Here is a 51,274-nt window from a genome sequence, read left to right as displayed (position 1 = left end):
TCGCGGCGGCGCGGTCGGCGATCGGCAAGCCCTACGTGTGGGGCGCCAACGGCCCGTCCGGCTTCGACTGTTCGGGCCTCACCCAGTGGTCGTACGCACAGGCGGGCGTCGGCCTGCCGCGCACCTCGCAGGCCCAGCGCTACGCGGGGCGTCAGGTGCCCCTGGCCCAGGCGCAGCCCGGTGACCTCGTGGCCTACCGCGACGACGCCAGCCACATCGGGATGTACATGGGCAACGGCCAGGTCGTGCACGCGCCCTACCCCGGAGCGCCCGTGCGCTACGACCCGGTCGGCATGATGCCGGTCTCATCGGTGACGCGGATCTGACCGGCGGCCCGCCGCCCGCTGCCCGTACGATCTGAAACGTGGCTGGTCGCGGGCGTGGGTCGTGGGTCCTTGGAATCTGTGTCGCCCTGCTCGTCGGGTGCGGCGGTCCGCCCGCGCCCGACGCCGCGCCCGGAGACGTGCGCCGGCTGCTCGACCGGCGCGCGGACGCGCTGCTCGACCGGGACGCGAAGGAGTACCGCGCGACGGGCCGCGATGCCGAGGCCGCCGAGGTCTACGACAACCTGCGCGAGGTCCCGCTCGAGTCCTGGCAGTACCGCCTGACCGCCTTCAGGCGGGACGGCGAGCGGGCCACGGCGACCGCGGACCTGCGGTACCGCATCAAGGGCTACGACAGCGAGCCGCTGACCACCTCGCGTCTGCTGACGCTGGAGGAGCGCGAAGGACGGTGGTACGTCGCCGCTGAGCGCCCCGCGAAGAAGGCCACGGAGCAACTCTGGGACCAGGGGCCCGTCACGTCCGTACGGGGCGCTCACAGCCTTGTGCTCGGCATCGGGCGCAGCGAGCGGGACGAGACGACGCTGCGCGGGTACGCGGAACTCGCCGACCGCGCGGTTCCCCTGGTGCGGGGCGCCTGGCCGGGCAAGTGGCCGCAGCGGGTCGTCGTCCTTGTGCCCAGGTCCCTGGACGGCATGGCCGGGCTGCTCGGGGCGCCGGCTTCCGGGTATCAGGGGATCGCGGCGGTGACCACGGGGGAGACGGGCGGCTCCGGTGAGGCACCCGCGGACCGGATCATCGTCAACCCCGAGGCGTACGGCGTCCTCGGCGACTTCGGCAAGCAGGTCGTCCTCACCCATGAGACGACCCATGTCGCGACCCGCGCGCACACCTCACCGGCGACCCCCCTGTGGCTCTCCGAAGGCCTCGCCGACTGGGTGGGCTACCGCGGCACGGGCCGCACCCCCGCGCAGGCGGCCCCCGAACTGCGCCGTGCCGTCCAGCGGGGCCAACTGCCCGGCGCGCTCCCCGAGGACGGTGCCTTCGGCTTCAGCGGGGACGCCGGTGAGCTGGCCCAGGCGTACGAAGGGTCGTGGCTGGCCTGCCGGATGATCGCGGACCAGTGGGGCGAGGCGAAGCTGACGGGCTTCTACGAAGCGGTCGGCGCGCACAAGAAGCGGCCGGGGGCCTTGGAGGACGCGCTGCGGGACGTCCTGGACGTCACTCCTGAGAAGTTCACGGCGCGGTGGCGTACGTATCTGCGCTCGGAGCTCGGCTGACCTCACCGGGCGCCGACGCGCGCTCGGCGGCCCGGGGTTCGGACACCGTCTGCCGCCACAGGTTCCGGCAGGCGATCAGCGCCGCCGCGACGAGCAGACCATTGCGTACGAAGAGCAGGGCGATGCCCAGCGGATCGCTCGCCACCACGTGCGAGAACCAGATCGGGAACTCCAGGAACGTGACGAACGTGGCCGCGAGCACCAGGCGCGCGGGCAGCACCATGCGGCTCGCACGGAACGCCAGGCACACGGCGGCGGCCCCGACCAGCCACAGGAGGTACTGCGGGCTGATCACGCGGCTCGTGGCCGTGAAGAGCAGGACGGCGACGAAGGCCGCGTCGGCGACCGTGCTCGCCGACCAGGCACGCGCGCGCAGCCGCCACACGACGAGCCAGCAGAAGGCCGCAAGCGAAAGCCCCTGCGCCACCGTGCTGACCAGCGTGACGTACGGGCCGAGGAACTCCACCGAGCCGTAGTTGAGCTGCACGTCGCCCTGCCAGCCGAGGTGGCGTGCGACATGGAAGACGAGCGCGCCGAGCGACTCGACCTCGGTGCCGCGGTCGCGCTGGAAGGTCAGGAAGGCGAGCGCGCCGGGCATCGTCACCAGGAAGGCGAGGGTCAGACCGGCGGCGGTGGCGACCGCCGCGCCCCAGGAACTCCGGGTGGCACGCGCGCGTGGCATGCCGATGAGCAGCAGGGCGGGCCACACCTTGAGCAGCGCGCCGAACCCCGCGAGCGCGCCCATCGTGCGGGGGTGCCGCGCCCCGGCGAGCAGCGCGGCGACCGCGACGGCCGTCACCATCACGTCGTAACGGGCGTACACGGTCGGCCCGAGCAGCGCCACGCCCACGACCCATACCCAGGCTCCCCGCAGGGACTTGCCGGGCCTCAGGCCCGCGTACAGGAGCAGCCCGCAGGCGAGCGCGTCGGCGAGGAAGGCGAGCACGAAGAAGGCCGACGCGTAGCCGACGAAGGGCAGCAGGGCGGGGGAGAGGATCGCGAGGGCCGCGGCAGGCGGGTACTGCCAGGTGACGTCGTCGAGCGGGAAGGTGCCGGTGCGCAGGACCTCGTACCAGCCCTGGTAGATGACGGAGACGTCGCTGGTCACGTCGGGGCCTGGGGCGGTGAGCACCTTGAAGACGCAGAGCAGCAGCACTGTCCTGGTCAGGACCCACACGGTCAGGATCCGCGCCACGCACACCACGCCCCTTTTCGGATACTTCATTGTGGTTCGGTGAGCCATGATGCCGGGCGCGGCTGTGAATGGGCCACGAGGCGGGGCCGTCCGGGAGCCGAGGCCGTTCCACGCTCTCGCGGGCTTTCGGTACTGTCGGCGACGATGCACAAGACCCTGATCGTCACGAACGACTTCCCGCCCAGGCCCGGTGGCATCCAGGCGTTCCTGCACAACATGGCGCTGCGCCTGGACCCCGAGCAGCTCGTCGTCTACGCCTCCACATGGAAGCGGGGGCGAGAGGGCGCCGAAGCGACGGCCGCCTTCGACGCGGAGCAACCCTTCAAGGTCGTACGCGACCCCACGACGATGCTGCTGCCGACCCCGCGCGTCACGCGGCGCGCGGTCTCGCTCCTGCGGGAACACGGCTGTGAGTCGGTGTGGTTCGGGGCGGCGGCGCCCCTGGGGCTCATGTCGCCCGCGCTGCGGAAGGCGGGCGCGAGGCGCCTTGTCGCCACGACACACGGGCACGAGGCGGGGTGGGCGCAGCTGCCCGCGTCACGCCAACTGCTCCGCCGTATCGGCGATTCGACGGACACGATCACCTATCTGGGTGAGTACACGCGCTCGCGCATCGCCGCGGCGCTTACGCCTGCGGCGGCGGGGCGGATGGTCCAACTGCCGCCGGGCGTCGACGAGAAGACGTTCCACCCTGGATCGGGCGGGGACGCGGTGCGGGCCCGCCTGGGGCTGACCGACCGGCCGGTCGTGGTGTGTGTCTCGCGCCTTGTGCCGCGCAAGGGGCAGGACACGTTGATTCTGGCCATGCCCCGGATCCTGGCGGCGGAGCCGGATGCGGTGCTCCTCGTGGTGGGCGGCGGGCCTTACGAGAAGGAGCTGCGGAAGCTGGCCGCCGAGACACGGGTCTCGGACTCTGTCCGCTTCACCGGGGCGGTGCCTTGGGAGGAACTCCCCGCGCACTACGGCGCCGGGGACGTCTTCGCGATGCCGTGCAGGACCCGGCGCGGGGGCCTTGACGTCGAGGGCCTCGGGATCGTCTACCTGGAGGCTTCGGCGACCGGCCTCCCGGTCGTGGCCGGGGACTCCGGCGGGGCGCCGGACGCGGTGCTTGACGGTGAGACGGGGTGGGTCGTCCGGGGCGGCTCGCCTGAGGCGGCGGCGGACCGGATCGTCACCCTGCTCGGCGACGCGGAGTTGCGGCAGCGGATGGGGGAGCGGGGCCGGGAGTGGGTGGAGGAGAAGTGGCGCTGGGATCTCCTGGCGGAGAGGCTGCGGGAGTTGCTGTAGCGCCTAATGGGTTGCCGCTGGGGGTTGTTGCGCGACTGACGGCCGTCACGGGCTGAGCGCGCAGTTCCCCGCGCCCCTTAAGGGGCGCGGGGAACTGCGCGAGCAACCAGCCACGACCAGAAGTCGCGAAGAGAACAGTGCCCCCACGGCGAGTGGGCGGCCCCGCAAACGCTACCCGCGGTAAATCGCCTCGATCTCGTCCGCGTAGTCCTTCGCCACAACATTCCGCTTCAGCTTCAGCGAAGGCGTCAGGTGCCCCGACTCCTCGGTGAACTGCGAACCGAGAACCCGGAACTTGCGCACCGACTCCGCCTTGGAGACCGCCGCGTTGCCGTCGTCCACCGCGCTCTGGATCTCCGCGAGGAAGTCCACGTCCTCCCGCAGGGAAGCAGCCGTGGAGCCTGCGGGCTTTCCATGGTCCAGGGCCCAGCGGCCCACAAACTCGTCGTCCACCGTGACGAGCGCGCCCACGAAGGGGCGGCCGTCGCCCACGACCATGCACTCCGCGACAAGCGCGTGCGCGCGGATGCGGTCCTCGATCACCGCGGGAGCGACGTTCTTGCCGCCCGCCGTCACGATGATCTCCTTCTTGCGGCCGGTGATCCGGAGGTAGCCGTCCTCGTCGAGCGTGCCGATGTCACCGGTGTGGAACCAGCCGTCGGCCAGCGCCTCTTCGGTCGCGCCCTTGTTGTTCCAGTACTCCGTGAACAGGTGCTCGCCGTGCAGCAGCACCTCGCCGTCGTCGGCGATCCGGACGACCGAGCCGGGCAGCGGCTGGCCGACCGTGCCGATCTTCTGGCGGTCCCAGGGGTTGAAGGCGGTGGCAGCGCACGACTCCGTCAGGCCGTAGCCCTCAAGGACCGTGAAGCCGATGCCGCGGAAGAAGTGGCCAAGGCGCTCGCCGAGCGGCGCGCCGCCCGAGATCGCGTACTCGCCGCGCCCGCCGAGGACGGCCCGCAGCTTGCTGTAGACCAGCTTGTCGAACGTCTTGTACTTGATCTTCAGGCCGAGCGAGGGGCCGCTCGGGGTGTCGAGCGCGCGGCTGTACGCGATCGCCGTGTCCGCGGCCTTGTCGAAGATCTTGCCCTTGCCGTCGGCCTGCGCCTTGGCGCGCGCCGAGTTGTAGACCTTCTCGAAGACGCGCGGGACGCCGAGGATCATGGTCGGCCGGAACGACGCAAGCTCGTCCGTGAGGTTCTTGACGTCGGGCGCGTGGCCCAGCTTGATCGGCGCCATCAGCGCGGCGACCTCAACCAGGCGGCCGAAGACATGGGCGACGGGGAGGAAGAGGAGGACGGAGCACTCGCCGGTGCGGAAGAGCGGCTTGAGGCGCTCCACCACGTTTCCGCACTCCGCGAAGAAGCTGCGGTGCGTGAGGACGCAGCCCTTGGGGCGGCCGGTGGTGCCCGAGGTGTAGACGATGGTGGCCGGGTCGTCGGCGCCCGCGACCGCGCCGCGCTCGTCGACGGTCTCCTCGGAGACGTCGGCGCCCGCGCGGTTCAGCTCGTCGACGCCGCCGCGGTCGATCTGCCAGACGTTGACCAGGTCGGGAAGCCGGTCGCGCACGGAGTCGACGGCGGCGGTGTGCGCGTCGAGCTCTACGACGATGGCCACGGCGCCGGAGTCACCGAGGATCCACTGGATCTGCTCGGCCGAGCTCGTCTCGTACACCGGCACGGTGACCGCGCCCGCGCTCCAGATCGCGAAGTCGAGGAGCGTCCACTCGTAGCGGGTGCGGGACATCAGGGCGACGCGGTCGCCGGGGTGCACTCCGGAGGCGATGAGTCCCTTGGCGGCGGCGCGCACCTCGGCGAGGAAGGTCTTGGCGTTGACGTCCTGCCAGGCGCCGTTCACCTTGCGGCCGATGACGGCGACGTCCGGGTGCTGCGCGGCATTTCTGCGGACGATGTCGGTCAGATTGCCGTCCGCGGGGACCTCGTACAGGGCCGGAAGGCTGAACTCGCGCAAGACTGCTGCTCCTACATAGGGCGCCGGCGCCACGACGTTGTGCGATGCGACGGTGCGGTCCAAGATCGGGCAGGTGCTCCGTGGGAATGGGGGGGGAGAAGGCTGGAGCACTACTGGACTGCCCGGACGTTACCCATGGGTATGGCTTGTTCGGTAGGGGGTCCGGGCCAGATGTTCGCTGCGTCACACGTCGTTGTGGTCTGAACCGCACAGTACGCCACGCCATTCCCGACTCGGAAGTAACCGCAGGTCCGCCCCCTTCTCCATGCTTCTCGGGGCCTCTACCCACGTTTGCCCGCTCGTTCTAGGGTGATCGGCATGCCAGGTTTCCGGGTCAATGTGGTCAGTGACGTGCACGGCAACACAAAGGATCTCGCCCGCGCGGGCGAGGGAGCCGACGCGCTCATCTGTCTCGGCGACCTGGTGCTCTTCCTCGACTACGCCGACCACACGCGCGGCATCTTCCCCGACCTCTTCGGCAAGGAGAACGCCGACCGCCTGGTCGAGCTGCGCACCGACCGCCGCTTCGAGGAGGCCAGGGAGCTTGGCGCGCGACTCTGGGCGGGCATAGACCGCGGTCCTGCCATCGAGAGCGCGGTGCGCAAGCAGTACGCCGAGATGTTCGCCGCCTTCCCCACTCCGACGTACGCCACCTACGGCAATGTCGACATGCCGACCCTGTGGCCCGAGTACGCGGGCCCCGGCACCACCGTCCTCGACGGCGGGCGGGCCGAGATCGGCGGCCGGGTCTTCGGGTTCGTCGGCGGCGGCCTTCGCACGCCCATGCGGACGCCCTACGAGATCAGCGACGAGGAGTACGCGGCCAAGGTCGAGGCCGTCGGCGAGGTCGACGTGCTCTGCACACACATCCCGCCGGACATCCCCGAGCTCGTGTACGACACCGTCGCGCGCCGCTTCGAACGCGGCAGCCGCGCGCTGCTCGCGGCCATTCACAAGACCCGCCCGAGGTACGCACTTTTCGGCCACGTCCATCAACCGCTCACCCGGCGGATGCGGGTCGGAGCGACCGAGTGTGTGAACGTGGGGCACTTCGCGAGCTCGGGCAGGCCGTGGGCCCTGGAGTGGTGATGGTGGGCCACTTCGTGCGCGGTAGCCTTCACGCGTCACACACGTAGACACCACCCCCCGTACCTGACCGCATCTGGAGGAGCCACAGCGATGGCGGAACACACCAGCTCGAGCATCACGATCGAGGCGGCACCGGCCGAGGTGATGGGAGTGATCGCCGACTTCGCGCGCTACCCGGACTGGACGGGTGAGGTGAAGGAGGCCGAGGTGCTCGACACCGACGACCAGGGCCGCGCCAAGCAGGTCCGCCTCGTCATGGACGCGGGCGCGATCAAGGACGACCAGACCCTCGGGTACACGTGGACCGGCGAGAACGAGGTCAGCTGGACCCTCGTCAAGTCGCAGATGCTGCGGTCGCTCGACGGGTCGTACCTCCTGAAGCCCGCGGGGACCGGCACGGAGGTCACGTACAAGCTGATCGTCGACGTCAAGATCCCCATGCTCGGGATGATCAAGCGCAAGGCGGAGAAGGTCATCATCGACCGGGCGCTCGCGGGTCTCAAGAAGCGAGTGGAGTCCGGTCCCCAGGACTGATTACCGCGGAGCGACGGGCGGGCGGGAGGGAGAGATCGCCGCGAAGCGGCGGCCCGAACTCACGTACCGTTCACCCTTATGCGCACCCTCCTCGTCACCGGCCCCGGCGGCTCGGGCAGAACCACCGTCGCCGCGGCCACCGCACTGTCCGCGGCGAGCGAGGGGCACCGGACCCTGCTGATCTCCGCCGACCGCGTCGACACCCTCGGCGCGGAACACGCGAACCTCACCGTCCGGAGACTGACCCCCGGCGAAGAGTTCCGGGACGACCTCCTGGCCCTGCAGCAGCGCGCGGGATCCGCGCTCGACCTGCTCGGCGCCGGACGCCTCGAGGGCGAGGAACTCACCCCGCTGCCCGGCAGCGACGAGCTGGCTCTGCTGAGGGCCCTGCGCGACGCCGGGCAGGGCGGCGCGTACGACACCGTGGTGGTGGACCTGCCCCCGGTGCCCCGCGTCCTCGCGGTCCTCGCGCTCCCCGAGCAGCTCCGCCGCTATCTCCGCAGGCTGCTGCCGGCCGAGCGGGACGCGGCCCGCCCGCTGCGGCCCATCCTCGGCCGTATCGCGGGCGTCCCGATGCCCGCGGCCTGGCTGTACGAGACCGCGGCCCGCTGGGACATCGAACTCGCCGCCGCCCAGGCCGTGATCGAGGCCCCGGGCACGACCGTCCGCCTCGTCGCAGAGCCGGGCCACGCGGGCGCCGACGCGGTACGCGCCGCCGCCACCGGCCTCGCCCTGCAGGGCCTGCGCACCGACGCCCTGCACGCCAGCCGGGTCCTGCCCGACGACACCGCCGACACCTGGTTCGCGGGGCTCATCGCCCAGCAGCGCAAGACGCTGGCCGAGTGGCAGGAGACGTACGGCGAAGGCCTCGGCCCGCTCCCGCACCTGGGGCACGATCCGCGCGGCGCCGACGACCTGGCCGCCCTGGGCGTGCCCGCTCCCGGCGCGGCCCCGGAGCCCGTGAAGTGGCCCGTCTCCGACGCCCTCGCGGACGACGGCGTCCTGATCTGGCACATCCCGCTCCCCGGAGTCGTACGCGAAGAGCTCGGGCTCATACGGCGCGGTGACGAACTGGTCGTCACCGCGGGTCCCTTCCGGCGCATCGTCACCCTGCCGTCCGCCCTGCGCCGCTGCACCGTCGCCGGCGCCGGACTGCGCGACGGCGAGCTGCGGGTGCGGTTCGCGCCCGACCCCGATCTGTGGCCGCAGACACGGTGAACGGGCAACCGCCGTTCGGGTAACGTCGAGAGTACGAATCCTTAGCCGCCCTCCGCAGGAGTCTGTCCGTCATGAGTGAAGCCACCGAGCGCGAAGCGCCCGAACCTGAAGCGGCCGACACCGACGCCGACGCGTGGCAGAAGGCGTGCGCCGAAGACCTCGCGGCGGAGAAGGCCCGGCGCCGTGCCCAGTACGGGCCGCCGCCCGGATCGGCCGGAGAGGAGCTGCGCAAGCTCGTCGACGCCGTCTCGGAGAAGCTGACCGGACTCCAGGGTCCGCTGTTCGGCGCGGTCGCGCAGGGCGCCGTCGAGCAGACCGTGAAGCAGGTCGTCCAGCAGGCGAAGGCCGCCGTCGAACCGGTCATCGAGCGCAACCCCGACGTCTTCGACCACCTGGCCGCCGCGGGCAGTGAACTGCTCGCCGCCTACCGCTCCGCGGTCGAGGGCCAGGAGGGCCGCTGGACCCGCGGCGGCGACGCGTCGAAGGGCCCCGACCCGCGCGACGAGGGCCCCGGTCCCGCCGAACACATCGACTTGGACTGAGCCCCCCTCGGGTACGGTTGCCCGTAGCGGGGCTCGACCGAAACTGAGGGACACATGGGACTCACCATCGGCGTCGATATCGGCGGCACAAAGATCGCGGCCGGAGTGGTCGACGAAGAGGGCACCATTCTCGACACCCACAAGGTGCCCACGCCGCCGACCGCCGAAGGCATCGTGGACGCGATCTGTGCCGCCGTCTCCGGGGCCGGCAAGGGGAACGACGTGGAGGCCGTCGGCATCGGCGCCGCCGGTTACGTCGACGACAAGCGCGCCACCGTTCTCTTCGCACCGAACATCGACTGGCGCCACGAGCCGCTGAAGGACAAGGTCGAGCAGCGGGTCGGCATGCCGGTCGTCGTGGAGAACGACGCGAACGCCGCGGCCTGGGGCGAGTACCGCTTCGGCGCGGGCCAGGGCCACGAGGACGTCATCGTCATCACGCTGGGCACGGGCCTCGGCGGCGGCGTGATCATCGGCAACAAGCTGCGGCGCGGACGCTTCGGCGTGGCCGCCGAGTTCGGGCACATCCGTGTGGTGCCCGACGGTCTGCTGTGCGGCTGCGGGAGCCAGGGCTGCTGGGAGCAGTACGCGTCGGGCCGCGCCCTCGTCCGGTACGGACAGCAGCGGGCCAACGCGACGCCGGAGGCCGCGGAGATTCTCCTCGGGCTCGGCGACGGCACGGTCGAGGGCATCCAGGGCAAGCACATCAGCGAGGCGGCCCGGCAGGGTGACCCCGTCGCCGTCGACTCCTACCGCGAACTGGCCCGCTGGGCCGGAGCGGGCCTTGCCGACCTGGCCTCGCTCTTCGACCCCTCCGCGTTCATCGTGGGCGGCGGGCTCTCCGACGAGGGCGAGCTGGTGCTCGACCCGATCCGGAAGTCCTTCCGGCGCTGGCTCATCGGCGGGCAGTGGCGTCCGCACGCGCAGGTCCTCGCCGCCCAGCTGGGCAACAAGGCGGGGCTCGTGGGCGCGGCCGACCTGGCTCGCCAGGGGTAGTTCCCGCCCGATCCCGCATCTCGTACGAGGCCCGCTGTCCCCTTCCGGGGCGGCGGGCCTCGTCGTGGCGGCACCCCGCAGCGCGTATCTTGATCCCCATGGTGACGCTGCCCAACTCCCGGACCGAAGACGACGGTTCAGCCGTGGTCCGGGTGCTCAGTTACAACATCCGGTCCATGCGGGACGACACCGACGCGCTGGCCCGGGTCATCGCCGCCTGCGCGCCCGACCTCGTACTCGTGCAGGAAGCGCCCCGCTTCTTCCGGTGGCGCAAGAAGCTGGCGCGGCTCGCCCGCGCCGCCGATCTCGTGATGCTCTCGGGCGGTGCCACCGCGTCGGGGCCCGCGCTGCTCTGCTCGCTGCGCGCCACCGTCGAGCGGACCGAGGACGTGCTCCTTCCGCTGACGCCAGGCCTGCACCGGCGCGGCTTCGCGACCGCCGTCGTACGGTTCGGTGGCGCCAGGCTCGGCGTCCTGAGCTGTCACTTGAGCCTGCAGAGCGACGAGCGGTACGCACAGGGCGGGATGCTGCTCGACCGGCTCGCCGGGCTCGGCGTGGAGCACGCCGTCGCGGGCGGCGACCTCAATGACGGGCCCAAGGGCCGTACGTTCCGCAGGCTCGCCTCGGAGCTGCGGGACTGCTGGGCGACCGCGCCCTGGGGCGGCGAGAACACCTCGACACCGGGGGACCCGCATCAGCGCATCGACGCGATCTTCGCCACGCCGGGGGTCGAGATCCTCGGCTGCGGTGTGCCGCCGGAGCTCGACGGGGTGAGCGAGGCGGATCTGCGGGCGGCCACCGACCATCTGCCGGTGCTCGCCGCCCTCAGGATTCCCGCCGCCCAGGGAGCGGCGCGCGCCTAGACCACCGCGCCGCGGCCCGGGTCGTCGTCCTCTTCGTCGTCACCCTTCATCCGCGACACGAGCGTGCCGAAGCCGCCGAGGAAGCCGCCGATGCTGAGGGTGGCAAGCCACCACGTCATCTGCCAGCCGAGCAGCACCGCGAGCAGCATCAGGACCGGGCCGCCGAGCACGGCGAGCCAGGCGAACTTCGCCGTGACGTCCGCGGCGGGCAGCGGCGGGGGCTCCGGCGGGACGAAGTGGCCCTCGTCGTCCGCGCCCAGGTCGTCGTCCGACGCCTCGGGCGCGTCATAGTCACGCGGGCCGCCGCCCACGCCGGGGGCGAAGGAGACGGAGCCGCCCAGGCTCTTCTTGGACCCGGAGTCGTCCGGGTCGTCGGGGGCGGTGGCGTTCTTGGCTTCCCCTGAGGCCGGCTCCGGGGTGTCGTTCGTCTCCGGCTCGAGCAGCGCCAGGTCCTCGACGGACTTGAACGGCTTGGCGCCGGGCGGGTCCGCCGGCTCCTGGCCGTACCCCGCGACGATCGCCTGCCAGGCCGCGTCCTCGTCGAGCGGCAGCCCCTCGGAGGGCTCCTGCCGCTTCTCCGGCTCGCGGCTCTCGTCGCCGTCGGGTTCGATTCGGTCCTGCTCAGCCACCGGTGGCCGTCCCTTCCTTACCGACACTGGGGGCGAGCCGGCCGATGAACGCGTAGCTCTCCTCGAAGATCCGGTCCGCATCGTGGTCCAACGTCGCGACGTGGTAACTCTGTTCCAGGATGGTCTCGGTGACGTCCGTGGACGACACCCGGCCGAGGATCCTGGCCGAGTCGGCGGGCGGCACCACGTGGTCCTGCGGGCTGTGCAGCAGCAGCAACGGCTGCGTCACCTGCGGCAGTTCACGGTCGAGCCGCTGGAAGAACCGGCGCAACGAGTACGCCGCGTGCAGCGGGACCCGGTCGTACGCGAGCTCCTCCGAGCCCTCCAGGGCGATGTCGCTGGAGATGCCCGGCGTCGTGGGCACCAGATGCCGGGCGAGCGGCAGCGCGTGCGCGGCCAGGCCGTGCACCTTGTTCGCCGGGTTCACCAGGACGATGCCCCGCACCTCGTCGCCGTGCTTGGCGGCAAGACGCAGCGCGAGCGCGCCGCCCATGGAGAGGCCGAAGACGAAGACCTCCGTGCAGCGCTCCTGGAGCCCGCGCAGCTCGCGCTCCACCTCCGCGTACCAGTCCTGCCAGCCGGTGACCTGGAGGTCCTCCCAGCGTGTGCCGTGCCCGGGCAGCAGCGGGAGCGAGACGGTCAGACCCCGCTCCGCGAGGTACTCCGCCCAGGGGCGCAGGGACTGAGGGGATCCGGTGAAGCCGTGACAGAGGAGGACGCCGACCTCGCCGCCCTCGTGGCGGTACGGCTCGGCTCCGGGGAGGACCGGCACTTCGGTCTCCTTCGTGAGATGTGGCTGCGGGGTGGGAGTACTTCACCGTACGCGACCGGACTGACACCGACCAGGGTCGTCGGGCCCTTTGGGCTTACCGCGGGTTAAGGTCTGATCCACACATAACAGGAGGCACACGGTTTGATCTACGGCGCAATGAAGGTCGCCATCGGAGGGCCGCTGAAGCTCGGCTTCAGGCCCTGGGTGGAAGGCCTTGAGAACGTACCCGCCGAGGGACCGGCCATCCTGGCGAGCAACCATCTCTCCTTCTCGGACTCCTTTTTCCTGCCCGCCGTCCTCGACCGCAAGGTCACCTTCATCGCGAAGGCGGAGTACTTCACGTCTCCGGGCGTGAAGGGCAAGCTCACGGCGGCCTTCTTCAAGGGAGTGGGCCAGCTGCCCGTGGACCGCTCCGGCGGACGCGGCGCGGGCGAGGCCGCCATCAAGAGCGGCATCGAGGTACTGGAGCGCGGTGAGCTCTTCGGCATCTACCCGGAAGGCACGCGTTCGCCCGACGGGAGGCTCTACCGTGGCAAGCCCGGCGGCCTCGCGCGCGTGGCCCTCGCGACCGGGGCGCCCGTGCTCCCCGTGGCGATGATCGACACGGAGAAGATCCAGCCGCCCGGCAAGGTGGTGCCGAAGCTGATGCGGCCCGGCATCAAGATCGGCAAGCCGCTCGACTTCCGCCGGTACCACGGCATGGAGCACGACCGGTTCGTCCTGCGGGCGCTGACCGACGAGGTCATGTACGAGATCATGAAGCTGTCCGGCCAGGAGTACGTGGACGAGTACGCGACGGCCGCCAAGCGCCGCCTCTCGGACGCGGCGAAGGCCGAGAAGGAAGCGGAGAAGAAGGCGGAGAAGGCGGCCGCGGCGGCCGAGAAGGAACGGTCCGGCGCGTAATCGCGTCGCTTCAGGGGTGAGTGGTGCAAGGGGAGCCGGCCTGGGTCCCCAAGGGGTGGGGGACATGACCAAGCGCGTACGCGTCATGAGGATGTCGGTCGAGCAGCCGCTGTGGCGTGCGCTGACCGGCTACCGCGTACTGACGATGCTGTACGCGATCGGCCTCTTCGTGGCCGCGCACGAGAAGTTCGACCGCCCCTGGGTGGCCATCGCGTACTACGTGGTGCTCGCCGGCTGGACCATCGGCACGCTGCCGAAGGTCGCGAACGCCGCGAACTGCACCAAGCGGTTCCTGATCACCGACCTGACCATCGCGCTGGTCGGCATCCTGCTCACGCCGGTCGCCGACTCGCACCAGCGGATCGTCCACGACGGCCCGACGCTGCCGTCGATATGGACGGCGGGCGCGGTGCTCGCGTTCGCGATCAAGGGCGGCTGGCGGTGGGCCGCCTTCGCGTCGGCGCTCGTCGGCGTCGCCAACATCGCGCAGCGCGGCAGGCCCACCCAGGACACGCTGCACAACGTCCTGCTCGTCTGCATCGCGTCCATCGCCATCGGATACGTCGTCGAGGTGGCCCGCGCTTCCGAGCGCACCCTCGCCCGCGCCCTGGAGATCGAGGCCGCGACCCGCGAGCGGGAGCGCCTCGCCCGCGACATCCACGACAGCGTGCTCCAGGTCCTCGCGATGGTGCAGCGGCGCGGCAGCGCGCTCGGCGGCGAGGCGGCGGAGCTCGGCAAGATGGCGGGCGAGCAGGAGGTCGCGCTGCGCACGCTGGTGGCGGGCGGTCTGGTCCGTACGTCGCACGAGTCGGAGGACGCCTCGCTGGGGGCCGTCGTCCGCGCGGTGGACGAGCCGGACGGCGACGCCGACGACGGAGACATCTGTGACCTGCGGTCGCTGCTCTTCCCGTACGCGGGCGCCCGGGTGACCCTCTCGGAGCCGGGCGCTCCGGTCACCCTTGAGCCGAAGGCCGCGCGGGAACTGGCCGCCGCGGTCGCCGCCGCCCTGGACAACGTCCACCGGCACGCGGGCCCGGACGCCGCGGCCTGGATCCTGGTCGAGGACGAGCCGGACGCCGTGATCGTGACGGTGCGGGACGACGGCCCCGGCATCCCCGAGGGGCGGCTCGCGGAGGCCGAGGGGGAGGGGCGGCTCGGTGTCGCCCTGTCGATCCGGGGGCGTCTGCGGGACATCGGGGGCACGGCCGAGCTGATCTCGGTGCCGGGCCAGGGCACGGAAGTAGAACTGAGAGTCCCACGGGGGAAGGCAGGAAAGGAACGATGAACGAGCAGCAACTGCGGGATGCCGACGGCGGCAAGGACCCGGTCAAGGTCATGGTCGTCGACGACCACCCGATGTGGCGGGACGCCGTCGCCCGCGACCTCGCCGAGGCCGGCTTCGACGTGGTCGCCACGGCGGGCGACGGAGAGCAGGCCGTGCGCCGCGCGCAGGCCGCCGCACCCGACGTCGTCGTACTCGACCTGAACCTGCCCCTGAAACCGGGCGTCCAGGTCTGCAAGGAGCTCGTCGCCGCCAACCCCGCCCTGCGCGTGCTCGTCCTCTCGGCCAGCGGCGAGCACGCCGACGTCCTGGAGGCGGTCAAGTCCGGCGCCACCGGCTATCTCCTGAAGTCGGCGTCCACCGCCGAGCTGACCGACGCGGTGCGCCGCACGGCCGTCGGCGACACGGTCTTCACGCCGGGCCTCGCGGGCCTCGTCCTCGGCGAATACCGCCGCCTGGCATCCGATCCGGCGCCCGGCGCCCCGGACGACCCGAAGGCCCCGCAGCTCACCGACCGCGAGACCGAGGTGCTCCGCCTCGTCGCCAAGGGACTGAGCTACAAGCAGATCGCCGAGCGCCTGGTCATCTCGCACCGCACCGTGCAGAACCACGTGCAGAACACCCTGGGCAAGCTCCAGTTGCACAACCGCGTGGAGCTCGTGCGGTACGCGATCGAGCGGGGTCTCGACGACGCCTGACCCCTCATAAGGGTGAACCCGCATGATCAACTCCCCTGTACCGGACAGGAATTGACCGTCCGCACCGTCCCTGAGTGACCTGGATCACCATTAGCGTGACTCGTAATCAGGTCACTGAGGGAAGGGACTTTTCCATGCGGGTCGGAGTACTGACCGGAGGCGGCGACTGCCCCGGACTCAACGCCGTCATCCGGGGCGTCGTCCGCAAGGGCGTGCAGGAGTACGGCTATGACTTCGTCGGCTTCCGGGACGGCTGGCGCGGTCCACTGGAGGGCGACACCGTCCAGCTCGACATCCCGGCCGTGCGGGGCATCCTGCCCCGGGGCGGCACCATCCTCGGATCCTCGCGCACCAACCCGCTCAAGGCGGAGAACGGCGTCCGCCGGATCAAGGAGAACCTCGCGAAGTACGAGGTCGAGTCCCTCATCGCGATCGGCGGCGAGGACACCCTCGGCGTCGCCGCGCGGCTCACCGACGAGTACGGCATCAATGTCGTCGGCGTACCGAAGACCATCGACAACGACCTGTCCGCCACGGACTACACCTTCGGCTTCGACACCGCGGTGGGCATCGCCACCGAGGCGATCGACCGCCTTCACACCACCGCCGAGTCGCACATGCGGGTCCTGGTCTGCGAGGTCATGGGGCGGCACGCGGGGTGGATCGCGCTGCACTCCGGGCTCGCGGGCGGCGCGAACGTCATCCTCATCCCCGAGCAGCGCTTCGACGTCGACCAGGTGTGTGCCTGGGTGACCTCGCGCTTCAAGGCGTCGTACGCGCCGATCGTCGTCGTCGCGGAAGGGGCCATGCCCAAGGACGGCGAGATGGTCCTGAAGGACGGGACGCAGGACTCCTTCGGGCATGTGCGGCTCTCGGGCGTGGGGGAGTGGCTGGCCAAGGAGATCGAGGGGCGGACCGGCAAGGAGGCAAGGACCACCGTCCTCGGGCACGTCCAGCGCGGCGGGACGCCCAGCGCCTTCGACCGGTGGCTGGCCACGCGCTTCGGGCTGCACGCCATCGAGGCCGTGCGGGACGGCGACTTCGGGAAGATGGTCGCGCTGCAGGGGACGGACATCGTGCGGGTTCCGATCGCCGAGGCGACGGCCCGTCTGAAGACGGTGGATCCGAAGCTGTACGCCGAGGTCGGGGTGTTCTTCGGCTGATGTCCTTCGGCTGAGCCGGGCGACTCGGTGGGACGCCCGGTGGAACGGCCCCGGTTTCCGGGTGCCGTCCCACCGGGTGGTACATAGACTCGCCGCATGGAGATCCTCGCCTTCGGCGTGCAGGCCGATGAGAAGCCGCTGATCGAGAGGGCCTTCGAGGGGCACCACGACGTTCGCTGCCTGGACGTCTTCCTCACCGAGGACACCGCCCCCATCGCGGCCGGGTACGAGACCGTGTCCACCAGCGTCAACGCCGATCTCGGCAACCGCGTCCTGCAGACCCTCGCCGCGGGCGGGACGCAGATGATCGCCCAGCGTTCGACCGGGTTCAACAACATCGATCTCCAGGTCGCCGAGCGCCTGGGCTTCACCATCGCCCGCGTCTCGTACTACTCGCCGTACTCCGTCGCGGAGTTCGCCTGGACCCTGGCGATGGCCGTCAACCGCCGCATCGTCCGCGCAAGCAACCGGACCCGCGACTTCGACTTCAGGCTCGACGGCCTGATGGGCCGGGATCTGCGGGGCCGCACGGTCGGCGTGCTCGGCACCGGGAAGATCGGCGAGGCCTTCACCCGGATCGCGCACGGCTTCGGGATGAAGCTGCTCGGCTGGGACGTCGCGGAGAATCCCGCGTGCGTCGGGCTCGGCATGAAGTACGTCGCGAAGGAGCAGCTCTTCGCCGAGGCCGATCTGATCAGCCTGCACGTCCCGCTGCTCCCCGCGACGCAGCACATCATCGACGCCGACGCGCTGCGGATGATGAAGGACGACGCGATCCTGGTGAACTCCAGCCGCGGCGGCCTGATCGACACCGACGCCCTGGTCTCGGAGCTGCGGATGGGGCGGTTCGCGGGCGTCGGGCTCGATGTGTACGAGGCGGAGGCCGGGCTCTTCTTCCTCGACAAGTCGCTCGAAGCCGTCGAGGACGACACCCTGGCCCGCCTGGTGACGTTCCCGAACGTCGTGGTCACCTCGCACCAGGCGTACTACACCGTGGACGCGGTCAGCCAGATCATCGACACCACGGTGCGCAACGTCCTGGACTACAAAGAGGGCCGCCGCAGCGAGAACGTACTGGTCCCGGCGGCCCCCACGGCTTAGACGAGCACCCCGGAGAGCAGTTCGCGCACGATCGCCGTGCCGCGCAGCGAGAGCACTGACTCCGGGTGGAACTGCACGCCCGCGAAGCCGGGCCCCCGCAGCGCGTGCACCTCTCCCGTGGCCGCGTCCCTGCTGACCTCGATGCCGTGCGCGGCCAGTTCCAGTGCCGTCTCCTCGTCGCAGTGGGCCACGAAGCTGTTGTAGAAGCCGACCGTCTCCGGCCGCCCGAACAGGTCGATCCGCGTCTGGGCGCCCTGGTACGGGACCTCCTTGCGGACGATCTCCAGGCCCAGCTCGGCGGCGAGCAGTTCGTGGCCGAGGCAGACGCCCAGGACGCCGTATCGGTGATCGCGGATCACCTCGGCCGCCAGCGAGCGCAGGAAGGTCATCTTCGGGTCGGCGGGGTCCGAGGGATTGCCGGGCCCGGGGCCCAGGATCAGCGGGCCCTCGTGGGCGAGCGCCGCTTCGCGGAGGCCCGGCTCGTCGTAGCGGCGTACGGAGACGGTGAGGCCGGAGGAGCGAAGGAGATGCGCCAGCATCGCCGTGAACGTGTCCTCGCCGTCGATCACCAGGGCGTGCCCGGTCAGCTCCGCCGTCGTTCCCCAAGCTCTCAACTCCGTTCGAGCAGGGGAGGCCCCAATCTGCATCTGCAGCCAGAACGGCGCGAGCCCGGCCCGCCTGCTGTCGAGCGCCGCCCGCACCCGAGGGTCGTCGGCAAGGGCGGGGCGTACGCGCTCGTCGCGGGGCCGTCCGGGACGCACCCCGAGGGCGGCGAGGACGCCCGCCGCCTTGGCGTGGGTCTCGGCCACCTCGCCCGCCGGGTCCGAGCCGCGCACCAGCGTCGCGCCGACCGGGACCCGCAGCTTGCCGTCCCCGGAGATGTCGGCGGTGCGGATCAGGATGGGGGAGTCGAGGGTCTGCGCGCCGCCCGCGTCGCGGCCGATGAGGGCGAGGGCGCCCGCGTAGTAGCCACGTCCGCCCGCTTCGTGGCGCTCGATGACGCGGCAGGCGTTCTGCACGGGCGAGCCGGTGACGGTCGCCGCGAACATCGTCTCCTTCAGGACCTCGCGCGCGTCGAGGGACGACTTGCCGCGCAACTCGTACTCGGTGTGCGCGAGATGGGCCATCTCCTTGAGCCGCGGCCCGACGACGACACCGCCCATGTCGCCGACGGTGCACATCATCTTGAGCTCCTCGTCGACGACCATCGACAGCTCCTCGGTCTCCTTGCCGTCGGCGAGGAAGCCGAGCAGATCGTCCGCCGTGGGGCCATCGGCCGGGTAGCGGTAGGTCCCGCTGATCGGGTTCATGACGACCGTCCCGCCGGACATCCGCACATGCACCTCGGGGCTCGCCCCGACCAGGGTGCGGTCCCCGGTGTGCACGACGTACGTCCAGTAGGCGCCCCGCTCGCCCACGAGCAGCCTGCGGAAGAGGGCCAGGGCGTCCGCCCTGCCGAAGCCGGGGATCTCACCCTCGTACGTCCGGCGGATGACGAAGTTCGCGCCCTCGCCCCGCCCGATCTCCTCGCGCAGGACCCGCCCGACGATTTCCCCGTACGCGGCGTCGTCGACGTCGAAGGCCCCGCCCTCGACGCGCACGTCATGCGTGGGCAGCGCCGACAGGGCCTCGGAGAGCGGGAGTTCGTACGTCTCTTCGGGGGTCAGGACCGCGAGCGGCGTGCCGTCGTCGCGTACGTCGAATCCGCGCTCCCTGATCTGCCGGAAGGGGATCAGGGCGAGGCCCTCGTCGGGGATGTCGGCGAGCCGGTCGTACGTACCGACCGCGCCGATCAGGACCTCGACCGTGTCGTGGTCGTGGCCGGGCGTGCGGCGGCGGAGCACGGCGAACGGGCGATCGTCGTCGACGAGATCGAGCAGGTGCGGATGGGAATGCTCGGTTTGCATGGGGTCGGTTCCTTCTCACTCGGAGAGGAACGGCCCGGCCCGGAGACGCTGGTCCGGAAAACACTGAAGGCCGCCCCTCGGGCGGCCTTCGCGAGTCTCGATACGCGCAGAATCAGTGGGCCGCCGGATGAGCGGGCCACCACCAGTTTCGGGTTGTCTGCGCGTGCATGTTCCGCACCCTAGCGCATCATCAGGACGTCCAGGGCCTCGTCGAGGTACGCGTCGAACTCGTCGGCCACGGGCAGCGCCGACGGCACCGCGTGCCCGAGCTGCGCGTGCCCCAGATAGACCGTGTACGCGAGCAGCCCGCGGCGCCGCGCCTCAGGTTCGGGGAAGCCGAGCCCGGCGAACAGCTCGGCGACGTACGCCACCCGGCGCTCGGTCACGCGGCGCAGGGCGTCGGCGACATGGGGGTGCGCGGCCGTCGCCAGGAGCGAGACCTCCAGGGAGCCGGAGGTCGCCGACGCGATGGCCTCGCCGAAGAGCAGGCGGACGCGCCGGCGTGGGTCGGGCTCGGCCTCGACCTCGCTGATCATTTCCTCGGTGTGCAGCTCCGCCCAGCGGTTCAGGGCGGCCTCGATGAGCGCGTCACGGTTGGCGAAGTGCCAGTAGAAGCTCCCCTTGGTGGTGCCGAGCCGGACGGCCAGGGGCTCCACGGCGACGGCCGCGAGACCGCCTTCGCCGATCGCGGTGAGGGCGGCGTCCGCCCAGTCCTGAGCGGTCAGGCGGGGCTTCGCCGCGGGCTTCCTCTGCTGCCGTTGCACCATGGCCATACGCTACCGTATGGTCGACCATACGCCAGCGTATGGAGGTTCGCGATGAGCACGGTACTCAACGAACACGAGCGCGTGATCAAGGCTCCGGCAGAGGTGGTCGGCGCCCTGCTCGACCGGCTCTCCGCCGAGGACGACCCGCTCTTCCCGACGCCGGCCTGGGCGGCGATGATCTTCGACCGCCCGCTCGGCGTGGGCGCGACCGGCGGCCACGGCCCGGTCCGCTACAGCGTCACGGAGTACGAGCCGGGCCACCGCGTCCGCTTCGACTTCACCCCGCCGGACAACGGCTTCCATGAGCTGAGCGTCGAGCCGATAGGGGAGCGGCGCTGTCGCGTCCGCCATGTCCTGGAGACCCGGCCGCACGGCAAGGACCGCCTCCTGTGGTCCGCCGTCGTCCGGCCCCTGCACGACACGATCATCGAAGAGGTCTTCGACAACATCGAGCGTGCGGCGACGGGCGGCTGCGCCCGCCCCGTGCGCTGGTCGCCCAGGGTGCGGCTCTACAACCGGCTCATGTGGAGCCGCCCGGAGACCGTCGGGGTGCCGGAGTCCGCCCACCTGATCCGCACCGCCGTCGACCGTCCCGGCTACGAGGACGCGTACCGCATGGAACTGCTCCCCGGGCAGCCTCGCGACCCGGAGGCCTGGACCGGCATCCTGCGCGACGCCTTCCCGGTCATCGACCGCGACGGCGACGAGTTGCTCCTGGAAGTGGAGGCCCGGGGCCTGACGGCACGCGCCTCGATCCTGGTCGACGAGCGGTACGTCACCCTGAGCTCCACCGTGCGGGCCGACACCCTGCGCGGGCGGATCTACTGGGGCGTGGTGAAGCAGGCCCACCCCTTCATGGCCCGCATGATGCTGCGCCGCACGCACCGGAGGCTCGCCCTGGCGACGCCGAGCGCGGGCGAGCGTGAGCTGGAGCGCCGGCGCTCGGCTGTGTCGGGTCCGTCTCACTTGGTGAGCGGGTGAATGGACGGCGGACATCACCCCGTAATGTTGTGGGGGTGACCGTGAACGCTAAGACCACCCCAACCGGTGGCAACACCTGGCGAGACCTTCCCGCGGCGCAGCAGCCCGAGTACCCCGATGCCGAGGCTCTGCGCGATGTGATCGCGGACCTCGAGTCGTATCCGCCGCTCGTCTTCGCGGGCGAGTGCGACCAGCTGCGCGCCCGACTGGCCTCCGTCGCCAAGGGAGAGGCGTTCCTGCTTCAGGGCGGCGACTGCGCCGAGGCCTTCGACGCCGTGTCGGCCGACCACATCCGAAACAAGCTGAAGACGCTGCTCCAGATGGGCGCCGTCCTGACGTACGCGGCCTCCGTGCCCGTCGTGAAGGTCGGCCGCATCGCGGGGCAGTACTCGAAGCCGCGCTCCAAGGGCACCGAGACCCGTGACGGCGTGACCCTGCCGACGTACCGCGGCGACTCGGTCAACGGCTTCGACTTCGACGAGAAGTCCCGCGTCCCGGACCCCGAGCGCCTGAAGCGGATGTACAACGCGTCCGCGTCGACGCTCAACCTGGTGCGCGCCTTCACGACCGGCGGTTACGCCGACCTGCGCCAGGTGCACGCCTGGAACCAGGACTTCGTGAAGTCGTCCCCCTCGGGCCAGCGTTACGAGCAGCTGGCGCGCGAGATCGACAACGCGCTCAACTTCATGCGCGCCTGCGGGACGGACCCGGAGGAGTTCAAGACCGTCGAGTTCTACGCCTCGCACGAGGCGCTGCTCCTCGACTACGAGTCGGCCCTCACCCGCGTGGACTCGCGCACCGGGCGGCTCTACGACACCTCGGCCCACATGGTCTGGATCGGTGAGCGCACCCGTCAACTGGACGGCGCGCACATCGAGTTCGCCTCCAAGGTGCGCAACCCCATCGGCATCAAGCTCGGCCCGACGACGACCCCGGAGGAGGCGCTGCAGTACATCGAGCGCCTCGACCCGGACCGCGAGCCCGGCCGTCTCACCTTCATCGTCCGCATGGGCGCCGACAAGGTCCGGGACAAGCTCCCCGAGCTCGTCGAGAAGGTCACCGCCTCCGGCGCGACCGTCGCCTGGGTCACCGACCCGATGCACGGCAACACCTTCGAGGCGGCATCCGGTCACAAGACCCGCCGCTTCGACGACGTGCTCGACGAGGTCAAGGGATTCTTCGAGGTCCACAAGGGCCTGGGCACGCACCCGGGCGGCATCCACGTCGAGCTCACCGGTGACGACGTCACCGAGTGCGTGGGCGGCGGCGACGAGATCTTCGTCGACGACCTGCACCAGCGCTACGAGACGGCCTGCGACCCGCGCCTGAACCGCAGCCAGTCCCTGGACCTGGCGTTCCTGGTCGCGGAGATGTACCGGGACCAGTAGGCGCCGGGTACTGCCCGGTGAACGTACGAGTGGGGCGCGGATCCATGTGATCCGCGCCCCACCGGCGTAACCGGGGCTTTTGCGCTCCGGGAGTGGCGGGTAAGGTTAGGTTAGCCTCACCGATCAATCGGGACGGGCACTACTTATCGATCCCGATCGAGAACTCACCGGGGAGGTGGACCGCATGTTCGTCTGCAACTGCTTCGGCATCACCGAGGAACAGGTGAAGAAGCATGCGGACGGCGGTGCCTGCACCCCCCGCCAGATAGCGTCGGCCTGCAAGGCGGGCACGGACTGCGGTTCGTGCGTACGCCGCATCCAGGCGCTGCTCGGCCGGGGCGCGTGCCCCACCCGCGACCTGGTGAAGGAGGGCAGCCCTGCGGCGGCTCTCGCTCCGGAGACGGAACTTCCGGAAGCTGCCTAGCTCTCCGGCTGCTCGATGAGCTGCGAGATGTAGAGCGGCTCGCCCAGCTTCTCGACCAGTTCGAGCTGGGTGTCGAGATAGTCGATGTGGTGCTCCTCGTCCTCGAGGATCGACTCGAAGATATTCGCGGAAGTGATGTCTCCCTTGCCGCGCATCACCTCGATCCCGCGCTTGAGGCGGTCGATCGCCTCCGCCTCGATCTGCCGGTCGGCCTGGAACATCTCCGTGACGGTCTGGCCCACGCGCACGTGGAAGAGCCGCTGGTAATTGGGCAGGCCGTCGAGGAAGAGAATCCGGTCGGTCAGGATCTCCGCGTGCTTCATCTCGTCGATCGACTCTGACCGGGTGTACTTGGCGAGCTTCGGCCAGCCGAAGTTCTCCTGCATCTTGGCGTGGAGAAAGTACTGGTTGATCGCCGTGAGCTCGGCGGTCAGCTGCTCGTTGAGAAATTCGATGACCTCGGGGTCGCCCTGCATCGCAGAGGCTCCTTCCACGTGGTAACTGGGCAGGTTCCGCGCATCCTTGCACCGGCGTGAGAGGCCGTCCAGTAAGTGCATGCTTAGTAGGAGTTGCCCCAATCAACGGCCGACCGGCGTCCGTCGGCGGCCTCCTGGTCACGTCCATCGCCCCGGGTCTGTCAGGATGGAGACATGGGTCAGCCGGCGGATCGCGCATCTCGGGAAGCAGTGGAGCCGGAGCTCCCACCGGGGCAGCGACTCCAGCGGGGCTGGCCGGTCACACACTACGGCCCGGTGCCGAAGTTCCGCCCGGAGCGCTGGGAGTTCAGGGTCTTCGGGGCCACCGCCGACGGGGACAAGCACTGCTGGACGCACGAGGAGTTCTCGGCCCTTCCGTACGCCACCGTGGTCGGCGATCTGCACTGCGTCACGAAGTTCAGCATGCTCGGCGCCGAATGGGGCGGTGTCCCCGCGCGTGCGCTGGTCGAGATCGCGCCGCCCGCGCCCGATGCCACCCATGTGATGGTCTGGGCCGAGTACGGCTTCAGCTCGAATCTGCGGATGGCCGACTTCATGGACGAGCGCACGATTTTCGCCACCCACAAAGGGGGCGAGCTGCTGACCGCGGAGCACGGTTTTCCGCTGCGGCTCGTGGTGCCTCATCTGTACGCGTGGAAGGGCCCCAAGTGGGTCCGTGGCATTGAGTACATGACCGCCGACCGCCGCGGCTTCTGGGAGGAGCGCGGCTATCACAACGTCGGCGACCCCTGGACCGAGCAGCGCTACTCGTACCAGGAAGAGCCCGGGGACGGCCCCGAGCTCTAGTCCTGCGGTCTTCTGTCTTCTGTCTTGCCTGGTCAGTGGTGGTACTGGTGCACCACGGCGTGGCCCTTGCCGCGGCCGATCATCCACTTGTTGACCGGGGTGGTGATCACGAAGGCGGCCGCCAGGGCGATGGCGAGGATCCACCAGAACATGGGGTCCGACAGGTGGGCGTCCATCGCTCCCGGCCAGAGCGCGATCACGCCGTTGTCGATGAGCTCCATGACCGCGATGGACAGGGTGTCCGCGGCGAGCGCGACCCGGAACGCCGTCCGGAAATCGACGCCTGCCTTGAGGATGCCGCGCAAGGTCAGGGCGTATCCGAAGAAGAAGGCCAGGATGATCGCGAGGATCATCGTCTGCATGTTGCCCCAGCCGAGCGCTGTGCCGATGACCATGCCGAGGATCTCGCCGATGGCGCACCCGGTGAGGCAGTGCAGGGTCGCCTGGGCCGCCATGCGCCAGCTGACCTTGCCCATGCCGCCGGGGGCGTGACCGTCGTGACCGCCATGCCCGTGCCCGTGCTCGTGGTGCGCGTGCTCGGCGTGAGTCTCGTGACCGTGCTGCATGAGAAGCCCCCAACGTCGGATAGCCGTTCCTGCCGCCTGACAACAACGGTATACCCCTAGGGGGTATTCCTCAAGAGATCTCCGGAGTCTCTAGCTGCTCCTCAGCTCCTTCAGCCGCGCCACGTCCGCCGCGTGCCCCTCCTTGCCGCCGGGCGTCTCGATGATCAGGGGTACGTTCGCGGTCGCGGGGTGGGCCATCAGTTCGCGGAAGGGCTCCTCGCCGATGTGGCCGGTGCCGATGTTCTCGTGGCGGTCCTTGTGGGCGCCGACCACGTCCTTGGAGTCGTTGGCGTGCACCAGCTTCAGGCGGCCCTCGCCGACGGTGTCGACCAGCAGGTCGAGGGTCTGCTTCATGCCGCCGGGACCGGCCAGGTCGTGGCCCGCCGCGAAGATGTGGCAGGTGTCCAGGCAGACCCCCAGCTTCGGGTGGGCGTCGAGCGCTTCGAAGTAGGGGCCGAAGTCCCAGGTGCGGGAGCAGAGCGAGAAGCCCTGGCCCGCGGTCGACTCCAGGAGCAGGAAGGGGTCGTCGTCGTGCGTCAGCTCGTCGAGCAGCGGCAGCATCCGGTCGCGCACCTGCTTCAGCGCGACCGCGCGGTCCCGGCCGCCGGTCGCCGAGCCGGTGTGCACGACGACGCCGAGCGCGCCGATCTCGCGGCCACGGCGCAGCGAGTGGCGCAGGGACTCCACGGACTTCTCGGCGGTCGCCTCGGTGTGCGAGCCGAAGTTGATCAGGTAAGGCGCGTGGACGTACGCGGGAATGCGCTCGGCGGCGCAGGCCGCGCGGAACGCTTCGTCCTGCTTCGGGTTGCCGGGCGGGGTCGCCCAGCCCCGCGGGTTGGCCACGAAGACCTGGACGGCCTCGGCGCCGAGATCACGGGCGTACGAAAGCCCTACGGAGGCGAGGCCGCCGGCCACGGGGACGTGACCGCCCACGGGATTGCGGGACGGGATGCTGGGGGAGTTGTTGCTGCTCACCCGCTCCAGGATGGCACGCGCGCGTGGGGGGTCCGTCGCCGGATCCCCCGAGCGCGCAGTGACGCGGGGGCGCCGAGGCAGGCCGGGCGCCCCCGCCGGTGGCTACCGGATCTTGATCGTGATCGTGGAGCCCTTGGGGGCGTCGTCGCCGCCCTCCACGGACTGGCTCTCCACCTTGTCCCCGAAGATGCCCAGGAGACCGCGGTCCTCGTCGACCTCGAAGCCCGCGTCCTCCAGGTCCTGCGTGGCGTCGTCGACGCTCATGCCCTCGACGTCCGGGACCTCGATCATCTCCGGGCCCTTGGAGAGCGTCAGCGTGACCGTGTCGCCCTCGGCGAGCCGCTTCTGGCCCTCCCTGGGGGACTGGTCGACGACCGTGCCCTTGTCCTCGTCGGAGTAGACCCGCTTCGTCTCGGTCTTGACCTTGAGGCCCAGGTCCTCGAGCTCGGCGGTCGCGTCGGCCTCGGAATCGCCCGTCACGTCGGGGACGTCGACCTCGGGGCCCTTGCTGACGACCATCGTGATGGCGGAGCCCGCCTTGCGCTTGGTGCCCGCCTTCGGGTCCGTGCTGATCACGGAGCCCCTGCGCACCTCGTCGCTGAAGGCCTTGGTCGTCATCCCGGGAGCGAGCCCGGCGTCCTTGAGCTTGTTCTTCGCCCCGGCCAGCGGGGTGCCCTTGAGGCCCGGGACCTTCACGATCTCGGGGCCCATCGAGACGGTCAGTGTCACCCGGCCGTTGTCACGGATGCGCTCGCCCGCCTTGGGGTCGGTGGCCATGACCGTGCCGCGCTTGTCTGTGTCGCTGTACGCGCGCTTGACGTCCTTCACCTCGAGCCCGGCTTCGCCGAGGCGCTTCTCGGCCGCCGCCTCGGTCTTCGCCAGGAGCGGCGGGACCTTCGTGAACTGGCCGGAGTTGATGTACCAGACGCCCGCGCCGAGGCCAAGGGCGAGAAGGACGGCGGCGACCACGGTCAGCGTGCGGCGGCGCGGATTGAGGCGCCGCCTGCGGTCGGGGGCGGCCGGTGGAGCGGGCGGCGGCGTCGCCAGGACGCTCGTGCGGTTGAGCTGGTCCTGCGGGTCCTGCCCGCTCTGCCGGTCCTGATCGCCGTCCGTGGGGAGCGGCAGCTGCACGGACCGCACCGCGCGCGGGATCACGCTCGTACGGTCGTCCGAGTTGTCGTGGTGTCCGTTCTCCGCGGTGAGTGCCTGCGGCGGCACCGCGTCCAGCTGATCCACGGAGAGCGCTGCCCGCGCCTGCCTGGCCTGCCCGAGGAGCGCCACCGCGTCGTGCGGGCGGACGTCGGGCGTGCGGGCGGTGGCGGACGCGACCAGCTCGTCGAGCTCGAAGGCGAGCCCCGGGACGACCGCCGACGGGGGCGGTACGTCCTCGTGGAGGTGCTGGTAGAGCACCTGGGCGGGCGACTCACCGGAGTGCGGCTTGGCGCCGGTCAGCATTTCGTAGAGCACGACGCCGCATGCGTACACATCCACACGCGTGTCGGCCGTGCCGTGCTCTATCTGCTCGGGTGCGAGATAGGAGACGGTCCCAAGGACCGTGCCGGTCGTGTTCGTGACGGTGTCCACCGCGCGCACGAGCCCGAAGTCGGCGACCTTGACCCGGCCGTCATCCCCTATGAGGACGTTCTCCGGCTTCATGTCGCGGTGCACGAACCCGGCGCGGTGCGCGGCGCCGAGCGCCGCGAGGACCGGCTCCAGGATGTCGAGGGCCGCGCGCGGCTGCAGGGCACCGCGCTCGCGGAGCACGTCACGCAGGGTGCAGCCGGCGATGTACTCCATCGCGAGATAGACGTACGCCCCGTCGGCCCCCTGGTCGTACACCCCCACCACGTTCGGGTGCGAGAGCCGGGCGACCGACTTCGCCTCGCGGATGAAGCGGTCGACGAAGGAGACGTCGGCGGCCAGCGTCGGGTGCATCACCTTGAGCGCGAGCACGCGGTCGAGGCGGGTGTCCACGGCCCGGTAGACCGTGGCCATCCCGCCGACCGCGATCCGCCCGTCCACGCGATAGCGGCCGTCGAGCACCTGCCCGACGAGCGGGTCCTGAAGGGTCGTGTCCACGCAGGGAGTCTACGAGCCACCGCCGACACCGTTGCCCGCCCGGGCTGGGTCGGGCCTCGACTGCAGCCGACCTGTAACAGGCACGGGACGCTCAGAAGGCGGGCCGCTCCGGATCGAGCCTGGCCATCCCCTCCGCGGGCGAGGACGCCTCGGCGAAGTGCCGCCGGGGGATCCGCCCGGCCCGGTACGCGAGCCGCCCCGCCTCGACCCCGTGCCGCATGCCCTCGGCCATGAGGACCGGCTCCTGCGCCCGCGTCACGGCGGAGGCGAGCATCACACCCGCGCACCCCAGCTCCATCGCGAGCGCCGCGTCGGACGCCGTCCCCGCCCCCGCGTCCAGGATCACGGGCACGCCCGCGCGTTCGACGATCAGCTGGAAGTTGTGCGGGTTGCGGATGCCGAGCCCGGAGCCGATGGGGGAGCCGAGCGGCATGATCGCCGCGCAGCCCACGTCCTCCAGCTTCCGGGCGAGGACCGGGTCGTCGTTCGTGTACGGAAGGACCGTGAAGCCGTCGTCGACCAGGGTCTCGGCGGCGTCGATGAGCTCGATCGGGTCGGGGAGCAGCGTGCGCTCGTCCGCGATGACCTCCAGCTTGACCAGGTCGGTGCCGAGCGCCTCGCGCGCGAGGCGGGCGGTCAGGACGGCCTCTCCCGCGGTGAAGCAGCCCGCCGTGTTCGGAAGCACACGGATGCCGAGCCGGTCGAGGACGGAGAGCACCGAGCCCTGCACGCCGGGATCGAGGCGGCGCATCGCGACCGTCGTCAGCTCCGTTCCGGAGGCGACGAGGGAACGTTCGAGGATGTCCAGGCTCGGCGCACCGCCCGTACCCATGATCAGGCGGGAGGAGAGGGTGAGCCCGCCGATGACGAAGGGGTCGTCTGCCATGTCGGTTCAGCCTCCTTGGACGGCGGTGAGGACCTCGACGCGGTCCCCGTCGGCGAGCGGGGTGGTGGACCACCGCGCGCGCGGGACGACGGTTTCGTTGAGCGCGGCGGCGACCCCGGACGGGGCCACGGTCAGGGTGGCGACGAGGGCTTCGAGCGTGGTGCCCGCGGCCACATCGCGTGCTTCTCCGTTCACGGAGACGGCTGTAACGGCGGAGAGAGTCATACGGGCTGCTCCATGAAGCGCTGCGTAAGGGGGTCGCGGACAAAGCGCAGGGGGGTGAACCCCCGTGCCTCGTCGGGCAGTTCACCGGTGGCAAGGGAGTGCGCCAGCACGTCACCGGTGACGGGCGTCAGAAGCACGCCGTTGCGGTAGTGGCCGGTGGCCAGCTGGAGGCCGGGGAGAGCGGTCGGGCCGAGCATCGGCGCGTTGTCGGGGGAGCCGGGGCGCAGGCCCGCGCGGGTCTCGGTCAGCGGCAGTTCCGTGATGCCCGGCACGAGTTCGTGGGCGTCCCGAAGGAGTTCGTACACGCCTCCCGCGGTGACCGTCGTGTCCCAGCCGAGCTCCTCGCTGGTCGCGCCGACGACGAGCTCGCCGTTCTCGCGCGGCACCAGGTAGACGTGGCTGCCGCGCACGACGGCGCGCACGGTGCGACTCAGGAACGGCGCGTACCGCTGAGGCACCGTGAGCCGCAGAACCTGCCCCTTCACGGGGCGCACGGGCGGCAGTACGCCCTCCGGGACACCTGCGAGGCGCCCGCTGAGGCTGCCCGCGGCGAGCACGGTCTGCCCGGCCTCCAGGACGGTGCCGTCGGCGAGGACGACCCCCGTGGCCCGGTCACCCGCGACCGAGAGGCGCCCCGCCCAGGCGCGGTGGAAGACGACGCCCGCCTGCTCGCAGGCGACGAGGAGCGCGGCGGAGAGCCTGCGCGGGTCGACCTGATGGTCCCCGTCGACGCGAAGGCCGCCCCGGACTCCCGGCGCGAGCATCGGCTCGAGGCGGCGGCACTCGCGCCCGCTCAGCCACTCCGACGCGAGCCCCGACCGCTCCTGAAGGGTGTGCAGCTCACGCAGGTGGGCGCGGTCGTCGGAGTCGAGCGCGACGGCGAGCGTGCCGCACGCGCGGTAGCCGAGATCGCGGCCGCTCGCCTCCATGAGCTCGGCCGCGAACTCGGGATAGCGCCGCGCGGAGGCCAGATTCAGGCCGAGCAGCGCCTGCTCGCCGTAGTGCAGCTCGGTGACAGCGGCCAGCATGCCCGCGGCGACCTGCGCCGCGCCGCCGCCCGGTTCGGGGTCCACGACCGCGGTGGACAGGCCGCGCTGCGCCGCCCGCCAGGCCGTGACCAGGCCGATGATGCCGCCCCCGACGACAAGGACGTCAGTCGTCTCTTGAGGTGATGTACGTGAATGCATGGGCGTCCAGCCCCTCCCTTCGCCGGCATGACCCGGATCAGGTTCGTACGGTCGGAGGCCGTCCAGCCTCCCTCTCAGCCCGGTGCGTCCGGGCTCCCGCGAGTGCTCTGCACGGCAACCTTAGCCTTTGGTGTCCCGGGGTAGGTAGGGCAGCTGTGCGGTCAGGGGCAGTGACGGTGTGTCAGAGATCTCCCCGTCGCGCTCTGAGGCGCGCGTCGCCCGCCGCCCTAGAGTGATCGGGTGAGTGAGCAGCGGAGGCAGGAAGAGCGCCGGGTCGTCGTCGTCGGAGCGGGGATGGCCGGGGTACAGACCGCCGTGGCCCTGCGCGAGCAGGGGTTCGCCGGTGCGGTCACCCTGATCGGCGCGGAACCCCATCAGCCGTACGACAGGCCGCCGCTGTCCAAGGCCGTGCTGCTCGGCAAGGCGGAGGGCTCCGCCTTCGACGTCGACTTCGAGGCGCTCGGCATCGGGCTGAGCCTGGGCCGCGAGGTCACGGGCGTGCGCCCCGCGGACCACGAACTGGACACCGAGCGGGGCCCGGTCCCGTACGACGCCCTCGTCGTCGCCACCGGCGCCCAGCCGATCCTGCTGCCCGGCGCCTCCGGAGTCCCCGGCGTCCATCTGCTGCGCACCCTCGACGACGCCGAGCGGCTGCGGCCCGTGCTCGCCGAGCAGCACCGCATCGTGGTCGTCGGCGCGGGCTGGATCGGCGCCGAGTTCGCGACCGCCGCGCGTGAGGCGGGCTGCTCGGTCACCGTCGTCGAGGCCGCCGAACGGCCGCTGGCGGGGGCGCTGCCCGCGGAGGTGGCGGCGCCGATGACGGCCTGGTACGCCGACTCCGGGGCCGAACTGCGCACCCACGCGCGCGTGCAGCGCGTCGAGCCCGGCAGCGTCCTCCTGGACGACGGCACCCGGCTGCCCGCGGACGCGGTCGTCGTCGGCATCGGCGCACGCCCCGCCACGGACTGGCTCACGGGCTCCGGCATCACCCTGGGCGCCCACCGGGAGATCGTCGCCGACGACCACCTGCGGACCTCGGAACCCGATGTGTACGCGGTCGGCGACTGCTCCTCCTTCCCTTCGGGAAGGTATGGCGAGCGCCTTCTCGTGCACCACTGGGACAACGCCCTCCAGGGCCCGCGCACGGTGGCGGCGAACATCATCGGCGAGACCCCTTCGGCGTACGACCCCGTCCCGTACTTCTGGTCCGAGCAGTTCGGCCGCTTCGTCCAGTACGCCGGCCACCACGCCTGTGCCGACGAGCTGGTGTGGCGCGGCGACCGGTCGAGTGCGGCCTGGACCGTGTGCTGGCTCCGGCGGGGCGCCCTGGTGGCCGTCCTGGCGGTGGGCCGTCCCAGGGACCTGGCGCAGGGCCGCAAGCTGATCGAGTCGGGCGCCCTCCTCTCCCCTGAGCTGGCGTCGGACCCCGCGGTGCCGCTGAAGAAGGCAGTGCTGTCGTGACCGAGGGGGGCGGCTGCCCGGCCGCTGTCGGTGCCCGGAGCTACGCTTGTCCCCGTGACCGAGATTGACGCAAAGACTGATGCTCTCGTCCCCGAGTGGCTCCACCTCCCCGACATCGCAGAAATGCTCGACGTCGAGGTGACGCGTGTGCGCCAGCTGGTCAAGGAGGGCCAGCTGATCGCCGTACGCCGTGGTGAGAACCGCGCGCTCGCGGTGCCGGCCGCCTTCATCGACGGCGACAAGATCGTCAAGGGTCTCACGGGCACCTTGACGCTCCTGAGGGACGACGGCTTCTCCGACGAAGAAATGCTGGAGTGGCTCTTCACTCCCGACCCGACCCTGCCCGGCACCCCCGCGCAGGCTCTGAGCGAGAATCGCGGCACGGAGGTGAAGCGCCGCGCCCAGGCGCTCGCCGTCTGACCGACACGGAAAACCGTTGCGTACGGGCCGCGCGTCCCCCGGGACACGCGGCCCGTAGGCCACCGACGACCGGGGGGACCTCTTCATGGCCACCAAGCCTGCCCGCGAGCAGCTCGCCGACGCCCGCCTCTACCTGTGTGTGGACGCCCGCAAGCGCCAGGGAGACCTTCCCGAGTTTCTCGACGCCGTACTCGGGGGCGGCGTCGACATCGTGCAGCTGCGGGACAAGGGCATGGAGGCGGCCGAGGAGCTCGAACACCTCCAGGTCTTCGCCGACGCCGCCCGACGGCACGGCAAGCTCCTCGCGGTGAACGACCGCGCGGACGTCGCGCACGCCATCGGCGCCGACGTGCTGCACCTGGGCCAGGGCGACCTGCCCGTGCCCGCGGCCCGCGCGATCCTCGGCGGCGATGACGGCGTAATCATCGGCCGTTCCACGCACGCCGATGCCGAGGCCGCCGCCGCGGCGACGCAGGACGGCGTGGACTACTTCTGCACAGGACCCTGCTGGCCGACCCCCACCAAGCCGGGCCGGCACGCCCCCGGGCTCGACCTGGTCCGGTACACCGCCTCGCTCGGCACGGACCGCCCGTGGTTCGCCATCGGCGGCATCGACGCGGGCAATCTGGACGAAGTGCTCGAAGCGGGCGCCCGCCGCGTCGTCGTCGTACGGGCGATCACCGAGGCGGACGATCCGGCGGCCGCGGCGGCCGACTTCGCGAAGCGGCTGCGCACGGCCTGATCGGCGATCTTCGGCCAACCTTCGGGGTGGTTGTCCGCAGGTTGGACGGGGATTGGCCGCTGGCGGTGCCCCGTCGCTAACCTGCCCGTATGGCCCTAGGCACTGCTTCCACCAGATCTGATCGCGCACGCACCGTGCGCGACATGCTCGCGACCGGCAAGACGACGTACTCGTTCGAGTTCTCGGCGCCGAAGACCCCGAAGGGCGAGCGGAACCTGTGGAACGCCCTGCGCCGGGTCGAGGCGGTGGCCCCCAGCTTCGTCTCCGTGACGTACGGAGCGGGTGGCTCGACGCGTGCGGGCACGGTCAAGGAGACGCAGCAGATCGTCGCCGACTCGACGCTCACACCGGTCGCCCACCTCACCGCGGTCGACCACTCCGTGGCCGAACTGCGCAACATCATCGGGCAGTACGCGGACGCCGGCATCAGGAACATGCTCGCGGTCCGCGGAGACCCGCCCGGCGACCCCCTCGCCGACTGGGTCAAGCACCCCAAGGGCCTTGAGTACGCCGCCGAACTCGTCCAGCTGATCAAGGAGTCGGGTGACTTCTGCGTGGGCGTCGCGGCCTTCCCCGCGATGCATCCGCGCTCGGCCGACTGGGACGCCGACGTCCGGCACTTCGTCGACAAGTGCCGCGCGGGCGCCGACTACGCGATCACACAGATGTTCTTCTATCCGGAGGAGTATCTGCGCCTTCGCGACCGGGTCGAGGCCGCGGGCTGTTCGACTCCGATCATCCCGGAGATCATGCCGGTCACGAACGTGCGCATGCTGGAGCGGCTGCCCCAGCTCAGCAACGCTTCCTTCCCGCCGGCTCTCAAAGAGCGCATCCTCACAGCCAAAGACGATCCGGCGGCTGTACGCTCCATTGGCATCGAGTTCGCGACGGAGTTCTGCGCGCGGTTGCTGGCCGAGGGTGTGCCGGGACTGCACTTCATCACCCTCAACAACTCGACGGCGACGCTGGAAATCTACGAGAATCTGGGCCTGCATCACCCGCAGGCCTGACCGGTCGTACCCCTGGGGCGGCGGCCGGGGGGAGAGGGGCGTACATGGGCTGGACGGTCCTCTACATCGCGTTCGGATGCGTCGCGCTGTGGCTGCTCGGCGAAGTGCTACTGCAGTACAAGGCGCGGCTGCGCTGGCGGCTGCTCGCCTTCGGCGGCTTCCTCGGCGTGGTCATCGGCGTGCTGCTGCCCTCGGTGGTTGTCATCGGGGCCGGCGCGATCGCCTTCGCCACGGGACAGACGTACGTGACGCTGTCGTTCCGCCGTGGCTTCTCGACCGGCTGGGCGCTCGGCGGCCAGCCCGGCCTGAGCAAGCGCCGCAAGACGCCGACGCGGGGCGCCGAGGCCACCCAGGACCCGACGCTCCAGGTCTCCGACCTCGAGTACGAGCAGGCGGGCCCGGCAGGACCGCCGCCCGAGGCCGCCCCCGGCACCGGGGTCTACGCGCCGGAGCCGCTGCCCGACGACACCGGGCAGTACGGCATCTACAGCGACACGGCGTACGCACAGCAGCAGTCCGCCCCGGCGGACGGCGGCTACGGCTACGACACGTACGCCACCGCGGGCTATGACCCCCAGCAGCCGTACGCGTACGGCGAGACGGGGCAGCAGCAGTACGCCGCGTACTCCGACCCGTACATCGGGACACAGACGTACGGCGGTCAGCAGAGCTACGACACGTACGGCGACCAGCAGCAGTACGCCCCCTACCCCGCCGCCGATCCGTACGCCACAGGGGCCGGGGCGTACAACGAGACGCCGCCCGGCGGGGTCTGGGTGCCCCAGCAGCGCAGCGTCGAGGACCCCTACGGCCAGTACGGCGGCGAACTCCCGCCGGAGCAGCCGTATCCGTACCAGGGCGAGCAGGCCCAGGGGAACGGTTACGACGCGGGGTACAACGAGCAGTACCGGTACTGATCCGGGGGCCTGCGGCGCTGGTCAGCGCCGCAGGCCGCTGTCGCTCACTGCGAGCCCCGGAAGTCCGGCCCCTCCACGATCAGCCCGGCGACCAGCGTGCCCGACATGCCCGCGTGCGGAAGCCCGCCGCCCGGGTGCGACCAGCCGCCGACCGCGAAGAGCCCCGGCAGGCGCGTGCTGTTGGCCGGATGGAGCAGCCGTCCTTCGCCCGCCGCGAGGGACGGGGGCGGGACCGCGCCGCCGTCCGCGCCGGTGGCCTCCGCGACATCGGCGGGGGTGCGGACCTCGTGCCACAGCAGGCGCTCCCGCAGTCCTGGCACCACGGCCTCGGCGCGGTCCAGGAGGCGCTCCACGTCCGCCTCTGTGACTTCCAGGTGCGCGGGCACCGTGGCCGTCAGCGTGACCGCCTCGTGCCCGGCGTCGGGCGTGAGCGCCGGGTCGTCGGGGCGCAGCACCGTGAGGGTGGGGGCCTGCGGCAGTCCGGGGCGGTCCCCGAAGAGCCGGTCGAGCTCGTCCTGGCGGTCGGGTGTGTGCAGCACCGTGCGGTGGGGTGTGCCGTCGGGCCTCGCGCCGGTGAGCGCGAGGAAGACCATGAGGCGGCTGGGGAGCCCGGAACGGGCCTGCACCTCACCCTCCGCCCGTATGTTCACACCGGATCCGCCGGGCGCGCCGGATACCCCGGACAGCAAGTCGTCCAGTGCACCGGGCGCGACACCGGCGACCACGAAGTCCGCCTCCGCCGCCGTCCCGTCGGCGAACTCGACGCCCGCCGCGCGGCCGTCCTTCTCGACGATCCGGGTGACGGGGGAGTCGAACGCGAACTCGACCCGCCGGGCGAGGCACCGCTCGTACACGGCCCGCGCGAGTGCGCGCATACCGCCGCGCACGGACCACGCGCCGAAGGTGTGCTCCAGATAGGGCAGGACGGCCGCGCTCGCCGGGGCCGCGCGGGGGTCGAGGCCGTGCGCGAGGGCGTACTGCTCGAGGAGCGCCAGGAGGCGTGCGTCGCCCCCCAGTTCGAGTTCGCCGACCTCGGTGAGGGTTCTCGCGCGGCGCTCGCGCCGCAGGAGGCGCTTGTGCGGCACCGAGGGGTAGGGCTCGCGGTCGGCGAGAACCTGCCAGTTCGGCCAGAGCGGCTCTTCCAGGAGGGGGCGCCGGGTGCGGTCCCACGCCTCACGGGCGCGGTTCATGTACGCCGACCAGGCGGCGCCCGCGCCGCTGCCGAGCGCCGCGTCGAGGGCCTCGCCGATGCCCGCGCGCGAGGCGTTCGGCAGATCGGCCGCCGTGCCGTCCGCGAAGACGTGCCGCACGGCGGGCTCCACCTGGGACAGCTCGACGCAATTCTCCAGCGGCTCTTTGCCCGTCTTGACGAACAAGTCGCGATAGACGGCGGGGAGATGCAGGAGGCCGGGGCCCGTGTCGAAGGCGAAGCCGTCCCGCTCTACGCTGCCGAGCGCGCCGCCGTACGTACCCGACCGCTCGTGGACCACCACCCGGTGGCCCGCGACGGCCAGCCGGGCGGCGGCCGCCATCGCGCCCATCCCGGCGCCGATCACCACAATCCGTGCCATGCCAGGGACTTTATCGGCCACCACTGACAGTCACGCCAGGAGCCCTCAGTCCGGCGGCCGTCCCCCGTGCGCCGCGAGCCGTCTCTCCTCGCGCCGCTGCGCCCTGCGCCGCAGGAACCGCCGGATCCGCGAGACCAGGAAGTACAGCAGGATCAGGCCGAGCACCAGCAGCACGGCCGCGATGATCGCCGCCGCCTCCGGATAGAACATCGCGAAGCTGACGATCCCACCGACCCCGAGATCCTCCGCCGTGCTCACGATGATGTTGCTGAACGGCTCCGGCGAGGTGTTGATCGCCATCCGCGTCCCGGCCTTCACGCAGTGGCTTGCCAGCGCGGTCGAACCGCCCACCGCCCCCGCCGCCAGGTCGGGCAGCGAACCGCTCTGGCCGGCGAGTAGAGCGCCCACCACGGCGCCGGACACCGGCCGGATCACGGTGTGCGCAGTGTCCCACACCGAGTCGACGTAAGGGATCTTGTCGGCGACGGCCTCGCAGGCGAACAGGACCCCGGCGACGATCAGCACATCAGGACGTTGCAGCGACTCGGGCACTTCGTCGGTGATCCCGGTCGCGCCGAAGACACCGAGCAGCAGGACCACGGCGTACGCGTTGATCCCGCTTGCCCAGCCGCTGGTGAAGACCAGGGGGAGTACGGACACGGACGCGATCGTAACCAGTCGGGAACGTCCCGGCCTGGGGATGAGCACCCAGGTCTGAGTATCCGTACCTAGTGATGGAGATGAGTACCAGCGCGGATGGGTCCCGACCTGCGAAGACGGAAGAGTGAGGGACACGGAGAAGGGCGCAGCGTCCGTACCGCCGACACGGGGCGGCGGAACGGCGCGGCGCCCTTAACCGCTCCTCCCACCCCACCGAAGGTGGGAGCGAGACACGGGGTGACGGACGGCGGCCCGGGGGATGACCACCCGGGGAGCCGGACGGGGGACTGCGGGGGAACACAAGAAGCGCCGGTCCGGTGCCGCCTGGAGATCAGGTGGCACCGGACCGGCGCCTTCTCGTGTGTGGCTCCGGGGACGGCTCAGCGTCCTCCGCTCACCCGGCCCTGCAGCAGTCGCGAGAGCGCCGAGTGCACGTCGTCGAGGGAGCGCTCCGGCTGGAAGGCCTGCCAGTCGAGCGCCGCCACCAGGACCATCCCGACGAGCGCGGCGGCCGTCAGGGGGATGTCGATCTCCTCGCTGAGCTCGCCGTTCTCGACGCCCGCGCGCAGGACGTCCTCGATGACGGCGACCGCCTGCTGCCTGACCACCATCAGGGTGGACTGCCAGGCACGGTTGGTGCGCCACAGCTCGGCGACGTACAGCTGGGTGAAGGCCGGATAGCGGTCGATGAAGACAAGGCCCGCCCGGATCATCGCGTCAAGGGCGTCGACCTGCCTGCCGCCGCTGCCCGCCGACTTCTCGGCCGCCTCCTTCAGAGAGGCGGTGAGCAGCCCGACGCCGTGCCGAAGCAGCTCTTCGAAGAGGACCGACTTGCTCGCGAAGTTGTAGTAGACCGTGCCCTTCGCGACCCCGGCCCGCTCGGCGATCTCGTCGACCGTCGTGGCCGAGAAGCCCTGCTCCGCGATGAGGGTGACGGCCGCTTCGTAGAGCTTCTGCCGGGTGGCCTCACGCCGGGTGCTGGTTGCGCTGCTGTCCATGGGCCTGATTCTCACAGGTCCTGGCGCCCGCACAGGCTCGGTTCCGGGTCTCACAGGCTCAGCTCCGGGTGCAGACGGTCCAGGGTCCACACCTGCTTGCGGCGCGCGGAGAGCGCCGTGAGCGCGAGGGCGCCCGCGGTGAAGGCCGTGAGGACCACGCACGCCTGCCAGACGGGGCCGAGTTCGCCGCCCGTGATGAGCCTGCGGAGGGCGTCGACGACGTAACTCATCGGCAAGAAGGGGTGGATCCAGCTGAAGAAGGCCGGACTCGTCTGGACGGGGTACGTGCCGCCCGCCGAGGTCAGCTGGAGCATCAGGACCGCGAGGACGAGGATCCGGCCTGCCGCCCCGAAGCGTGCGTTCAGCCACTGCACGATCGCCGCGAAGCAGCACGTCACCAGGCAGAGGAAGCCCACCGTCCCGGCCGCCCGCGCCATCTGCAGGCCGAGCCCCCAGTGCAGCACCGACATCAGGGCGGCCGTCTGCAGTACGCCGAGTGCGGCGACCGGCAGCCAGCCCGCGAACGCGATCCGCCAGGCGGAGGCGCCCGCGGCGAGCGCGCGCCGGTTGAGCGGCTGGATCAGCATGTACGCCACCATCGCGCCGACCCACAGGGACAGCGGGATGAAGTACGGGGCGAAGCCGGTGCCGTAGTTGGGCGCCTTGTGCATCGACTGGGAGGCGAGCTGCACCGGGTCGGCCATGACGTCGGTGCGCTGGTCGCGGTCCTTCTTGTCGTAGTCGGGGATCTTCTTGACGCCGTCGTGCAGCCCGCCGGACAGCTTCCCGGAGCCGTCGGCCAGCTTGAACATGCCGCCCTTGAGGTCGCTCGCGCCCGTCTTGAGCTTGCCGACGCCCGTGTCGAGGTCCGTGGCGCCGGTCTTGGCGGCACCGAGGCCCGTGTGCAGCTTCTTGGCGCCCGTGGCGACCTTCCCCGCGCCCGTGTTGAGGTCGTTGATCTGGGTGACGGCCTTGTCCAGGTCTTCGTTCAGGTGCGGCGCGCGGTCGGCGAGCGCCTGGGACTTCTTCTGCAGCGCGGCGAGGTGCTTGTCGAGCTTCTTGACGTCGCTGTTCTGGTCCTTGACCACGGTGTTCATGTCGTCCGCGATGGTCGAGACGTTCTCCGCGGCCGTCTTGGCCTTCTTGAGCTGCGGGCAGGCCGGGTCGGGGACCGGGAGGTTCTCGCAGCGCTCCGTGTAGAGGCCGCTGATGGTCTCGGACCCCTTCTTGGCGCCGTCGGCCGCCACGGGCGCGAGCTTGACCCAGGTGTCCAGGTTGCCGCGCAGGGCCTTGGAGGAGTCGGCCACGAGCTGGGCCGTGTCCCCGATGGTCTTGCCGTTGTCCTTCAGGAAGGGCCGCACCTCGTCCGCGGTGCCGTTGACCTTGTCGGCCAGCTTCTGGGTGCCGTCCGAGACCTTCTTCGAACCGTCCTGAAGGCGACCGGCGGCCTTGTCGAGCTTCTTGACGCCCCCGGCCAGGTCGCTGCTGCCCTTCTTGGCGTCCTTCAGTCCTGTCGCGAGCTTCTTCGAGCCCTTCTTGGCCTCGCCGATGCCGCTGTCGAGCTTGTCGGCGCCCTTGGCGGCCTTCTCCGTCGCCCCGTGGATGTCGGAGAACGAGATGAAGATCTTGTCGAGGAAGGAGCGCGAGGCCTTGGTGGAGGCCGCGGTGCGCACCTCGGAGAAGACCGTCCGGGAGATCTGCCCGACGATGTAGTTGTTGGCGTCGTTCGTACGGACCTGCAGGGCGCCCGTCTCCGGGGAGTCCCCCGAACTCGACGCGACGCGCTTGCTGAAGTCGGTCGGCATCGTCAGGGACAGGTAGTACGTCCCGTCCTCGACACCCGCGCGTGCCTCGGCGGAGCTCACCTCGTGCCAGTCGAACGTCTTGCTGTCCTCGAGCCCGTCGACGATGCCGTCGCCCACCGCGAGCTTCTTGCCCGCGGCCGTGGCGCCCTTGTCGTCGTTGACGAGCGCCACGGGTATGCGGTCGAGACGGCCGTACGGGTCCCAGAACGAGCACAGGTACAGCGCGCCGTACAGCAGGGGCAGCAGCAGGAGCGCGACGAGCGCCGCGCGGGGCAGCTTCCCCCTGCCGAAGCGCCTGAGCTCAAGCGAGGCCAGCTTCGGGGAGCGCATCCGCCGTCTCCTTGTCGTTGTTGTCGGTGGCGTTGTCGCTGTCGGTGGCGCCGTCGCCGTCGTTGTTGCTGTCGTCCGGGTCTTCCGATGCGGTCGGAGCCTCGGTGGACTTCCGGTCCGTGGACACGGCGACCGCGTCCTCAGGCGCTTCGTTGCAGACGGCCACGACAGTGGTGCCGCTCTCCGTGAGGGTCCTCAACAGGGCCCAGGCCTCGCCCCGTTCGGCGTCCGAGAGCTTCAGGTCGACGTCGTCGACGCCCAGCAGCCGTGGCCGCCCGATCAGGGCCAGGGCCACGGAGAGCCGCAAGGCTTCGAGACGCTCCAGGTCGCGCACAGAGGTCCGCCGCCCCTTGGGCAGCGACTCCATGTCGAGCCCGGCGGCGGCCAGCGCGGTGTCGATCCGCAGCCGCGCCTCGGCGGTCCGCTCGGCGCGCGGCCTCAGCAGACCCCGCAGGGAGCCGCCGAACCGCCGCTCCAGAAGCGCCCGTTCGTGCAGATGCTCGGCGACCGTCAGCGCCGGATCGAGATCCGTCACGCCGGGCACGGGTCCGAGCGCGCTGATCCGGCGCACCGCCGCGAGCTGCTTGGGCAGCCGGAAGCCCCCCACGGACGCCTCGCCTTCCGTGGGGCGCATCCGCCCGGTGAGCGCGAGCAGCAGACAGGTACGGCCCGACCCCGAAGGCCCCTCGACCGCGATCAGCGACCCAGGCCCGGCCTCGACATCGACCCCGCGGAACGCCCAGCCCCGCGGCCCCTTGAGCCCGAACCCCCGCGCTGTGACGGCGGCTCCCCGCGCGCCGTCGCTTGGCCCGTCCACAGTTCCCCCTCGCACCCTCTTTTGAACTGACTGGTCAGTGCAAAAACTAGCCCGAACCTGCGATCGAGGCAAAAGCGCAGGTCAGAGCTGATTGTCAGTGGCGTACTCCACGATGGGCACATACGGCCACTGCGCCGTTACGCGACGACAGGAGGTTCGTCATGGCCAGCACTTCCGCAGCAGCCGCACGTCGGCACCGCCCCGTCGGCCCTGTCCCTGTAGCGACCGGCCCCGCGAGCGACGTTCACCCCGTCCTGCGCCGGGCCACGGCTCCGCCCGCCGCACTCGAACTGCTCGCCCAGGCCCGCGCCGGCATCGACGAGGCCGCGCACCTGGAGACTCCGAACGAGCGCTATGCCACGGCCCACCTCGCGGCCCTGCGCACCGCCGCCGCGGTCCTGGCCGCCCGCGGCCGCCCCGAGGCGACCCCGCGACGCAGGCAGCGGATCCGGAGCGCCTGGGAAGTGCTCCCCGAGATAGCGCCCGAACTGACCGAGTGGAGCGCCCTGTTCGCCTCCGGCGCGGCGCGCAGGGCCCGCGCGGAGGCGGGCATACAGGGCGCGGCCACCGTCCGCGACGCGGACGACCTGCTGCGTGACGTGGCGATGTTCTTGCGCCTCGTCGAGCGGATGCTGGTGCTGCAGCCGGTGCTGCCCCAGCCGAGGCAGGAGGCGCCGGACGCGAGCCGGGACGGGTGACGGGACAGGTGACGGGGCAGTCGGCCGAAGGCAATAGGGTGGGAGCGCCCGCACCCTCCTCGCTGCCGCAACGGCAGGCGGAGGGAACCCCCTAGCTCCGCCGCGGACATGCGGTGGACGCGCCGAGGAGTCAACTGCCGTGTCGGACCCGATGCGCCCCCGCGCTTCTCTCCGTACCGCCGTGGTCTGGGAGGTCCTCAAGGACGCCCTCGACCGCCGGGTCAAGGCCACGGGCCGGGAGTCACACTCCCTCGACGTGCTCGACACCGGAGGCGGCAGCGGAAACTTCGCCGTGCCCGTCGCCCGACTCGGCCACCGCGTCACCGTCGTCGACCCCAGCCCGAACGCCCTCTTCGCGCTCGAGCGCCGGGCCGCGGAGGCGGGCGTCGCCGATCGGGTGCGCGGCGTCCAGGGCGACGTACACGGCCTCTTCGACGTCGTGGAGCGCGCCGGGTTCGACGCGGTCCTGTGCCACGGCGTCCTCGAGTACCTGGACGACCCCGCCGAGGGCGTGCGCAACGCGGTCAGCGCGCTGCGCCCCTCCGGCACCCTCAGCCTGCTCGCCGCCGGCCTCGGCGGGGCCGTGCTCGCCCGCGCGCTCGCCGGGCACTTCACCGAGGCCAGGCAGGCGCTCAGCGACCCGGCAGGACGCTGGGGCGACGGCGACCCCGTGCCCCGGCGCTTCACCGCCGAGCAGCTCACCGAGCTGGTCGAGGAATCGGGCGCCCGGGTCGACGCGGTGCACGGGGTGCGCGTCTTCGCGGACCTGGTTCCCGGCGTCCTGGTGGACACCGAGCCCGGCGCCCTGGAAGCCCTCCTCAAGCTGGAGGCGGCCGCCGCGGAGCTCGCCGCCTTCCACTCCGTGGCCACCCAGCTGCATGTGCTCGGTGAGACCCGGGATGCCGACGAGGCCTGACGTTCGCCCTGGCTGCCCCGCTGATCAGCGACGCAGCCGCACATGGAGTACGGCACATACCCCCCGAACGGGCTATGGGCGCCGTATGATCGAGGCAGACCGTCCGGCATGCCGGGCCGGCCGCTGGGGAATGCACGCTTCAGCGAGCCGGAGCGGCAGGGTGGTCCGGTTTGGCGAAGTTGGCGCAGAGGGGCGGGTTTCACGGGGGCGATTCCCTGCCTATCCTGAAGGGGACCCCCGGTCGCCCCGGCGACTGCACGATGAGGAGGACTCCGTGCCGCTCTCGGAGCACGAGCAGCGCATGCTCGAGCAAATGGAGCGAGCGCTGTACGCCGAAGATCCCAAGTTCGCGACAGCGCTCGAGGGAAGCGGGCTGCGTACGTACACCCGGCGACGGGTCTACCAAGCGGTCGCGGGCTTCCTTGTTGGTATCGCCCTTCTCATGGCCGGAATGGTCGCCCAGCAGATCTGGGTGAGCGTGGTGGGATTCCTCGTCATGCTGGGATGTGCGGTACTCGCCGTCACCGGATGGCGCAAAGCGCCAAAGCCGGGTGAACAGCCGGCTGCAGGTACGCCCACGGCACCGGGCAGCGCCCCGGCCCGTCGGGAGACCAGGCAGCGCCGGTCGATGATGGATCGGATCGAGCAGCGCTGGCAGCGCCGCCGCGACGAACAGGGCCAATGAGCTTTTAGCTTTTCCAGTCGCATGTAACGCATGTAAGGGGTGACCGCCCATGGGCGGTCACCCCTTACATGCGTCCTCTCACGTGACCCTCGGCCCTCAGCCCTCCTGCTGCGAAGGCCGCGACGGCCGCGAAGGCCTCCGCAGTGCCGTCCACCGCTTGGCGATCCGCTCGGACCACCGTTCCTTGAGCGCTGCCCAGCGGTCCGAGACGGCCCAGACCACCCGTGCGGCCGAACGCGGCGCGAGCGTCGCCCGCAGCCGGGCCGGGCGGCTCGCCGTGGCCTGCAGACCGTCGGCCACACGGCGCACGTCGTCGCCGAGCCCTGCCGTCGGCTGCGGCCGTGGGGCGTAGAGCACCTGTTCGACCGCAGCGGCCAGGCGATGGACGGACTCCGCGGGTGCCGCGGTGAGCTGTCCGATGCGTACGATCCGGGCCGCGGCCTTGCGCGGGGTCTGCGACTCGTCCGGCGTGATCCCGTGGTCCCAGGCCGTATCGGTGACTTCGAGCCAGGCGGCAAGGGTCCGTGCGGCCGCGTCCGCCTCCGTACGTCCGGGCGAGCCCAGGCGCACCGCGCGGATCCGCTTGCGCCACAGCATCGGAAGCAAGGGCACGCCGAGGACCACAAGCGCCCCCAGGGCCACGGCCACGATCATGCCGATCGGCGGTCCTTCGCCGCCCGAGCCGCCCGCGATCGCCGGGGCCGAACTCGCGCAGCCGCCCTGCTTCTGCTGGTCGGGCGGGCAGCCCGTGGAGGCCGACGGCACGTCGGACGGCGCCGACGACGAGGTCGGCTCGGGCGACGCCGGGTCGCTCGCACCGTCGGACGGGGTGTCCGGGCGCGTGTAGTCCGGCACCGTGCCGCGGTTCGGGGTCGGCTCGAAGCGGGTCCAGCCCACGCCCTCGAAGTACAGCTCGGGCCAGGCGTGCGCGTCCCGCAGACCGACCGACATCGAACCGTCAGCCTGCGCGGCGCCGGGCGTGAAGCCCACCGCTACGCGCGCCGGGATGTCCAGGGTCCGCGCCATCGAGGCCATGGCGAACGAGAAGTGGACGCAGAAGCCTTCCTTCTGCTCCAGGAAGCGGGCGATGGCCGCCGGGCCGCTGCCCGCCCGTACCTGCGTGTTGTACGTGAAGCCGCCCTCGGAGGCGAACCAGTTCTGGAGCTTGACCGCCTTCTCGTAGTCGTTCGACGAGCCCTTGGTGATCTTGCGGGCCTCGGAGGCCACCACGGGCGGCAAGGAGCCGGGCACCTTGGTGAACTCTTCCGCGATCTGCCTGGGCGGCTCGGACGCGTTGGCCAGCTGCTCGGCCGTGGGCTCCACGATGAGGCTCTTGACCGAGTACTGCGCGCCGCGCGTCGTCTGGCCGCGGTCACCCACCAGGGCGCGCCCCACCGGCTCGTACCGCCAGCGGCCGTTGATCTTCACCTCGCTCGCCGGGTAGGGCATCGGCAGCCAGTTCTGCGCGTAGCTGTCGGCGGCCGAGATGTTCGTCTGGATCTCGCTCCTGGGGACGTCGGGGTAGAGCCCGGGCGGGTCCTCCAGGCGCGGCGGTACGTCCTCGATGCTGCGGACGGTGGTCTTCCAGGTCGTGCCGTCGAACTGGTCGAGGGAGACGATCCGCAGGTAGAGGTTCTCGGTCTCCTTGGCGTTCGTCTTGTACGAGATGACCTCGCGGTCGTCCGGTTCGTTCAGGCTGTCCTGGAGCGCGACCAGCGGATTCACCGCGGAGATCGTGCCGCCACCGCCGGAACCCGAGCCTCCGGCGCCACCGGAACCGTCGAGGAGCCCGCCGTCCAGGGCGGGCAGCGCGAGCGGCACCACCAGGGCGATGCCCAGGGCCACCGCGCCGATGCGCCGCCCCGTGCGGACCGGCGCGATCGCTCCGCTGTCGGTCTCCAGGCCTCCGGAGATCCGGCCTGGCGCGCGCGCCGCGCCCCCGAAGACCCGCCCCCACTGGGAGAGCCGGTCCCGGCCCTCCGCCAGGAGCAGCAGCAGATACCCGGCGGCCGCGAGCAGGAACCACAGCCACCCCGCCCCGTCCCCGGAGAGCCCCGCGGCGACCGAGTACAGCGCGAGCAGCGGAAGACCCGCGGGCGCTGCCGTACGGAACGTCACCGCGAGGGCGTCCACCGCCAGGCCGATCACCAGGACGCCGCCGACCAGCATCAGCCGGATGCCGTCACTGAGCGGCGCCGGGATCGCGTACTGCCCGACGTCGTTGCCGCCCGCCTCGAGGAGCAGCCCGAACTCCCGGAACACGTCCGGGCCGGGCAGCACCCCGCCGATCGCCTGCCCGCGGGCGAACACCAGCGTCAGGAGCAGCAGGGTCACAAGCGCCTGCACCGCGACCGTGACCGGCCGGGCCAGCGGGACCCGCCGGGTGAGCGCGCCCACGCCGCTCTGCAGCGCGAGCAGGATCGCCGCCTGGACGAACCACGTCGCCGGATCGACGAGCGGCAGCAGCGCCCCCGACGCCATCAGCGTGGCCGCCGTGGCACAGAGCGCGAGTCGCGCGCGCCCACTCATGAACGTCCCCCTGTTGTCGTGCCTGCGGTCCTGCCGGACCGGCAGCCGCTCATCCCCAGCCCCCGGTCGGCGTCCCCGCCGCCGGAGCCGGGCCCGTGCTGGCCCGCAGATGGTCCGCCTGGCGCCACAGGTCCACCAGGCCGACCCCAGGAGGTACCGCCACGGCCGTCCAGCCCGCCTCGCGCAGCATCCGGACCCGCTCGTCGCCGGGGCCCGGGAGAGCGCCGCCGGGGCCCTGGGCCCAGGCCGTGCTGTCCAGGACGAAGGCGACCGCGGCGCCGCTGCGCTGCCGCATCTTGGCGGCCACCGTCGCCTGCTCCTCGTCGAGGTCGCCGAGGAAGGCGATCAGCAGGCCTTCGTTGCCCCCGCGCAGCACGTCGTACGCGGGAGAGAGCCCCGCGCCGTCCGAGTGGTCGATCACCGCGAGGGTGTCCATCATCAGTCCTGCCGCGTCCGCCGACTCCTGGCTGGCGCCCGCGAAACCGTCCGAGCCCTCGCCGGGCACGGAATTTCCGGTGTCGGTCAACAGCCGTACCGAAAAGCCCCGTTCGAGCATGTGCACCAGGGCGGACGCCGTGCCCGACACCGCCCACTCGAAGGCCGAGTCAGGGCCCGCGCCCCGGAAGGCGTGCGCCCGGGTGTCCAGGAGCACCGTGCAGCGGGCCCGCTGCGGCTGCTCCTCGCGGCGCACCATCAGCTCGCCGTAGCGAGCCGTGGAACGCCAGTGGACGCGGCGCAGGTCGTCGCCGTGGCGGTAGCCCCGAGGGATCACGTCGTCCTCGCCCGCGAGGGCGAGCGAGCGGTGCCGCCCGTCGCCGTACCCCTTGGCCTCGCCGGTCAGCCGCACCGGAGGCAGCGCATCCACGCGCGGGATGACCGTCAAGGTGTCGTACGTCGAGAAGGAGCGGGTCAGTTCGCACATCCCGAAGGGGTCCGTCAGACGGAGCTGGAGCGGGCCGAGCGGATAGCGCCCGCGCAGGTCCGAGCGGACGCGGTAGGACACCTCCCTGCGGCCCCCCGCCTCCACCCGGTCGAGCACGAACCGGGGCCGCGGCCCCAGGACGTAGGGCACCCGGTCCTGGAGCATCAGGAGGCCCGTGGGCAGCCGCGAGACGTTGTCCATCCGCAGATGGACACGGGCCTCCGAACTGGCGGGCACGCGCGCGGGGGAGAGCCTGCGGCTGCCCGCGACGCGGTAGCGGGTGCGGTAGAGCACCATCGCGCACACCAGCGGCAGGACGGCGAGCAGCAGCCCGACCCGGAGCAGATCACTCTGTCCCAGGACGTACGCGCAGACGGCGGCGGCGATCCCGGCCGCGAGGAACGAACGCCCGCGCGTGGTAAGGCCCGCGAGCGCGGTCCGCAGTCCGCCCTTGCCCTCCTCGTCCTGCGCCGGCTGCGGCCCCCCGGCCGCCATCACAGCCTCCGCGCGCCGGGCGGCTGCTGATTGAAGTAGCCGCTGTTCGGCTGGACGGCGGCCGGGACGGGCGTGCGCTGGAGGATCTCCAGGACGACCGATTCGGCCGTACGACGGTTCAACTGGGCCTGTGCCGTGGGCAGCAGCCGGTGCGCGAGCACCGCCACGGCGAGGGCCTGGACATCGTCCGGTAGGGCGAACTCCCGGCCGCTGAGCGCCGCGGAGGCCTTGGCCGCGCGCAGCAGGTGCAGCGTCGCGCGCGGGGACGCCCCGAGTCTCAGGTCCGGGTGGTTTCGGGTCGCCCCGACCAGTTCCACGGCGTACCGCCGTACCGGATCGGCGACGTGGACCGTGCGGACCGCGTCGATGAGCTTCACGATGTCGTGCGCGTGCGCCACCGGCTGGAGGTCGTCGAGCGGCGATACACCGCCGTGCACGTCCAGCATCTGCAGCTCGGCATCCGGGCTCGGATAGCCGATCGAGACGCGCGCCATGAAGCGGTCGCGCTGCGCCTCGGGCAGGGGATAGGTCCCCTCCATCTCGACGGGGTTCTGCGTCGCCACCACCATGAAGGGGCTCGGCAGTTCATAGGTCTGCCCGTCGATGGTGACCTGGCGCTCCTCCATGGACTCCAGGAGCGCGGACTGCGTCTTGGGAGACGCGCGGTTGATCTCGTCGCCGATCACGATCTGCGCGAAGATCGCGCCGGGCTTGAACTCGAAGTCCCGGCGCTGCTGGTCGAAAATGGACACACCAGTGATGTCCGACGGCAGCAGGTCAGGCGTGAACTGGATGCGCCGCACCGAACAGTCGATGGACCGCGCCAGTGCCTTGGCGAGCATGGTCTTGCCCACGCCCGGTACATCCTCGATCAGCAGATGCCCCTCGGCGAGGAGCACGGTCAGCGAAAGCCGTACGACCTCTGGCTTGCCCTCGATCACACCCTCGACCGACCCGCGGACACGCTCCGCTGTGGCGGTCAGATCTGTGAGGCTCGCTCGATCGTCATAGGTCGTCACCCGGCCCTCCTCGGACACGTTCTCCGGGCCGACGCCATGTGTGCGGCCCGGCCCACCCCGAATCACGGACACCACGCGTGAATCGTTCAGCGCGGTGCCCCACCCCGCATTCTTGTTGGGCATACCGGGTTGTGTCACTCGCCCGCGGATAACTGGCGGCGATATGTCGGGTCTTGCGGCCTTTTGGTTGCCGAGTCGATCCGGAAACGTCCGGTCCGGACCCGGTCACTCAGGGTCGATCTCCCGCAGCAGACCCGTGGTCACATCGAAGACGAATCCCCGCACATCGCCGGTGTGCAGAAGGAACGGCGAGGTCCGCACGCGCTGCATCGACTGCCGCACGTCCTGGTCGACGTCGCGGAAGGCCTCCACCGCCCAGGCGGGCCGCTGGCCGACCTCGAGCTCGAGCTCGTGCCGGAACTCCTCGGTGAGGCTCTCCAGGCCGCAGCTGGTGTGGTGGATCAGTACGACACTCCGCGTGCCGAGGGCGCGCTGGCTGATCGTCAGGGAACGGATGACGTCGTCGGTGACCACGCCGCCCGCGTTGCGGATGGTGTGGCAGTCACCCAGTTCGAGGCCCAGCGCGTCGTGGAGGTCGATGCGGGCGTCCATGCAGGCGACGACGGCCACGCCCAGGACGGGGCGTGCGTCCATGCCGGGGTCGGTGAAGCCGGAGGCGTACCGGTGGTTCGCCTCGACGAGGCGGTCCGTGACGGTGCCGCCGGTGGCTATGTCACCGATCGGCTCTGCGGGAGTGCGGCCCGTAGGGGATGCGGAAGTCGACATGACTATGACGTTAGTCGTCACTGATCGCCCGGGCCCGCTGTGAGAAGGGACAAAGAACGTCAATGAGTCTTGTTGTGAGCTAACCCACAGGGGTGGAGCGGCTACCCCCGAACGGGTGACGGAGTGCGATTCGCGGCTCCTGCGACGACCCGTCCGCGACGCGCAGGCCAGTTGATTGACCGGGCGACAGGGTGGACTAAAGTGACGCGAAGTGGGAGGGCCGTGACCTGCTCCCCGCTGGAATGTTCACCCCGGGGATTCCTGTAATCCCCCCGCGTGCGCGGTGCGTACGTACGGCTCGGCCTCCTCCCGCTCCCGGTCGGCTGACGCCACTTCCCCGGCGCCAGCAGGCCATTCCCCTTCTCGAGCGGGCGGGGACCCGGCCGTGCGCACGACTCGCCGCGCCGGACCTGAGAGGGCCCTTTGAGCCAGACCCGACATGTCCCGGTGATGCTCCAGCGATGCCTGGACCTGTTGGCTCCCGCGCTCGCCGAGCCGGGCGCGGTCGTCGTCGACTGCACCCTCGGACTCGGCGGCCACAGCGAGGCGCTGCTTTCCACCTTCCCGTCGGCCCGCCTCATCGGCCTCGACCGCGACAAGGAAGCGCTGCGGCTCTCCGGGGAGCGGCTCGCCCCCTTCGGCGACCGGGCCGAACTGGTGCACGCGGTCTACGACGAGCTCCCCGACGTGCTCGACCGGCTCGGCATCGCCAAGGTCCAGGGCGTCCTCTTCGACCTCGGCGTCTCCTCCATGCAACTCGACGAGGCGGACCGCGGGTTCGCCTACGCGCAGGACGCGCCCCTGGACATGCGCATGGACCAGACGACCGGAATGAGCGCGGCCGAGGTCCTCAACACGTACGCACCGGGCGAACTGGTGCGGATCCTGCGCCAGTACGGCGAGGAGAAGCAGGCCAAGCGGATCGTGAGCGCCGTCGTGCGCGAGCGCGAGAAGGAGCCGTTCAGCAACAGCGCGCGGCTCGTCGAGCTGATCCGTGACTCCCTGCCGCAGGCCGCCAAGCGCACCGGCGGCAACCCCGCCAAGCGCACCTTCCAGGCCCTGCGCATCGAGGTCAACGGCGAGCTGAGCGTCCTGGAGGCAGCCATCCCCGCTGCCGTGAAGACGCTCGCCGTCGGCGGCCGCATCGCCGTCCTCTCGTACCACTCGCTCGAGGACAGGCTGGTCAAGCAGGTGTTCGCGGCCGGTGCCGCGACGACCGCGCCGCCCGGCCTGCCGGTCGTCCCCGAGCGCTACCAGCCCCGGCTCAAGCTGCTCACGCGCGGCGCGGAACTCCCCACCGAGGAAGAGGTCGCCGAGAACCGCCGGGCGGCCCCGGCACGGCTGCGGGGTGCGCAGCGCATCCGCGAGGAGACTCCGTGAAGCGCGCCCGCCGGGAGCATCCGTGAACGGCGTCCCTGAGGAGGCCCCATGAGCAAGAAGCCCGAGCTGCGCGGGAGGGCCGCCCGGCTCGCGCGGCTCCTGCCGTCGGGGCCGAGCCAGGCCGCGCGCACGCCCTTCGTGCTGCTCGTCGTGCTGCTGCTCGGCGGCGGTCTGATCACGCTGCTCATCCTGAACTCCTCGCTCAACGAAGGCTCGTTCCAGCTGAGCGAGCTCAAGAAGGAGACGACGGAGCTCACGGACCAGGAGCAGGAGCTCCAGCGGGACGTGGACGCCTACGCCGCTCCTGACGCCCTGCAGCGCCGCGCCCGTGAGCTCGGCATGGTGCCGGGCGGCGACCCGGCCTTCCTGAACCCTGACGGCACCGTGCGCGGCGTTCCCGGCACCGCCGAGCAGTCCGCGCTGCGGAGCGACCCGCGCCCGCAGGAGGTGGCGTCCCCGGCGCCCTCGGTCTCGATCCCGCCGCCGACCACGCCGCCGCCCTCGCAGCCCCAGGCATCCCCGGCCCTCTCGGACGCCACGCCCACCCCCTCCGCGAAGCCCGGCCCCACGATCTCCGGCAGGTGACGTAAGTGACGGACCGTCAACCCCCGCGACGCAGGGTCCCGGGTCCCGCGCGGCCCTCG

At 71.3% G+C, this 51,274-nt stretch carries 51 protein-coding genes and 1 riboswitch; of the genes, 28 read left to right on the top strand and 23 right to left on the bottom strand.

Going from position 1 to position 51,274, the window contains the following annotated elements; translation table 11 throughout:
• On the top strand, positions 1-326 hold a 326-nt coding region (locus tag ABD378_RS09900), incomplete at its 5' end, for a C40 family peptidase (protein WP_344520191.1).
• Positions 327-364: 38 nt separating this feature from the next.
• Positions 365-1,561, top strand: a complete 1,197-nt coding sequence (locus tag ABD378_RS09895) for a hypothetical protein (protein ID WP_344520190.1) — start codon at positions 365-367, stop codon at positions 1,559-1,561.
• Here the strand turns inward: ABD378_RS09895 and ABD378_RS09890 are convergent.
• Positions 1,518-2,786 (bottom strand): glycosyltransferase 87 family protein, encoded by a 1,269-nt coding sequence (locus ABD378_RS09890; RefSeq protein ID WP_344520189.1) that lies wholly within the window; start codon positions 2,784-2,786, stop codon positions 1,518-1,520. The two genes, ABD378_RS09895 and ABD378_RS09890, sit on opposite strands and share 44 nt — an antisense overlap.
• Positions 2,787-2,900: 114 nt before the next feature.
• Here ABD378_RS09890 and ABD378_RS09885 point away from each other — a divergent pair, with 114 nt between their 5' ends.
• A complete protein-coding gene (locus tag ABD378_RS09885) occupies positions 2,901-4,043 on the top strand; it encodes a glycosyltransferase family 4 protein (protein ID WP_344520188.1) in 1,143 nt (380 codons plus the stop codon).
• 171 nt (positions 4,044-4,214) lie between these two features.
• On the opposite strand, the gene ABD378_RS09880 is transcribed toward ABD378_RS09885, so the two are convergent.
• On the bottom strand, positions 4,215-6,011 hold the full coding sequence (locus ABD378_RS09880) for an AMP-dependent synthetase/ligase (RefSeq protein ID WP_344520187.1): 1,797 nt from the start codon (positions 6,009-6,011) through the stop codon (positions 4,215-4,217).
• A gap of 339 nt (positions 6,012-6,350) precedes the next feature.
• Here ABD378_RS09880 and ABD378_RS09875 point away from each other — a divergent pair, with 339 nt between their 5' ends.
• The 6 genes from ABD378_RS09875 (at position 6,351) to ABD378_RS09850 (ending at position 11,253) form a co-directional block, all read left to right on the top strand.
• Entirely contained in the window at positions 6,351-7,100 is a 750-nt protein-coding gene (locus tag ABD378_RS09875; RefSeq protein WP_344520241.1) for a metallophosphoesterase family protein, read from the top strand.
• A 90-nt stretch (positions 7,101-7,190) separates the two neighbouring features.
• Complete coding sequence (locus ABD378_RS09870; protein ID WP_344520186.1) at positions 7,191-7,634, top strand: SRPBCC family protein; 444 nt, start codon at positions 7,191-7,193, stop codon at positions 7,632-7,634.
• Positions 7,635-7,712: 78 nt separating this feature from the next.
• Positions 7,713-8,852 (top strand): ArsA family ATPase, encoded by a 1,140-nt coding sequence (locus ABD378_RS09865; RefSeq protein ID WP_344520185.1) that lies wholly within the window; start codon positions 7,713-7,715, stop codon positions 8,850-8,852.
• A gap of 71 nt (positions 8,853-8,923) precedes the next feature.
• Positions 8,924-9,394 carry a DUF5304 domain-containing protein gene (locus ABD378_RS09860; protein WP_344520184.1) on the top strand — a complete coding sequence of 157 codons (471 nt, stop codon included), beginning with the start codon at positions 8,924-8,926 and terminating at the stop codon, positions 9,392-9,394.
• Between the two features lie 54 nt (positions 9,395-9,448).
• Entirely contained in the window at positions 9,449-10,390 is a 942-nt protein-coding gene (locus tag ABD378_RS09855; protein WP_344520183.1) for an ROK family glucokinase, read from the top strand.
• Between the two features lie 98 nt (positions 10,391-10,488).
• Positions 10,489-11,253, top strand: coding sequence for an endonuclease/exonuclease/phosphatase family protein (locus ABD378_RS09850; RefSeq protein ID WP_344520182.1), 765 nt, complete (start codon positions 10,489-10,491; stop codon positions 11,251-11,253).
• Here ABD378_RS09850 and ABD378_RS09845 read toward each other — a convergent pair.
• On the bottom strand, positions 11,250-11,963 hold the full coding sequence (locus ABD378_RS09845; RefSeq protein WP_386545409.1) for a hypothetical protein: 714 nt from the start codon (positions 11,961-11,963) through the stop codon (positions 11,250-11,252). The two genes, ABD378_RS09850 and ABD378_RS09845, sit on opposite strands and share 4 nt — an antisense overlap.
• The gene (locus ABD378_RS09840) at positions 11,875-12,654 is read right to left on the bottom strand and encodes an alpha/beta hydrolase (protein ID WP_344520180.1); all 780 of its coding nucleotides are present in this window, start codon (positions 12,652-12,654) and stop codon (positions 11,875-11,877) included. Before ABD378_RS09840 ends, ABD378_RS09845 begins: the two co-directional genes overlap by 89 nt.
• A 156-nt stretch (positions 12,655-12,810) precedes the next feature.
• Here ABD378_RS09840 and ABD378_RS09835 point away from each other — a divergent pair, with 156 nt between their 5' ends.
• The 5 genes from ABD378_RS09835 (at position 12,811) to ABD378_RS09815 (ending at position 17,801) form a co-directional block, all read left to right on the top strand.
• Positions 12,811-13,557, top strand: a complete 747-nt coding sequence (locus ABD378_RS09835; RefSeq protein WP_344520240.1) for a lysophospholipid acyltransferase family protein — start codon at positions 12,811-12,813, stop codon at positions 13,555-13,557.
• A 64-nt stretch (positions 13,558-13,621) separates the two neighbouring features.
• On the top strand, positions 13,622-14,842 hold the full coding sequence (macS, locus tag ABD378_RS09830; protein WP_344520179.1) for a MacS family sensor histidine kinase: 1,221 nt from the start codon (positions 13,622-13,624) through the stop codon (positions 14,840-14,842).
• A complete protein-coding gene (locus tag ABD378_RS09825) occupies positions 14,839-15,537 on the top strand; it encodes a response regulator (protein ID WP_344520178.1) in 699 nt (232 codons plus the stop codon). The genes macS and ABD378_RS09825 overlap by 4 nt, the downstream gene beginning before the upstream one ends.
• A 134-nt stretch (positions 15,538-15,671) precedes the next feature.
• Entirely contained in the window at positions 15,672-16,700 is a 1,029-nt protein-coding gene (locus ABD378_RS09820) for a 6-phosphofructokinase (RefSeq protein ID WP_344520177.1), read from the top strand.
• A gap of 96 nt (positions 16,701-16,796) precedes the next feature.
• On the top strand, positions 16,797-17,801 hold the full coding sequence (locus ABD378_RS09815; protein ID WP_344520176.1) for a 2-hydroxyacid dehydrogenase: 1,005 nt from the start codon (positions 16,797-16,799) through the stop codon (positions 17,799-17,801).
• Here ABD378_RS09815 and ABD378_RS09810 read toward each other — a convergent pair.
• From ABD378_RS09810 to ABD378_RS09805, 3 genes are all read right to left on the bottom strand, one after another.
• A complete protein-coding gene (locus ABD378_RS09810) occupies positions 17,798-19,708 on the bottom strand; it encodes an anthranilate synthase family protein (protein WP_344520175.1) in 1,911 nt (636 codons plus the stop codon). The two genes, ABD378_RS09815 and ABD378_RS09810, sit on opposite strands and share 4 nt — an antisense overlap.
• A 112-nt stretch (positions 19,709-19,820) precedes the next feature.
• Positions 19,821-19,877 (bottom strand): trp operon leader peptide, encoded by a 57-nt coding sequence (locus ABD378_RS44155; protein WP_351162541.1) that lies wholly within the window; start codon positions 19,875-19,877, stop codon positions 19,821-19,823.
• A gap of 10 nt (positions 19,878-19,887) precedes the next feature.
• Positions 19,888-20,475, bottom strand: coding sequence for a TetR/AcrR family transcriptional regulator (locus ABD378_RS09805; protein ID WP_386545414.1), 588 nt, complete (start codon positions 20,473-20,475; stop codon positions 19,888-19,890).
• Positions 20,476-20,526: 51 nt separating this feature from the next.
• On the opposite strand from ABD378_RS09805, the gene ABD378_RS09800 reads away from it, so the two are divergent.
• The 3 genes from ABD378_RS09800 to ABD378_RS09790 all read left to right on the top strand — a co-directional run bounded on the left by ABD378_RS09800 (position 20,527) and on the right by ABD378_RS09790 (position 23,268).
• Positions 20,527-21,456 carry a DUF2867 domain-containing protein gene (locus tag ABD378_RS09800; RefSeq protein WP_344520172.1) on the top strand — a complete coding sequence of 310 codons (930 nt, stop codon included), beginning with the start codon at positions 20,527-20,529 and terminating at the stop codon, positions 21,454-21,456.
• A 35-nt stretch (positions 21,457-21,491) separates the two neighbouring features.
• Positions 21,492-22,844, top strand: coding sequence for a class II 3-deoxy-7-phosphoheptulonate synthase (locus ABD378_RS09795; protein ID WP_344520171.1), 1,353 nt, complete (start codon positions 21,492-21,494; stop codon positions 22,842-22,844).
• A 184-nt stretch (positions 22,845-23,028) separates the two neighbouring features.
• Positions 23,029-23,268: a (2Fe-2S)-binding protein gene (locus tag ABD378_RS09790; RefSeq protein ID WP_344520170.1), complete on the top strand. Its 240-nt coding sequence runs from the start codon at positions 23,029-23,031 to the stop codon at positions 23,266-23,268.
• On the opposite strand, the gene bfr is transcribed toward ABD378_RS09790, so the two are convergent.
• Complete coding sequence (gene bfr / locus ABD378_RS09785; protein ID WP_160504564.1) at positions 23,265-23,744, bottom strand: bacterioferritin; 480 nt, start codon at positions 23,742-23,744, stop codon at positions 23,265-23,267. The two genes, ABD378_RS09790 and bfr, sit on opposite strands and share 4 nt — an antisense overlap.
• Before the next feature lie 174 nt (positions 23,745-23,918).
• Between bfr and ABD378_RS09780 the strand changes: the two genes are divergently transcribed.
• Complete coding sequence (locus ABD378_RS09780; RefSeq protein WP_344520168.1) at positions 23,919-24,551, top strand: sulfite oxidase-like oxidoreductase; 633 nt, start codon at positions 23,919-23,921, stop codon at positions 24,549-24,551.
• A 32-nt stretch (positions 24,552-24,583) separates the two neighbouring features.
• On the opposite strand, the gene ABD378_RS09775 is transcribed toward ABD378_RS09780, so the two are convergent.
• From ABD378_RS09775 to thiO, 6 genes are all read right to left on the bottom strand, one after another.
• The gene (locus tag ABD378_RS09775) at positions 24,584-25,117 is read right to left on the bottom strand and encodes a DUF4396 domain-containing protein (RefSeq protein WP_344520166.1); all 534 of its coding nucleotides are present in this window, start codon (positions 25,115-25,117) and stop codon (positions 24,584-24,586) included.
• A 90-nt stretch (positions 25,118-25,207) separates the two neighbouring features.
• On the bottom strand, positions 25,208-26,092 hold the full coding sequence (locus tag ABD378_RS09770; RefSeq protein ID WP_344520165.1) for a deoxyribonuclease IV: 885 nt from the start codon (positions 26,090-26,092) through the stop codon (positions 25,208-25,210).
• 102 nt (positions 26,093-26,194) lie between these two features.
• Entirely contained in the window at positions 26,195-28,171 is a 1,977-nt protein-coding gene (gene pknB / locus ABD378_RS09765; protein ID WP_344520163.1) for a Stk1 family PASTA domain-containing Ser/Thr kinase, read from the bottom strand.
• A 91-nt stretch (positions 28,172-28,262) separates the two neighbouring features.
• Positions 28,263-29,057 (bottom strand): thiazole synthase, encoded by a 795-nt coding sequence (locus tag ABD378_RS09760; protein ID WP_344520162.1) that lies wholly within the window; start codon positions 29,055-29,057, stop codon positions 28,263-28,265.
• 6 nt (positions 29,058-29,063) lie between these two features.
• Complete coding sequence (gene thiS, locus ABD378_RS09755) at positions 29,064-29,282, bottom strand: sulfur carrier protein ThiS (RefSeq protein WP_344520161.1); 219 nt, start codon at positions 29,280-29,282, stop codon at positions 29,064-29,066.
• The gene (gene thiO, locus ABD378_RS09750) at positions 29,279-30,469 is read right to left on the bottom strand and encodes a glycine oxidase ThiO (RefSeq protein WP_344520160.1); all 1,191 of its coding nucleotides are present in this window, start codon (positions 30,467-30,469) and stop codon (positions 29,279-29,281) included. The genes thiS and thiO overlap by 4 nt, the downstream gene beginning before the upstream one ends.
• A riboswitch (TPP riboswitch) is annotated at positions 30,467-30,579 on the bottom strand. Its footprint overlaps the gene before it by 3 nt.
• A 184-nt stretch (positions 30,580-30,763) precedes the next feature.
• Here thiO and ABD378_RS09745 point away from each other — a divergent pair.
• The 5 genes from ABD378_RS09745 (at position 30,764) to ABD378_RS09725 (ending at position 35,019) form a co-directional block, all read left to right on the top strand.
• Positions 30,764-31,930, top strand: a complete 1,167-nt coding sequence (locus ABD378_RS09745) for an NAD(P)/FAD-dependent oxidoreductase (RefSeq protein WP_344520239.1) — start codon at positions 30,764-30,766, stop codon at positions 31,928-31,930.
• A gap of 54 nt (positions 31,931-31,984) precedes the next feature.
• Positions 31,985-32,350, top strand: a complete 366-nt coding sequence (locus tag ABD378_RS09740) for an Rv2175c family DNA-binding protein (protein ID WP_249590410.1) — start codon at positions 31,985-31,987, stop codon at positions 32,348-32,350.
• A gap of 85 nt (positions 32,351-32,435) precedes the next feature.
• Positions 32,436-33,092, top strand: coding sequence for a thiamine phosphate synthase (thiE, locus tag ABD378_RS09735; RefSeq protein WP_344520159.1), 657 nt, complete (start codon positions 32,436-32,438; stop codon positions 33,090-33,092).
• A gap of 89 nt (positions 33,093-33,181) precedes the next feature.
• The gene (gene metF, locus ABD378_RS09730) at positions 33,182-34,102 is read left to right on the top strand and encodes a methylenetetrahydrofolate reductase [NAD(P)H] (protein WP_344520158.1); all 921 of its coding nucleotides are present in this window, start codon (positions 33,182-33,184) and stop codon (positions 34,100-34,102) included.
• A 44-nt stretch (positions 34,103-34,146) separates the two neighbouring features.
• The gene (locus ABD378_RS09725; protein WP_344520157.1) at positions 34,147-35,019 is read left to right on the top strand and encodes a hypothetical protein; all 873 of its coding nucleotides are present in this window, start codon (positions 34,147-34,149) and stop codon (positions 35,017-35,019) included.
• 44 nt (positions 35,020-35,063) lie between these two features.
• Here ABD378_RS09725 and ABD378_RS09720 read toward each other — a convergent pair whose 3' ends face one another.
• The 5 genes from ABD378_RS09720 to ABD378_RS09700 form a co-directional block, all read right to left on the bottom strand.
• On the bottom strand, positions 35,064-36,590 hold the full coding sequence (locus tag ABD378_RS09720; RefSeq protein WP_344520156.1) for a phytoene desaturase family protein: 1,527 nt from the start codon (positions 36,588-36,590) through the stop codon (positions 35,064-35,066).
• Positions 36,591-36,635: 45 nt separating this feature from the next.
• Positions 36,636-37,250 (bottom strand): DUF4126 domain-containing protein, encoded by a 615-nt coding sequence (locus ABD378_RS09715; protein WP_344520155.1) that lies wholly within the window; start codon positions 37,248-37,250, stop codon positions 36,636-36,638.
• Between the two features lie 380 nt (positions 37,251-37,630).
• The gene (locus ABD378_RS09710) at positions 37,631-38,248 is read right to left on the bottom strand and encodes a TetR/AcrR family transcriptional regulator (RefSeq protein ID WP_344520154.1); all 618 of its coding nucleotides are present in this window, start codon (positions 38,246-38,248) and stop codon (positions 37,631-37,633) included.
• A gap of 50 nt (positions 38,249-38,298) precedes the next feature.
• On the bottom strand, positions 38,299-40,383 hold the full coding sequence (locus ABD378_RS09705) for a YhgE/Pip family protein (RefSeq protein ID WP_344520153.1): 2,085 nt from the start codon (positions 40,381-40,383) through the stop codon (positions 38,299-38,301).
• Entirely contained in the window at positions 40,355-41,200 is an 846-nt protein-coding gene (locus tag ABD378_RS09700; protein WP_344520152.1) for an ATP-binding cassette domain-containing protein, read from the bottom strand. Before ABD378_RS09700 ends, ABD378_RS09705 begins: the two co-directional genes overlap by 29 nt.
• A 161-nt stretch (positions 41,201-41,361) precedes the next feature.
• On the opposite strand from ABD378_RS09700, the gene ABD378_RS09695 reads away from it, so the two are divergent.
• The 3 genes from ABD378_RS09695 to ABD378_RS09685 all read left to right on the top strand — a co-directional run bounded on the left by ABD378_RS09695 (position 41,362) and on the right by ABD378_RS09685 (position 43,499).
• A complete protein-coding gene (locus ABD378_RS09695; RefSeq protein ID WP_344520151.1) occupies positions 41,362-41,898 on the top strand; it encodes an SAV_6107 family HEPN domain-containing protein in 537 nt (178 codons plus the stop codon).
• Positions 41,899-42,037: 139 nt separating this feature from the next.
• Positions 42,038-42,814 carry a methyltransferase gene (locus tag ABD378_RS09690; protein WP_344520150.1) on the top strand — a complete coding sequence of 259 codons (777 nt, stop codon included), beginning with the start codon at positions 42,038-42,040 and terminating at the stop codon, positions 42,812-42,814.
• 274 nt (positions 42,815-43,088) lie between these two features.
• Positions 43,089-43,499, top strand: a complete 411-nt coding sequence (locus tag ABD378_RS09685) for a DUF3040 domain-containing protein (RefSeq protein ID WP_344520149.1) — start codon at positions 43,089-43,091, stop codon at positions 43,497-43,499.
• Between the two features lie 96 nt (positions 43,500-43,595).
• Here the strand turns inward: ABD378_RS09685 and ABD378_RS09680 are convergent, their stop codons facing one another.
• The 4 genes from ABD378_RS09680 to ABD378_RS09665 all read right to left on the bottom strand — a co-directional run bounded on the left by ABD378_RS09680 (position 43,596) and on the right by ABD378_RS09665 (position 49,313).
• Positions 43,596-46,028 carry a transglutaminase TgpA family protein gene (locus ABD378_RS09680; RefSeq protein WP_344520148.1) on the bottom strand — a complete coding sequence of 811 codons (2,433 nt, stop codon included), beginning with the start codon at positions 46,026-46,028 and terminating at the stop codon, positions 43,596-43,598.
• A 49-nt stretch (positions 46,029-46,077) separates the two neighbouring features.
• On the bottom strand, positions 46,078-47,445 hold the full coding sequence (locus ABD378_RS09675) for a DUF58 domain-containing protein (protein WP_344520147.1): 1,368 nt from the start codon (positions 47,443-47,445) through the stop codon (positions 46,078-46,080).
• Positions 47,445-48,464, bottom strand: a complete 1,020-nt coding sequence (locus ABD378_RS09670) for an AAA family ATPase (protein ID WP_344520146.1) — start codon at positions 48,462-48,464, stop codon at positions 47,445-47,447. The genes ABD378_RS09675 and ABD378_RS09670 overlap by 1 nt, the downstream gene beginning before the upstream one ends.
• Before the next feature lie 225 nt (positions 48,465-48,689).
• The gene (locus ABD378_RS09665) at positions 48,690-49,313 is read right to left on the bottom strand and encodes a beta-class carbonic anhydrase (protein WP_344520145.1); all 624 of its coding nucleotides are present in this window, start codon (positions 49,311-49,313) and stop codon (positions 48,690-48,692) included.
• A gap of 360 nt (positions 49,314-49,673) precedes the next feature.
• Between ABD378_RS09665 and rsmH the strand changes: the two genes are divergently transcribed.
• Positions 49,674-50,630 (top strand): 16S rRNA (cytosine(1402)-N(4))-methyltransferase RsmH, encoded by a 957-nt coding sequence (gene rsmH, locus ABD378_RS09660; RefSeq protein WP_344520144.1) that lies wholly within the window; start codon positions 49,674-49,676, stop codon positions 50,628-50,630.
• Positions 50,631-50,678: 48 nt separating this feature from the next.
• Positions 50,679-51,215 carry a cell division protein FtsL gene (gene ftsL / locus ABD378_RS09655; RefSeq protein WP_344520143.1) on the top strand — a complete coding sequence of 179 codons (537 nt, stop codon included), beginning with the start codon at positions 50,679-50,681 and terminating at the stop codon, positions 51,213-51,215.
• The last annotated feature ends 59 nt before the right edge of the window (positions 51,216-51,274 follow it).

This window comes from Streptomyces rectiviolaceus (assembly GCF_039533825.1).
Lineage (GTDB): Bacteria > Actinomycetota > Actinomycetes > Streptomycetales > Streptomycetaceae > Streptomyces > Streptomyces rectiviolaceus.
Note: the sequence above shows the minus strand (reverse complement) of the source record. Positions and strands in the feature narration are given on the sequence as shown.

Coding starts and splice junctions, on each gene's coding strand:
- bfr (WP_160504564.1), bottom strand. CDS start 23,744: ATGCAGGGCGACCCCGAGGTCATCGAATTTCTCAACGAGCAGCTGACC.
- ABD378_RS09885 (WP_344520188.1), top strand. CDS start 2,901: ATGCACAAGACCCTGATCGTCACGAACGACTTCCCGCCCAGGCCCGGT.
- ABD378_RS09720 (WP_344520156.1), bottom strand. CDS start 36,590: ATGGCACGGATTGTGGTGATCGGCGCCGGGATGGGCGCGATGGCGGCC.
- ABD378_RS09775 (WP_344520166.1), bottom strand. CDS start 25,117: ATGCAGCACGGTCACGAGACTCACGCCGAGCACGCGCACCACGAGCAC.
- ABD378_RS09725 (WP_344520157.1), top strand. CDS start 34,147: ATGGGCTGGACGGTCCTCTACATCGCGTTCGGATGCGTCGCGCTGTGG.
- thiO (WP_344520160.1), bottom strand. CDS start 30,469: ATGCATTCACGTACATCACCTCAAGAGACGACTGACGTCCTTGTCGTC.
- ABD378_RS09800 (WP_344520172.1), top strand. CDS start 20,527: ATGAGCACGGTACTCAACGAACACGAGCGCGTGATCAAGGCTCCGGCA.
- metF (WP_344520158.1), top strand. CDS start 33,182: ATGGCCCTAGGCACTGCTTCCACCAGATCTGATCGCGCACGCACCGTG.
- ABD378_RS09855 (WP_344520183.1), top strand. CDS start 9,449: ATGGGACTCACCATCGGCGTCGATATCGGCGGCACAAAGATCGCGGCC.
- thiS (WP_344520161.1), bottom strand. CDS start 29,282: ATGACTCTCTCCGCCGTTACAGCCGTCTCCGTGAACGGAGAAGCACGC.
- ABD378_RS09815 (WP_344520176.1), top strand. CDS start 16,797: ATGGAGATCCTCGCCTTCGGCGTGCAGGCCGATGAGAAGCCGCTGATC.
- ABD378_RS09790 (WP_344520170.1), top strand. CDS start 23,029: ATGTTCGTCTGCAACTGCTTCGGCATCACCGAGGAACAGGTGAAGAAG.
- ABD378_RS09675 (WP_344520147.1), bottom strand. CDS start 47,445: ATGGCGGCCGGGGGGCCGCAGCCGGCGCAGGACGAGGAGGGCAAGGGC.
- ABD378_RS09865 (WP_344520185.1), top strand. CDS start 7,713: ATGCGCACCCTCCTCGTCACCGGCCCCGGCGGCTCGGGCAGAACCACC.
- ABD378_RS09870 (WP_344520186.1), top strand. CDS start 7,191: ATGGCGGAACACACCAGCTCGAGCATCACGATCGAGGCGGCACCGGCC.
- ABD378_RS09705 (WP_344520153.1), bottom strand. CDS start 40,383: ATGCGCTCCCCGAAGCTGGCCTCGCTTGAGCTCAGGCGCTTCGGCAGG.
- ABD378_RS09825 (WP_344520178.1), top strand. CDS start 14,839: ATGAACGAGCAGCAACTGCGGGATGCCGACGGCGGCAAGGACCCGGTC.
- ABD378_RS09710 (WP_344520154.1), bottom strand. CDS start 38,248: ATGGACAGCAGCGCAACCAGCACCCGGCGTGAGGCCACCCGGCAGAAG.
- ABD378_RS09745 (WP_344520239.1), top strand. CDS start 30,764: ATGGCCGGGGTACAGACCGCCGTGGCCCTGCGCGAGCAGGGGTTCGCC.
- ftsL (WP_344520143.1), top strand. CDS start 50,679: ATGAGCAAGAAGCCCGAGCTGCGCGGGAGGGCCGCCCGGCTCGCGCGG.
- thiE (WP_344520159.1), top strand. CDS start 32,436: ATGGCCACCAAGCCTGCCCGCGAGCAGCTCGCCGACGCCCGCCTCTAC.
- ABD378_RS09810 (WP_344520175.1), bottom strand. CDS start 19,708: ATGCAAACCGAGCATTCCCATCCGCACCTGCTCGATCTCGTCGACGAC.
- ABD378_RS09760 (WP_344520162.1), bottom strand. CDS start 29,057: ATGGCAGACGACCCCTTCGTCATCGGCGGGCTCACCCTCTCCTCCCGC.
- ABD378_RS09850 (WP_344520182.1), top strand. CDS start 10,489: ATGGTGACGCTGCCCAACTCCCGGACCGAAGACGACGGTTCAGCCGTG.
- ABD378_RS09695 (WP_344520151.1), top strand. CDS start 41,362: ATGGCCAGCACTTCCGCAGCAGCCGCACGTCGGCACCGCCCCGTCGGC.
- ABD378_RS09820 (WP_344520177.1), top strand. CDS start 15,672: ATGCGGGTCGGAGTACTGACCGGAGGCGGCGACTGCCCCGGACTCAAC.
- macS (WP_344520179.1), top strand. CDS start 13,622: ATGACCAAGCGCGTACGCGTCATGAGGATGTCGGTCGAGCAGCCGCTG.
- ABD378_RS09860 (WP_344520184.1), top strand. CDS start 8,924: ATGAGTGAAGCCACCGAGCGCGAAGCGCCCGAACCTGAAGCGGCCGAC.
- ABD378_RS09805 (WP_386545414.1), bottom strand. CDS start 20,475: ATGGTGCAACGGCAGCAGAGGAAGCCCGCGGCGAAGCCCCGCCTGACC.
- ABD378_RS09890 (WP_344520189.1), bottom strand. CDS start 2,786: ATGAAGTATCCGAAAAGGGGCGTGGTGTGCGTGGCGCGGATCCTGACC.
- ABD378_RS09845 (WP_386545409.1), bottom strand. CDS start 11,963: ATGCGGACCGGATCTTCGAGGAGAGCTACGCGTTCATCGGCCGGCTCG.
- ABD378_RS09680 (WP_344520148.1), bottom strand. CDS start 46,028: ATGAGTGGGCGCGCGCGACTCGCGCTCTGTGCCACGGCGGCCACGCTG.
- ABD378_RS09835 (WP_344520240.1), top strand. CDS start 12,811: ATGAAGGTCGCCATCGGAGGGCCGCTGAAGCTCGGCTTCAGGCCCTGG.
- ABD378_RS09780 (WP_344520168.1), top strand. CDS start 23,919: ATGGGTCAGCCGGCGGATCGCGCATCTCGGGAAGCAGTGGAGCCGGAG.